This is a genomic window from Altererythrobacter ishigakiensis, assembly GCF_001663155.1.
Taxonomy (GTDB): domain Bacteria; phylum Pseudomonadota; class Alphaproteobacteria; order Sphingomonadales; family Sphingomonadaceae; genus Erythrobacter; species Erythrobacter ishigakiensis.
Window position 1 is genome coordinate 1,651,644 of the sequence record NZ_CP015963.1, and the last position, 56,205, is coordinate 1,707,848.

Here is a 56,205-nt window from a genome sequence, read left to right on the forward strand (position 1 = left end):
GGACCACATCGGAGCGGTGCCTTATTTCGCTGCTGAATTGGGTGTGCCACTTTACGCGACACCTTTCACTGCAGAGTTGGTCAGCCGCAAGCTGGAAGAGGCAGGCCTGACCAAGGAACTCGATCTTTTCATCGTCGAGGAAGATCACGGAGAATTTTCGCTCGGTCCGTTCAAAGTCACTTACATTCCGCTTGCGCATTCGATCGCGGAAGGCAACGCGCTGAAAATTGATACGCCTCACGGCCGTATCTTTCATACCGGTGACTGGAAGCTTGATGAAGAGCCGATCATCGGAGAACCGACCACCGAAGAGGAATTGCGCGAGATCGGTGACGAAGGCGTGCTCGCGCTGGTTTGCGACAGCACCAATGTCTTCAACCCCAACCCAAGCGGGTCAGAAGGCGCAGTGCACACATCAATGATGAAAGAAGTCGCCAAGCACGCCGGAAAACGCGTGATGGTTACAACCTTCGCGTCAAATGTAGCGCGGCTCCAGACCTTAGGAGAGGTTGCGCGTGAAACCGGCAGGCAACTATGCGTTGCTGGGCGTTCGCTCGACCGGATCATCAGTGTTGCGCAAGAGAACGGATATCTTCAGGATTTTCCCGAGCCGATCGATTTCGATACGGCGATGAGTCTGCCACGCGGCGAGGTGCTGATCATTGCAACCGGGGGGCAAGGTGAGCCGCGCGCGGCGCTGGCAAGAGTAGCCGAAGGCAACCATCCGCTTGAGTTGGCGCCCGATGACGTGATCCTGTTTTCTAGCCGCCAGATCCCGGGTAACGAATTGGCAATTGGGCGTGTAATGAACCAGTTGGCTGATCGGGGCATCGTAATGGTGACTGACCGACAAAGCGCGATCCATGTCTCGGGCCATCCGGGCCGGCCAGAGCTTGAAGCGCTGTACGATTGGCTGAAACCCGAAATCCTGGTGCCGGTTCACGGTGAAGTGCGTCACATGCATGAACAGGCACGGCTTGGTCATACCAAGGGCATATCCGCCAATATTGTGCAGAAAAATGGCGACATCGTGCGATTGGCCCCGGGGTATCCCGGCAAGATCGCAGAGGTGCGGGCAGGGCGCCTTGTCCTTGACGGGGACATCATTGCACCGGCCGATGGCGATGCAATTACCATGCGTCGCCGAATTGCGCGCGATGGCGTGTTGATTGTGGTGCTCGATGAAGCCCGTAACCCGGCCATTGAAGCGATCGGTCTTCCGTTGGAAGAGGACATGTCTGACTTTGTTGAGGAAGCTTGTGAGGATGTGCGAGGCGCATTGAAACGGCTTCGTGGACACGCCGCGCGTGATCCTGATACAGTTTATGAAGCGGCGCGCCTTGCTGCACGACGTGCTGCGCAACGGTGGTCAGGCAAGAAGCCGCAAGTGCGTGTGATCATGTTAGGCGACGACTGATGATGGAATGGACATCAATTCTCGCGATTTACGCGTTGTTTTGGGTGATGACCGCCTTCGTCATGCTGCCATTCGGCGTGAAAACCGATGACGAAGTGGGCAATGAAAAGGTGCCGGGTCAGGCAGACAGCGCTCCGGTAAGTTTTCAGCCCGGCAAGCATGCAATGCGCGCAACTTTTGTTTCAGCAATTCTGACCGGTCTTTATATCCTCAATTACCAATATGGTTGGATCACTGCTGAAGACCTGAATTTCTTTCCTGAACCGCCAAGTCAGAGAGACGGATAGACAGCTAGGGTGTCAGACTGCGTCAGTCCCTCAAGCGCTCAATCGATTGTGCCAACGCAACATAGAGCTTTCCGATATCGGAACTGAGCAAGGTGACCCCCAACGCATTGCCATCTCTGGTTGAGAGAACATTGCGCAGCATTCCCTCAAAATCATGGATGTAGCGGCTGACATGTTCGCGAAAAGCGCGATCGGATTCGTAAAGATCCATGATTTCGCGAGCTTCAACATTGTTCACCAGACGCACACTCTTGCGCGCGAAGATGCCGCGGTCTCCCTTGAGATAGGCGGCCCAAGCCGTATCGCTGACGTCTTTTGACAGACCCTGAGCGATATCGATGGCATTGGAATTGAGGCTTTCCGTGATCAGCGCCATTCGGCGGGAGAAGTCATTGTCGACTTGCTCTTGAGCTTGTTCGCGCGCACGCGAAATGCGCTCCTCCAGATTTCCGGTTAGCTCGTTCACCTTTACGAGCTGATCACGCAAGGCTCTGGTGGATTCTTGAGCGCTCTGGTTGGCTCGAACAGATGCTTCCTCCAGACGCTCCACTGCAGCGTCGCCTTCAACCCGCAGGCTGCGCTCTATCGCAGCGCTGGCTCTGGCTGAAATTTGCTGTGCCATTTCATCTAGGCGCTCTCCAGAACCGCTTTCAATCGCTGCGAAAGCTGATTTGGCTGCCTTTTCAAGTTCTGCGATGGCTCTCTCCAGCTCTTCGGCCGACTTCTTGCTGACGCGTTCGCTTTCGTCAGACAGTGCAGTGATGGCGCTGCGCAAATTCGATATTCTGGTCAGGGTTTCTCCAGAACTGTCCGACAGCTTCGAGTTAAAAGCATCGACTTGGTGCTCTGCCTGTTGAAGGTTATCTCTTGCCGAAATGACATAATCCGACAGATCACCGCTTCGTTGATGTACGGCGTCTACAGTGTTTTTTAGAGATGCAGCACGTTCTTCAATCTCTGCGAGTTCGGTAGCGGCCTGATCTATCGCTTCAGGCAACGTTTCGCGGCCTTCACGTGCGCCAGACTGGATGATTTCGAGCAAACGAATGCCAGATTCGGTAAGTGTCGAAATCGCACTGCCGGCTTGATCCATCTCGCTACGCGCGGCGGCGATCTTCTCGTTGAAGTCGCCAATGCCTTGCCCGATAGATGAACGTGCGCTCTGCGATTGTCCTTCGATCGCCTCAAGCAGGGACTGCAACTCTTCCATCTTGCCAGCAAGCCTGGTGCCATAGGAAACCAAACTCTCCAGCCGTTCGGTCTGAGCGTTGATGCGCTCTGCAAACATCTCGTCGAGCTGGCTAAGTCGCTGCGCAAGGATTTCGCTGGCTTGAGTTTCGCGCGTGTCAAATTCGTCTTGGCGCTTGGCGAAGTCCGATTGGAAGCGCGCGTTGCGGGCCGCGATCTTCTCGTCAAATTCGGTCGCTTCTGCATGAAGCGCAACAACGCGCTGGCGCGATGCTTCAATTGCTTTCTTGTCCAGCGCATCAAGGCGGGCAACAACTTCGCCTATCTCGGTCTGGAAAACCGCTTTCTTCTCGCGCAATTGCTGCAGCGACTTCTCTTGCGTCGTGGCAAAACTTGCGCTGACTTCTTCGCTGCCCTCGCGCAGCGTGTCGAGTCTGGTCTGCAGGTGTGCCATCTGCGCTGTTTCCTGATCTGCCAACTCTTCAGCCATGGCGATGACAGACTGTCGCAAATCGTCAGAACGCTTGCGCATCGAGGCCAGGGCATCGACCTCGCGGCCTTCCCACTCTACGCGGAATTGCTCTCCCTTGGCGCTCAATGCGGCAAAACGCTCTTTGGCGGCCTGATCGATCGAATCCAGCTGGGAAGAAAACCCAGTCAAGGCCGAGCTGATTTTTTCCGACAATGCAGTAACTTGATTCTCGCTCGCCTTTCCAAACTTGTTGAGCCGTTCGAACCCGGTAACCAGCTTCTCCAGCTGCTCATGAGCGGTTCGACCGGCCTGCCCAACCTGGTTGGAAACATCACGCGCGGAATTGGCAATTACTGGTAAGTCATCGCGCAGTTTCGACATATTATTCAGTGCCGTATCACTCACACTTGCGATGGCATCGACCTGCACGCCATTGGTCTGGATCAGGCTTTGAAGCTCGGCAGCGTGCGTTGAGATTCGTTCGCTCGCGACCCGACCGAGTGAATCGAGTTCACGTGATTGGCTGCCGAGAAACTCGCGTGCCATCGCTAACTCGCGGTTCACGATGCCAAGCCGTTCTTCCAGCGCTTGAGATTCCTGTCGCAGCAGCTGCGCTGTATCGCCAAATCGCTGGGCTTCGCGCCGGCTATTTCGCAGCGATAACAGCCAGAATACCGAGATGAGCAGCATCGGTACCGCCCAACTGATCGTCCAGTCTATCCATTGCCGGGCAGTCCCCCCGGAAAGCATGTCATCTCGGAATGTCCAGGCAAAGAAGCCGGTCCACGCCAACATGGCAATGATGGCTGTGCTCGGAACCAACCACTCTATCCAGCGTCGGCGGGGAACGGGTTCATAGTCCTCGTCCTCACTAACCCATTCTTCTTCCAGCATAATTGGTTCATCGCCAGAGCTGGTTTCCGTTTCGTTGGACGCATCCTGCGTCGCTTCCTGGCCTACGGCCTGAATGTGCCATCGATTGGTCATTTGCAGAAACTACCCGATTTTTCTTCAGGATAAACCCTGCTTTAACCAACTTCCCGATAAAGGGATGAAATGGCGTATGAAAGCGGATCACTCGATGCGACATTGGCGGCAGCCGCGGGGCAGGACCTCGGGCTTTTGTCGGAGCTTCGCGATGCCTTGGTCGAAAGCGCTGAGAAACAGCTCGATTTGCTAAAACGTTCGCGATGCGACGGTAACTGGCAGGTTGCAGCCATGCGTTTGAAGGGGCTCGCGGCCAGTTTTCATGCTGAGACGCTGTTTGATGCAGCCGAGGAAGCGCTGAACTGCGCTCCGGGCGAGCCCACCGTGATACGCCGGATTGAAGCTGCGATCGCGGCTTTACGCGGACAAGGCGCTGCCCCCTACGATTTCATCAAGTAAGCCATTTCTCAGCCTTGGCAGGCGGATAGAAGCGTGCCTATGGTTGCCTCCGTAAACGGGGGCGAAATTTGCGCACGGCACTTATATCCTGTCTCGAAACATTGCCCGACGGCAAGAAGTGCGGCTTCGCGCGTCTCGGTGGTCGGACATTGCTGTCATGGCAAGTGGACCTGGCGCGTGATCTTGGTTGTGAGCGATTTGTTTGCCTGACCGAAGCCAAGCATGAAGCTTTCGATGAGTTAAGAACGCAGATCGAAGGTTTTGGTGGCGAATTCCACACGATCAGCGGTCCGATGCCATTGGTCAGCCTGCTTTCCGCGGATCAGGAGCTGGTGGTAATTGCGGACGGACTTATCGCTGACCGAGAGCTGGTGAGCAATTTTCTCCAGCAGCAACGCGGTGTATTATGTTTGCCCGACGAGGCAGGTATCGCCGCGGGATTTGAGAGGATCGATGCCCAGCATGCGTGGGCCGGGATATTCGTTGCACGCGCACATATTGCTGAAAGATTGGCAGAGATGCCACCTGATAGCGACACTGTTTCGCTATTGCTCAGGCTTGCTTTACAATCTGGAGGCAAGCTCATTCCGATGGATACAGATGTGCTCCAGACCGGTGAGTGGCTGTTGATGCGTAGCGGCTCTGATCTGGAAGTTCGCGAGCGAAACCTCCTCGACGCTACGATTGAGCGTGTTTCATGGTGGGAGCCTACGAGAGCATTTAGCCGACGATTGGCCAGATCGCTTGCACCGGACGGACTTGACAACGGCCCGTTGATTGCAGGGGTGGCGGGTGGCCTGTCTCTCGCAGGTGCGCTTACGGCAAGCTACTTTGCAAATCAGGCGGCCGGTTTCGCATTGCTTGGCCTGACTGTGTTTCTATGGTCGTGCCGGGATGGATTGGCGCAGCTGAAAACGCGGCTTCGCGGAAGCGAACCGAATAGTGCCACGGGCCTGAGAGATATCCTTATAGATATTGCTATCATTGCGGTGTTCGCGTGGCCATTTGATGCCTCAAACCTGCTTCAAAGCTTGTTTCTTCCGCTAGCCTTGATCGGCAAGCTGCGCTTGGGCGCGAAGATTTGGCCAGGCCCCTATGCAAGGGTACTGAATGACAGGGTTTTGCTGTCATTGAGCTTGCTTGGTGCGACGATTTTCGGTCAGCTTCACGCCATGGCGGGCGGCCTGACGCTGCTGATTATTGCTTTGTCATTGTATTTTAAGCGAGATTCGCAGCTAACGCGCGCTTAACCAAGACGCGCTATACGCACGCGATGGATAATGTTGTGACCAGTGTGACTGAAACCGAGCAGGCCGTTGGCGCCTTGCGCCGTGATTTGGCGCAGTGCGACAGTGCGCTTGCCGGAGTTGCACCGGTATTGAGCCATTTGCTGGCGACCAATGGTCAAGCTCTGGTGAGCGAGGATTTGGTCGCTCGTATGCGCGGAATGTTGGGCAATCTTGCAGGCAGTATGTTGTCCGCCGAAGCGGAAGCAACTGCAGGATCGAAACAGATCGATAGCTCCAGACTGATTGGTCTGTCCAACCGTCTGGCGGGCAGCAGTATCCTGGTCAGTCACTGCTACGCGCTTGCGATGGAAGGCCAGTTGACTGCCGATCTGGAGGAGCGCTGCGGCATCGACCAGGTCTTGACGCCGCTACTTCAGGAACTGATCGCCTCGACGGATGACAGCATTGCAGAACTGGCGATGGCTACCATGAGCGCGCAGGCTCGGTATGTGCAGGCTCAGCGGCGCATGAGTTTACCCATTGTCGAGTTGCCGGCTGAGCTATTCCATGAAGCCGTATCGCAATGGCGCAGTTCGGTGAGCGAAGGCGATCAGTCAGAGCTGGATCGCGCCATTACAAACCTGCGCGGCAAGTTCGATGAAGGCAATTCACGGCTTGGCCTTTTGACCCGCCTGATAGGCGCGATGGGCAATGGTGTGCGAGCAGCGCTGGATCTTGAACACGCCGGTTTCGCGCTCTTCGCAACCGCGTTAGCGCGAACATCGAAGCAACCGCGAGAATTGGCTGTTCTGTCTTGCCATGAGCGTCAGGCGACACGTCTGGCGATCGCATTGCGTGCAGCTGGCTTGAAGCCTGAAGAAGTCCGAAAACAGTTTCTGATGATTCAGAACGATCTTACACTACCGGACGGTGCCGACCTGGTTGCACCAGAAACTGCGGCGGCGATGCTTGCTGGAACCTATAGCGAGCCGGTGCGGTAAGCATGGAAACTCCGGAAACTTTGCTTGCCGCGCGAGGCATGACCGATCACGAAGATCGGCTGTTATCTGCTGACCAGCCGCTGGCTGAGTTGCAGCAGCGCTGTGGCGGAGAAGTGCCTGGGAAATTGGCCGTTCCAGAACTGCTGGAGCTGGTGCAGCAGGCGCGCGCAATGGGTCTTAGGCTGGCACGTGAATTCTCGGCCTCAGACGGTGATGGTCGCGTCACAGGATATGTCCGCATCAGACCCGACGAAAATTCGGGCAATGGCGGCTGCGAAATTTTGATCGAAAACTGGCGTCGGGAAAGGGCGGGGAGTGAGGATGATCGCGAGCAAGCTATCCGCCAAGATGCCATCGACCGTGCGACGGCGGAATTCACCGCCCGGCTTGATGGCAAGCAGCGTTTGCTGGCGGGCGAAGGTCATGCGGCAGACCTTGCAGAGCTGATCAGCCAAACCCGCAAAGATTCCGGCAAAATCTGGACTGACTATGTCGAGCTTGTAGGCGTTTCACATCGTCAGCCGCTGCATTGGCGCTTGTTGGATGGAGCCAAGTGCAAGATCACAGGCTCGCAGCGTGACTGGTTCGCGCGCTTAATCCCGGTTGGGAACGATCCGATTACACCAAGAGCGTTCGAGCTGCTGCTCGTGGCAGAGCAGCCTTTGTTGGAAAGCGATGAACCGAACAAGAGCGATGCAGGACCGAAGCTTGTCACTGATGCACTTGCGCCAGCATTGAGAAAGCCTGTCGCTCGGATTGTCGCAAATGCCGACAAGATTCGTGGGCGGCTGGCTGGTCCCCTGCGGCAGGAATATGCAGAGTATGCGGGTGACATCGCATCGGCGGCGCGTCACCTGGCAAGCTTGCTCGACGATTTGCACGAGCTTGAGACAATTGAATCGCCGGAATTTTCAGTCTCTTCGCAGCAAGTCGATCTGGCGGAAATCGCACGTCAAACCTCCAAGATGCTGAATGCCAAGGCTCAGGCGAAGTCCATCACGCTTGCAGCTGAAGTGGGCGAAAGCGGCCCATTTGTGCGCGGTGATCCGGTTCGCGTGCTTCAAATTCTGCTCAACCTCGCTGGCAATGCGATAAATTACTCGCCCGAAGGTAGTTTGGTCTCCCTCGGCACCGGCGATGATGGTTCGATTTCTGTAGGTGATGAAGGTCCCGGACTGTCGGCAGACCAGCAATCGCGGATATTCGCCAAGTTTGAACGACTGGGACGTTCAGGCGACGGTGGATCGGGACTAGGCCTTTATATCTCACGCAAGCTTGCAGAAGCCATGGGCGGCGCGCTTTCCATATCGAGCGCACCGGGCGAGGGCGCGACTTTCACATTACACTTGCCTGAAATCGAAGGTGCAAAATCAGCCCAGAGATGAGCCGATTCCGACCGATCTAGCGTCCGATTCGGCTAGAGCCCCAAAGTAATACGAAGCCAACCAGCACGGTAATTCCACCGTATAGCGCCCAGCTACGATCAGCCAGCATAAAGCTTTCGGCCGGCCACATGACGATGCCGAGGCCCTGGAGCGCCCACAATCCGCCTGACAGTACCAGCGCTACGCCAAATACCATCAGGACGAATTTGAGTATGCGCGCGCCCATTGTTTAACGCTGACCAACCGGTACGTAATCACGCTGTGTCGGCCCGGTGTAAAGCTGACGTGGACGGCCGATAACCTGCGCCGGATCGGAAATCATTTCATTCCACTGCGCAACCCAGCCCACGGTGCGGGCAAGTGCAAAGAGTGCGGTGAACATAGTGGTCGGGAAACCAATCGAGCTAAGGATGATACCCGAATAGAAGTCCACGTTCGGGAACAGCTTCTTTTCCTTGAAATAGTCATCGTTCAGAGCGAGCTCTTCAAGTCGCAGCGCTGTTTCGAACACAGGGTCATTGACGTTCAGTGCTTCGAATACTTCGCGCAGCGTCTGCTGCATGACTGTCGCGCGCGGGTCGTAGTTTTTGTATACGCGGTGGCCGAAGCCCATCAGACGGAACGGATCGTTCTTATCCTTCGCACGCTCAATATAGTGCGGGATGCGATCAGGCGAGCCGATCTCTTGCAGCATGTTGAGCGCGGCTTCGTTCGCACCGCCGTGCGCCGGTCCCCAAAGGCAAGCTATGCCTGCAGCGATACATGCGAAGGGGTTGGCGCCGGAGGATCCAGCCAGACGCACGGTGGAGGTCGATGCGTTCTGCTCGTGATCGGCGTGGAGAATGAAGATACGGTCCATGGCGCGTTCGATCGCCGGATGGATCTCATATTCCTCTGCGGGAACACCGAAAGTCATGCGCAGGAAGTTGCCGGTGTAACTCAGCGAATTGTCCGGCTGCAGGAAAGGCTGACCAATTGCGTATTTGTAAGCCATTGCCGCAATAGTCGGCATCTTTGCGATCAGGCGGTGGCTGCTGATCTTGCGGTGTTCGGGATCCGAAATGTCCGTGCTGTCATGATAGAAAGCAGACAGAGCGCCGACCACGCCGCACATAATGGCCATCGGGTGCGCGTCGCGGCGGAAGCCCTGATAGAACTGGCGCAGCTGATCATGCAGCATGGTGTGCCGGGTGATGGTGTAAGTGAAATCGTCCAGTTCTTCCTGGCTCGGCAATTCACCATTCAGAAGCAGGTAGGACACTTCCATGAAGCTTGAGTGCTCTGCCAGCTGCCCGATCGGATAGCCACGGTGCAGCAGCACACCTTCATTGCCGTCGATATAGGTCAGCGCGCTTTCGCAGCTGGCCGTAGATTTATACCCGGGATCGAAAGTGAAGGCGCCGGTCTGGCCATATAGCTTACGGATATCGACCACATCCGGGCCAACACTGCCACTTACAACTGGGAACTCGTGAGACTGTCCGCCCAGTTCGAGTTTCGCGTGTGTGTCCGACAAAATACGTCTCCTTCAATCCTGCGTAACGTCAGCCCGCTGCAGCAGCCTGCGCATCGATACGGGCCAATGCCTCTTCCCGTCCCAAAAGGACCAGAACATCGAAAATACCGGGCGAGGTTGTCGTTCCGGTAAGCGCTGCGCGCAGGGGCTGCGCGAGCTTGCCGAGGCCCAGTTCGAGCTCTTCGGCGAGTGACTTCGTAGTGGCTTCGAGTGCGTCGATTGTCCAGTCATTTTCCGCCGCGAGACGTGCAGAAAGCAGACCAAGACGCTCACGCGCTTCCTCATCTAGCAAATTGGCCGCTTTTTCGCTCATTTCCAGCGGGCGTTGCTTGAACAGGAATGCCGCACCTTCGGCTAGATCATGGGTGCTCTTTGCGCGAACTTTCAACACTGGCATGGCCCGGGTTAGCAGTTCCAGATCAACCGTCCCCTCAATCAGAGGCGCTACGATCTGAGCGAGTCGAGCATCGTCTGCCTCGCGAATATAATAGCCGTTGAGGTTTTCGAGCTTCTTCATGTCGAACCGCGACGGGCTCTTGCCAACGCCCTTGAGGTCAAACAGTTCGATTGCTTCTTCACGGCTGATCTCCTCACGATCACCGTGACCCCAACCGAGCCTGAGCAAATAGTTGAATAGCGCTTCGGGCAGAATGCCGTGATCGTCCCGGTAGGCTTCAGCGCCGAGCGAGCCATGGCGCTTGGACATTTTCGCGCCATCAGATCCATGGATCAGTGGAACGTGCGCGTAAACGGGCGGCTCCCAACCACCTTCGATTGCCTGCATGGCATGATAAATCGGAAGCTGGCGAAATGCGTTGTTCAAATGATCATCGCCGCGAATCACATGAGTGACGCCCATATCGTGGTCATCGACCACCACTGCCAGCATATAAGTCGGCGATCCGTCAGCACGCAGGATAATATAATCGTCAATCTCTTCATTGCGGACGGTGACGTGACCTTGGACCGCGTCTTCGATGGAGGTTTCACCTTCAGTCTTGGTCTTGATGCGGATAGTATAAGGAGCGCCTTCGGGGGCCTCCGATGCATCGCGATCACGCCAGCGCCCGTCATAGCGCATCGGCTGCTTATTGGCGCGTTGCTCGGCCCGCATGGCCTCAAGTTCTTCGGGTGTTGCAAAACACTTATAGGCATAGCCTGCCTCGAGCATCTTCAACGCTATTTCGGCGTGGCGCTCGGCGCGTTGAGATTGAAACACCGGTTCTTCATCATAGTCGAGGCCAAGCCAGTGGAGCCCGTCTAGAATGGCATCAATGGCTTCTTGTGTAGAGCGTTTCTTGTCTGTGTCCTCGATCCGCAACAGCGCCTTGCCGCCGTGATGGCGCGCATAGAGCCAGTTAAACAGCGCAGTTCGCGCTCCGCCAATGTGGAGAAAACCTGTTGGTGATGGGGCAAAGCGGGTGACAACTCTGCCTGCGCGCGCGCCGCTTTCGCTTGCCATAAGCCTTTGTTTCCTTTCCAATGCCTGGATGGCGACGCAACACACGCCAGTGGTTCCCACAGGGGCCGACGCCCAAGCCGGCGATGCTGCAGTGCAGCGCCAATGGCGCATGACGCTGTCTGTGTCCAGTGTCACCAATGCTGCGGAACAATTTCTTTCAGAATCCGGATTCGATCGCGGGCCTTGGCTGGTGGTCGCATTCGCTGCCGAGATCGCCAGTTGGTTCGCATTGCAGGATCCATGGCAATGGATCGCCGCGATCGGGGCCGGACTACTCATGGTTATGGCCGGCGCTGCAATTCTGACAGATCGCTGGCTGCCGATGTCTTGCCGTCCGAAATGGTTAAAGGCCGATGGAAAATTTCTGGCGAGGTCAGGCGGTCTGGCAATTGTCTTGGCCGATCAGCGAATCCAGACGGTCTCAGATCATCAGGGACAGCACGGTTGGTGGCGCGCCGAGCTTGACTAGGTTGGGGCTCTAGTCTGATTGGGGACAGCTCAGCGCGCAGGACAACCGCATAAGAACAAAGTTTAGTGGTAGCGGCGCAGCAGACCTGCGAGCTTGCCTTGGACAACAACTTCGTGCGGTGCGTAGACCTGTGGGTCATAGGCACCATTGGCTGGATCCAGACGGATCATCCCATTGTCACGGTGCAAGTATTTGAGGGTGGCTTCTTCGTTGCGCACGAGGGCAACAACGATTTCTCCATCCCGTGCACTGTCGGCACGTTTCACCAAGGCATAATCGCCGTCAAAGATACCTGCCTCGATCATGGAGTCGCCCGACACTTCAAGAGCGTAGTGCTCACCGGGGCCAAGCAGGGCCGCTGGCACCGGCATACTCGATTGACCTTCGAGCGCCTCAATCGGAGCGCCCGCCGCGATGCGACCGTGCAGTGGGACTTCGATAATGTCATTAGCCGGTTCGGGTGCCGTTGGGGCAGGGCTCGTAACCCGCGCTACCGGATCATTGGCCGGTGCTACACGACCCGCAGGCGTGGCATCTTCCGGCATCTTGATAACTTCAAGCGCGCGCGCACGATTGGCCAAACGCCGGATAAAACCGCGTTCCTCCAAAGCCGAGATCAAGCGGTGCACGCCTGACTTGCTCTTGAGGTCGAGCGCTTCCTTCATCTCTTCGAATGATGGGGAAATGCCGGTTTCTTCCAAACGCTGCTGAATGAAACGGATCAATTCGTGCTGCTTTGCCGTCAGCATGGCGAAAACCTCCTCTGGTCGCCTATCCCGCTTTCACGCGATATGGTGAACGAATGAAGAACAATTAGGCAACGAGTTCTGGCAAGTCAAGCAATTCAGCCATTTTTCAACAGCAGGCATGGAACATGTGTTCCCGCTTCGATCTCATCCGAGCGAGCCGGGCGATCAATTAAGCAATTGGCTTGTGCGAGCGCAGCTAGCGCTGACGAGTCCTGCGAATCGGCCAGCTGGACGCTGTCTCCGTCCCAATTGGCGCGCAGGAATTCGCGGCGTGAACCAATCGAGGGTAGGTCGCACCCTGCGGCGAGGGTTGCTCTGGCGGGAAGGGGTTGCTTTGCGCCCATAGCTGCACGCACCAACGGAAGCACAAACAAGAAGCACGTGACAAAGCTCGACACCGGATTTCCGGGCAGGCCGAAAATCACCTGCTTGCCGCGCGTAGCCACCATGATCGGCTTGCCGGGCTTCATTGCGACTTTCCAGAAGTCGAGCTTTGCACCCCATGCCTCAAGCGCTGGACGCATCAGGTCGTGGTCGCCCACCGAGGCGCCGCCCGTAGTTACCAAAATGTCTGCGCCGTCAGCTTTCGCGAGGGCGGAGGCGAGCGCTTCGCGGTCATCGGGCACCGGACCAAGCCTGACCACTTCACAGCCCAATTCTGCCAGCATTGCAGCGATCATCGCGCCATTACTGGCCGGGATCTGATGTTCGGCGCAGTGTGCTGGATCGGCTACCAATTCATCGCCGCAGTCGAGAACTGCAACCTTTGGTGCACGGCGAACATTCAGCGAGGCATGACCGGCACCAATCGCCAGCGCCAGCTGCGCAGGGCCAATGGGTGTTCCAGCATTAAGGACAGTATCTCCGGCAGAGAAGTCGAACCCGCGTTGCCGTATGTGACGCATGGCGTTTGGGAAGTCCTGAAAGCACGTCACAAATGCGTCATCGACCTGCGCATTCTCCTGAATCAGAATACGGTCTGCGCCGGACGGAACATGCGCTCCCGTTGAAATGCGCACTGTCTCGCCATGCTCAAGCTTACGGTCAAAAGGTGCGCCGGCGCGGCTTTCACCCACCAGTTTCCATGGGCCTTGATACTCACCGCCGATTGCATAGCCATCCATAGCCGAAAGATCCGCTGGTGGCTGGGTGCGCTGTGACTGCAAGTCCTCTGCGAGATACCGTCCCGTGGCAGTTCCAATCGGAACGCTTCCGATCGGCATTTTCGGCGCCAATGCCAGCACTCGCTCCTGTGCTTCTTCCAAAGTGAGCATTGCGCCCATGGGTCAGTCAGCCACCCAATGCCCGGATTTGCCGCCCAGCTTTTCCAGCAGGCGAACCTCCCCGATAACCATGCCCTTATCCAGCGCCTTGGCCATGTCGTAGATCGTCAATAGCGCCGTTGAGGCCGCTACCATCGCTTCCATCTCGACCCCGGTCTTGCCGGTTAGCGAAGCGGTGGCTGTAACGCGCACACCATCGTCTTCGAAGGTGAACTCGACGTCTACAGCATCCAAGCTGAGAGGGTGGCACAACGGGATCAGATCGCCAGTCTTCTTTGCCGCCATGATCGCAGCAATTCGCGCAGCGCCCAAAACATCGCCCTTGGGTGCATCGCCAGCCTTGATCGCGGTTAATGCATCGGCGCTCATGCGGATGATGCCGCCAGCGCGCGCCATGCGCTCAGTCGCCAGCTTAGCCCCGACATTGACCATGCGGGCGGTGCCGCTTTCATCGAGATGGGTCAGGCGTTTGCTCATGGTTCGCCTTTCTGGCCGATGTTCAGCCTTGCAGCAATGCCCGCGTGGCTGCCGCGACGTCATTCTGACGCATCAGGCTTTCGCCCACCAGGAATGTACGCACGCCAGATTTCGCTAGGCGCGTGAAATCTTCATGGCTGTTGATACCGCTTTCCCCGACCAGCAGCTTGTCTTCAGGCGCAAGCGGTACAAGACGTTCAGTGGTTGCGAGATCGGTTGTGAACGTCTTTAGGTTACGGTTGTTCACGCCAATCAACCGGGACTTGAGCTTGGCTGCGCGTTCCATCTCCGCTTCGTCATGCACTTCAACCAAGACATCCATGCCGCGCTCGAGTGCCGCGGCTTCGATTTCTGACATCACGTTGTCTTCCAGCGCCGCCACGATAATCAGGATCGCGTCAGCTGCAATCGCGCGAGCTTCAGCAACCTGCCACGGATCGATTATAAAGTCCTTGCGCAAAACAGGTAGATCGCAAGCCGCGCGGGCCGCCTTCAGGTAATCTTCGTGGCCTTGGAAATAAGGTGCGTCAGTTAGGACCGAGAGGCACGCCGCGCCGCCAGCTTCATAGGCCTTGGCGTGGTCAGCCGGATCGAAGTCCGCGCGGATCAGCCCTTTGGAAGGCGATGCCTTCTTGATTTCAGCGATCAGCGCAAAACCGGTTTCGGCCTTGGCGCGCAAGGCCGCTTCAAACCCGCGTGGGGCTGATTGACCTGCTGCGCGATGATCGAGCGCAGTCACAGACCGCTCGGCGCGGCGTTGCGCCACCTCGATCCGCTTGTTTGCGCAAATTTCCTCAAGCTTGTTCATCTATTGCGCCAGCTCGATCCATTTGCCGAGCAGCTCCGCCGCTTTGCCGCTATCAAGCGCCACGGCCGCCATTTCTGCGCCTTGGCCCCAGTCATCGGTCTTGCCAGCAACAACCAGCGTTCCAGCTGCATTGAGCAGAACCGCGTCGCGATACGGCCCTGGCGTTCCTTCCAGAAGTGCTTTCAAAGCTTTCGCATTGTGAGCAGCATCGCCGCCGCGAATAGCCTCTACCGGGGCGTGCGGCAAACCAGCCATCTCCGCATCCATGCGACGCATTTCAAACTCGCTGCCGGTAACGTCGGCAAGTTCGTTTCCGCCTGCAAGGCTCAGTTCATCGAGGCCTTCATCACCTGAAACAATGAAAGTGCGTTCCGTGCCAAGCCGCGCCTTAGCTTCGGCATAGATCGGGACATAGGCAGGGCGTGCGATCCCGATCAACTGGCGTTTGACGCCAGCGGGGTTAGACAGCGGACCCATCAGATTGAAGATTGTGCGTTTACCCAATTTCTGTCTGATGGGCTGAATTCTACCCATCGCGGGGTGGTGGTTCTTTGCGAAAAGGAAACAAATGCCGATTTCGGCGAGTGTTTTCTCCGCCGTTCGTCCTGCCGCATCCATATCGAGGCCCAGTGCTTCCAGAGTGTCCGCTGCGCCGGATTTGCTGGATGCCGCGCGATTTCCATGTTTCGCCACTGGCACACCGCAAGCCGCGACTACCAGCGATACCGCGGTCGAAACATTGAGGGTATGATGGCCGTCGCCGCCGGTTCCGCAGCAATCGACCGCGCCTTCAGGTGCTTCGATCGGTATGAGCCGCGCGCGCAAGGCTCGCGCCGCACCGGCAATTTCTTCAGCCGTTTCACTGCGCTCGGTCATTGCCAAAAGGAAACGCGCGATCTCGTCATCACTCGCGTCACCATCGAGGATCCAGCCGAAGACTTCTTCAGCCTCGTCTTCGCTCATGTGCGGTACTGCGAGGGGTAGCGTCTTCATGCGGTTTCCTTTGTTTCCATTCCGCAAAGTGCAAGGAAGTTGGCGAGAAGGGCATGTCCATGTTCAGTCGCGATGCTTTCCGGGTGGAATTGCACCCCGTGGATGGGCAAGTCCTTGTGGCGGAAGCCCATTGTGTAGCCATCGTCCGACGTCGCGTTGACCACCAGTTCCTCCGGCTGATCTTGCACCACCAGGCTGTGATAGCGCGTGGCGGTGAATGGGGAGGGCAGGCCCGCGAATAGGCCCGATCCATCATGCGTGACTGGCGAAGTCTTGCCGTGCATCAAGCCGCCTCGCTCAACTCGTCCGCCAAAGTGCTGGCCGATCGACTGGTGACCAAGGCATACCCCCAAGAGTGGCTTGCCAGCATCTGCACACGCGGCGACCAGATCCAGGCTGATACCGGCTTCATTGGGAGTGCAGGGGCCGGGCGAGATCAGGAACCCGGCTGCGTTCGTTTTGATCGCGTCAGCTGCGCTCAGCGCGTCATTGCGCTCGACACGGACCTCTGCACCCAGTTCCATCAGATAATGGACTAAGTTGAAGGTGAAGCTGTCGTAATTGTCGATAACAAGGATCATTGCGATGCCGCCTTCGCGGTTTGCGCGACCGCGATCAAGAAAGTTTTGCTATGTGGAGGTTTTCCCCGCCAGCTCGTCTGTCGCACGTACAAGCCCATCAACGATGCCCGGTTCGTATGCGCTGTGCCCCCCATCGTGAACAATACGAAGGTCGACTTCAGGCCAGGCCTTCTTCAGTTCCCACGCCGATGTCGGCGGGCAGCAGATGTCATGGCGCCCCTGAACGATGATGCCGGGAATACCCTTGAGCTTGTGCGCATTCTTCAGCAGTTGTGCGTCTTCGAAGAAGAAATCTTCCAGAAAGAACTTTGCGCAAATCCGCGCAAAGGGGACCGCTTTGTCTGGATCTGCAAAAGCAGCTAGCAAGTCTGGGTCGGGCAACAGCGTTGCAACACTGCCTTCCCACAGTGACCATTCGCGTGCAGCGGCAAGCCGGGTTGCTTCGTCATCGCTGGTCAGCCGATTGTAATAGGCTTTAACCAGATCTCCGCGCTCATCTTCAGGGATGAGGCCAGTGAACTGATCCCATTGCTCGGCCATGATCTCGCTCGCGCCGTAGCTGTAGAGCCAGTTCTTTTCCTTCTGCCGCGCCAGGAATACACCCCGAAGCACGAGCTCGTCGCAACGTTCAGGGTGCGTCTGCGCGTAAGCAAGCGAAAGCGTCGCGCCCCAGCTGCCGCCAAACACCTGCCAGCTATCGTGCCCGCACATTTCACGCAGTTTCTCGATGTCGGAAACAATGCGCCACGTGTCGTTGTTCTCAATCTCTGCAAAGGGCAGTGATTTGCCGCATCCGCGCTGATCAAAGAGCAAAACATCGTAAAGTTCAGGGTCCCACTGACGCCGGTTCTTTTCGCTGATTCCGCCGCCCGGGCCACCATGCAGAAAAACAGCGGGTTTAGTGCCCGGAGTACCGACGCGCTCGTAATAGAGTGAGTGCCCTTCGCCGACATCGAACATGCCGGTCTCGTAAGGTTCGATCTCTGGGTAGAGCGTACGCTCGTAGTTCATTCGCTTACCTTCTTTGTCACCACGATTAGGGGGCCGATATTGTTGATGTCATCCATGCGCTCGGTCACCGGGTCCCATAGGCCTGAAACTCCACCGTCGAGATAAAGCGCATTGGGGGTTTGCAACTCGTCACGGAAATAACGCGCCAATTGTCCGAAGCTAAGCGCTGACTCAGAGATAACGAAATGCGCCTTGCCGTCGTCGTCAATCCCAACTCCGTTGCGGACGATCTTGGACGGTCCATCATCCTGAATCTCGGGATGCAATTGTCCGTCAATAACCAGCATCGGCCCGGACTGAATACCGAACTGCGGGCGATCACTCACGTTGAAGAGAAAATCAGTGCTGGTCCGGATTTCCCAAAAACCGTCGGTGCCGAAGAACACACCGTTGGGCTTCAAATAGAAGTTGCCGGTGCCATCCCCGCGGTCAAGTTCCTCAAGCCGCTGCCCCTCCTCGACGTAATAGCCAATCGGCGATCCATCGCCTTCGTACATTCCGCCGTTCATGGCAAAGGCAACCACCGCTGCGTCATCGCCCAAGGCTTCGCCGTAGGTTTTCAGCGAGCGGTAAGCAGTGCCTGCCGGATCGGCGAGCACGGTCGAGATCTTGTGCTTGGCAGGATCGGCTATGCAGTGGGTCAGTGGAACGTCTTCGAAAATCGCTACTTCGCATGCCGAAGCCTCTCGACGCAGCGCAACTCGGGTCTCAGAACCTGAGCCAATTTCTGTGCGTGTGACAGGCTCACCACCTTGTAGTTCGCATCCACTAAGCGCGATGGCTGAGACGACGAGGAAGATCATGGACCTCATTGTCCAAACTCCGGTTCACTCGCGACACGTGCCGCTTCGCGTGCCGCGGCAATAAGTGCACCTGCCTTCGCCTTGCATTCGGCCAATTCATAATCGGGATCGCTGTCCGCCACGATGCCAGCGCCCGCCTGAACGTGCATCGTACCGTCCTTCACAACGGCGGTGCGAAGTACAATGCAGCTGTCCACGGATCCATCGGGTGCGAAATAGCCAACTCCGCCAGCATAGGCGCCTCTGGCCTCTGGCTCTAGCTCTGCAATAATTTCACATGCACGGATCTTTGGCGCGCCGCTGACTGTGCCGGCGGGAAAACCTGCGAACATTGCATCGATCGCATCGTGGGCGAGGTCGAGCTTCCCGACAACGTTGGAAACAATATGCATGACATGACTGTAGCGTTCGATGGTAAAGCTGTCGGTGACCTGGACCGATCCTTTAGAGGCCACGCGCCCAACATCGTTGCGGCCCAAATCAAGGAGCATGAGATGTTCTGCCCGTTCCTTGGGATCATCAAGTAGGCTTGCCTCGTTGGCATTGTCTTCAGCCGTGTTCGCACCGCGCGGCCGTGTTCCGGCAATCGGGCGAATTGTAACTTCCCCGTCTCGCACCCTGACCAGAATTTCCGGGCTTGAACCGACAACGGAAAAACCCGGCAGATCCAGAAAATAGAGGAAAGGAGATGGGTTCACGCGACGCAGCGCGCGATAAAGCTCCATCGGCGGGAGCGGGAAGGGGCATGTAAAACGCTGGGCCAGAACAACCTGAAAAATATCGCCGGCAGTAATGTAATCCTTCGCGCGCAAGACGATTTCTTTGTATTCGTCAGCGGCGAGCACGGGGGTGAGATTCATGTCTGGAGTTGCGGACGCGCTAAGATGCGGCGCCTTAGAACGGGACAATTTCCTCAGTACATCGTCGATCCGCTCTCCTGCGCGTTCGATAGCCGCATTCGCGTTTTCTGCCTGCCAAATTGGCGTAATTGCAAACAGCGTGTCAGTTAGCCCGTCAAACACCAGTATGATTGTAGGCCGGACGAACAGCATGTCCGGCAGTTCAAGCTCGCTGTCGGGCGCACGCGGCAGATCTTCGACCAATCCAACAGTCTCGAACCCGAAATACCCGACCAAGCAAGCAAGCGCGGGCGGGAGATCTTTAGGAACATCGATCCGGCATGATTGTGCGAGTGCCCGCAACGCATCAATGCTGCCTTGCTCGCAGGTCTCGAATGCTCCACGATCTTGCTGCCATTTCGCGTTTATTTCAGCCTCTTCTCCACGTGCCTTGAACACCAGATCAGGGTCAAGACCCAAGAGGCTGTAGCGTCCGCGAACTTCGCCACCTTCGACCGATTCAAGCAGAAAATCGCCTCGTTCGGGCTCTATCAGCTTGGCTGCAGCGCCAACCGGTGTTTCGGTATCGGCAATGACCTTGCGCCACACAAGCGCCGGCTTCCCTTGAGTCAAAGCCTCCGCTGCTGCTGTGGAGTTAGCCGGCAGATGTGCTTCCGAATGGCAGGACAACCGGCCAGCTCCTTACTGGGTCTCGCCAGTCATCTGGCGGCGCACAGCATCAAGTGCAGCAGGGTTCGTTTCAACCCCCAGTTCATCACGAATTGCACGGGTCATCTGATTGGCGAGTTCGTCGCTCATTGCGCCGCGAAGCTGTTCGCGGGCCCCTTCGATGATGGGGTCATTCCCGGAAACTTCCGGAGTATCGATGTCCTGCAGGTCGACAACGAACCAACCGAGGCTATTTGGTGCTTCCAGCCGCTTCGTAGTGCCTTCAGCCATGCTGAACATCAACGCCAGCGCCGGCGGGATTTGCTGGCCCTGTGCCAGCAAGTCTTCGCGATTGAGGCTAAGGTTGTCGACCGGGGGCAGGGCGGTCTCTTCGTCTCGGAAAGCAGCAGCGAGCGCAGCATCGCCTTTGACTCGCGTAATCACCCGATCCGCCGCCTCGCGTGCAAGCGCAGCACCTTCGGACAGACGCCAGTTCAGCACAACCTGATCGCGGATCTCGTCAAGCGGGGCCGCGGCAGAAGCGGTGATTTCGGACACTTCGAAGATCATGAAGGTCGTGCCGCGAACGATTTCCGCCAATTGCGGCTCACCCTCTTGCATCTGGAAAGCAGTGCTGACTGCACCAACCAATTGAGGCGGCAATTGTGCGCCAGGGACGCCGTAGATCTGGCCTTCTGCAGTGATCGGCGCAGTCGAAGCAATTTCGACTTCGAGATCCTGCGCCACCTGTGAAAGCGCAACGCCGCTATCAACCTGTTCTTCAACGCGCGCACTAAGATCGGCAAGAGCAATTGCTCGTTTCTCTTGCAATAATTGTTGACTGATTTCAGCGGAAACACTGGCAAGTGGCCGCTCTGCTATGGTGTTGATGTTGTCGACACGTACAACATGCCAACCAAGTGAACTGCGTGCTGGCTCGGCAATTCGCCCGCGCAGGGCATCGAAGACTGCAGCGGCGACAGCACCGGACGTCTGGTTGCCATACGCCTCTTGCCTTATCGGGCCAATCTGTGTGGTGCTGAAGCCGGCTTCACGCGCGACCGCCGCGAGAGACGCTCCGTTGCCGACGCGTTCGCGAATGCTATTGGCAGCGTCCTGCGTGGGCACGATCAACTGCGTGAATGTGCGTTCTTCGCTTGCCGCATATTGCGCACGATCACGCTCATAGCGGGCGGCAATCTCTTCTTGCGTAGGCGTGACATCAGTGTCCAGATTGTCGACCCCAAAGGTTGCGTAGCGCAGCACTCGACGCTCTGGCCGGATGTAATCGCTGCGATTTTCCTCGTAGTAGGCTGACAACTGTTCTTCCGTTGGGTCGCCCTCAGGTGCAAAGGATGCGCTGGGGACAAATCCAACCGCGCCGGTGCGACGCTCCCGAAGCAAAGAGGCATAGCGGATGGCAAATTTCTGCGGCATCCTCACGCCGCTTAACCCCGGCACGACCAGCTGCCGTGCAAGCAGGCTGTCACCCAAATCGCGCCGCAGCGTCGCTTCATTAAGACCACGCTGGCGCAAGGCCGCTTGGAATGCGTCCTGGCTAAAATTGCCGTCTGGGCCATTGAAAGCCGGAAACTGCAGAATTTCACTGTTGATTAGGTTTTCTCCAGCGCGAAGTCCGTATTCACGAGCATAAGCACCGACTGCGGTGCGATCGATCATCTGCTCGAGAACTTCTTCAAAACCCCCTTGAGCTGCGAAGATTGGCAAGGTGATGGTCGGGTCTTCCTGGCGAACCTGATCGATTGCGTTGCTGACTGCGCGACTGAAATCGGCGTTTCCGATCTTCTCGTCTCCAACAATTGCCACACGGTCTCCGCCTGACACGCCGCCAAACGTGGCTTGATTTGCCACATCGCTGCTGGCGAAAGCGAAGGCGATTAGGACTAAGAAACCCAACGTTATGCCGAGGCCGAGCTTAGAGCCGAAAAATTTACGAAACAGCGTAATCATATATGCGTGCAATCCACGTTGGCTCGCCGGATGGGGCGAGGGATTTATTTAATCGCTGCGCTTTATCGGCCCTGCGGTGTTGCCGCAACAGGTTGCGAACGCTTTTGACTGATTGTGAAAGGTCGTCTAGCGGGATCGCCCCCCAACGCCCATATGGGGGACAAGATTCGTAAGAACAGGAATTCCTCTTATGGCCGAGCGGCCTTATATTGTTGGCAATTGGAAAATGAACGGCACGCGCGCAATGCTATCTGAAGCGCGAACAATCGATCGTGCAGCTCAGCGACATATGAAGGTTGAGGTGGCGATAGCGCCCCCATACACTTTGATTCATGCTGTTCATCGCGAAGTCGAACAGATTGGTGTCGGTGCACAGGACTGTCATCCCGGCTTGGGCGGCGCATTCACCGGCGATATTTCGGCCCCCATGGTGGCCGATGCAGGGGCAAAATTCGTCATCGTTGGGCATAGTGAGCGCCGACAGGGCCATGGCGAGAGTAATGCACTTGTGCGGGAAAAGGCACAGGCTGCACTTGATGCAGGCATGCGTGTAATCATGTGCTGCGGCGAAGATTCCAAGACGCGTGAAGGTGGCAAGGCAGTCTCTTTCGTGACAAAGCAGCTGAAAGCGTCGCTGCCAGAGATGGAAGATGCCGGAGAGCGATTGACCGTTGCGTATGAACCGATTTGGGCGATTGGTACGGGCAATACGGCCACGACCGATGATATCGCGGCGATGCATGCTGAGATTCGCAAACTGTTGGTCAAGCTCTATGGCGAAGAGCAGGGATCGGGAGTGCGCATTCTTTACGGCGGCTCGGTCAATCCCGACAACGCGCGAGAGATCCTCTCGACCCCTGAAGTCGGTGGCGCGCTCGTCGGCGGTGCTAGCCTGACCGCAGACAGCTTTATGGGTATTGCGCTGGCTGCAGGCGATCCGCCTGAAGGTTAAGTTCGCCAGATTAACGCCTCAACACTTGTTCATTGACGTTCGTGCCCCTAAATGGCCGCGAATAGCTTTACCGGAATTATCATGTCGTTATTTCTCTTCCTGACTGTCGTCCAAGCCATCGTTGCGGCTGCGCTTGTTGGTGTCATCCTGATGCAACGTTCTGAAGGCGGTGGTTTGGGAATCGGTGGCGGGAGCCCGGGAGGCCTAATGGGCGCGCGTGGTGCGGCCGATTTCCTTACCCGCTCAACTCGTTGGCTGGCTATCGCTTTTGTTGCCCTATCGATCACGCTCGCTGCTGTTGCAGTTGAAACTGCCGGGGGCGATGAAATCAGCACGACGCTCGACCGGTCGGTCGCTCCTGCGGATCCGCTTTCACCGGCGGCCGATCCGCTGGCTCCGGCGCAGGACGCGCCGGCATCAGACGATCCGCTTTCGGGCGCGACCGAGTAAAAACATCCAGACTTGTGGATTGCGCGCCAATGAGCGCCGCAATTTGCTTGCCACGAATCCAATTCAACGCTTAAGGCTTGCCTCCCATGGCGCGGTATATTTTCATCACCGGCGGCGTGGTCTCCTCGCTCGGAAAAGGTCTCATGGCAGCAAGCCTCGGTGCTTTGCTGCAAGCTCGCGGCTATAAGGTCCGCATTCGCAAGTTCGACCCCTACCTGAATGTCGATCCAGGGACGATGAGCCCTTATCAGCATGGCGAAGTGTACGTCACAGACGACGGGGCCGAGACTGACCTCGATCTTGGCCACTATGAACGCTTCACCGGAGTTTCCGCGCGCCAGGCGGATAACATCACTTCTGGGCGTGTCTATCGTGACATCATCGCCAAGGAACGTCGGGGCGATTATCTGGGTGCGACGGTTCAGGTGATCCCGCACGTTACCGATGCGATCAAGGAATTCGCGCTTTCTGGCCAGGATGATCATGATTTCATCCTGTGCGAGATTGGCGGAACGGTGGGCGATATCGAATCGCTGCCCTTTATGGAGGCTATCCGCCAGCTGCGAAATGAACTGGAACCACAACAAACTGTTTCAGTTCATGTTACCTTAGTTCCTTACATCGCGGCAGCCGGTGAACTAAAGACGAAGCCGACACAGCACTCGGTGCGCGAACTGGCCAGCCTGGGCATCAAGCCGGATGTCTTGCTGTGTCGTGCGGAGCACGAAATACCAGAAGGGGAACGCAAGAAGATCGCGCAATTCTGTAACGTGCGGGCGGAATCGGTGATTCCGGCGCTTGATGCGCCATCGATTTATTCGGTGCCGTTACAGTATCATCAGGAAGGTCTCGACGCCGAGGTCTTGCGCGCCTTCGGGATCACTGATTCGGCAGAACCAGACTTGTCAGCATGGAACGACGTCACTGATCGTTACTTCAACCCGGAAGGTGAAGTGACAATCGGCGTGGTGGGCAAGTACGTAGGTTTGCCTGACGCGTATAAATCCTTGAATGAAGCCTTGGTGCATGGTGGACTGGCCAATCGCGTAAAGGTCAACATCAAGTGGATTGATGCGGAGATTTTCGAAGGCGATGACGCCGAACTCGCGGCGAAACTTGAGCCGCTGCACGGCATTCTGGTTCCTGGCGGTTTTGGTGAACGGGGAAGCGAGGGCAAAATCGCCAGCGTCAGGTTTGCGCGCGAACGCAAGGTGCCGTTCTTCGGAATCTGTCTCGGCATGCAAATGGCCTGTATCGAAGGCGCTCGCTCAGCAGGAATAGCCGCGGCATCGTCAACAGAGTTCGGTGAGACGAGTGAGCCTGTGGTGGGCATCATTGAAGAGTGGATGAGCGAAGAGGGTTTGCAAACGCGTGAAGCAGGCGGAGATTTGGGCGGCACCATGCGGCTCGGCGCCTATGATGCAAAGCTCTCTGCCAATAGTCATGTTTCCCGTGTCTATGGCGGTGCACATGAGATATCTGAACGTCACCGGCACCGCTACGAAGTGAACAGCGCATATATCGATCCGTTGGAAAAATCGGGCTTGGTATTCTCGGGCATGTCGCCTGATGGCTTGCTGCCTGAGATCGTTGAACGACCAGATCATCCCTGGTTTATCGGGGTACAGTTTCACCCCGAATTAAAGTCGAAACCGTTTGATCCGCATCCATTATTTGCTGGATTCGTTGCTGCGGCCTTGGATCAATCGCGCTTGGTGTGACCCTCAAATAGGGGACATGCGGAATTCAAGTGCACCCCAACCCTATTAATTGGTTTGAGTGCAACATACAGAATTCTAAGGAAAAAAAGCCAAGATTTCCTGTTTTCTCGACCCGTGTCGCGTTCTTACAAGTCAGTTAAAAAATTCTTGCGCAAAATGCCTCCATCGCAACAGTTTTGCGAATAATTCCGGGGGGTTTCCGGCAATAGGCAGTCTGATGCTGCCATTAAATAGTTCGCTGGCGGTCTATGTACTGTCTGGCACTGGACTCGAGTTGGTTTGTACCGTCTTTTGCGACCCGGACGTTACAGGCCGAACGAGGCGACGCAAGTCGCAGGGGGCGGATGAACGGTCCGCCCCCTTTGATTCCAAGTTTCAATAATTTTTGCTGTCAGGCTGCGTCAGCTTCGTTGTCGTCTGGCGAAGGCACTGCTTTCAGTGTGGTTTGGCCGTTCACAGCGATTTTCTTCGGTTTCATAGCCTCTGGAACTTCACGAACGAGATCTATGATAAGCAGACCATCCGCCATGTCGGCACCTTCGACACGTACGTAGTCAGCCAGCTCGAAACGGCGCTCGAACCCGCGATTGGCGATGCCGACGTGTAGCATTTGGCCTTCAGGGGCATCGTCGCGCTTCCGGCCTTGTACAGTCAGAAGGTTCTGTTGCGCGGTGATGTCGATGTCGTCAGGGCGAAATCCCGCGACCGCCAGCGTAATGCGATATTCATCGTCTCCGCGGCGTTCGATATTGAAAGGGGGATAATTGTCGCCGGTATTCTGGCGTACCTTGTTTTCGAGCAAGTCGAACAGGTGATCAAAGCCAACCGTTGAACGGCGATACGGTGTAAAATCTGGTCGTGACATATCAAATCCTCTTTTGAGCAATTCAAAGTTGTGCGAAGCCTGCAAACACAGCGCTTCGATGGGTTTGCCTCGGCCCCCATTGCGGCGAGCCTCGACATGCTTCAAATAGGGCGCGTAATCCGGTTTTCAAGACTTGTAAGGAACACGAAAGGCGATGCCGAAGATCGATATCTACACCAAGTTTGCTTGCGGATTTTGCGTTCGTGCAAAGCGCTTGCTGACGGAGAAAGGTGCGGAATTCAACGAATACGACATCACCTTGGGTGGCCCCAAGCGTGAAGAGATGCTCCAACGTGCTCCGGGGGCAATGACCGTACCGCAAATCTTTATCGGTGATGTTCACGTCGGCGGTTCGGATGATCTCGCTGCGCTTGAACGCGAAGGCAAGCTAGACGCGCTCTTGGCCGGATAGTCTACCAAAGTGCCGCGCATAGCCGTTTTGCAAATGACTTCCGGGATCGATCCCGAAGAAAATTTTGCTGTGATCGAGCAAGCGGCGAAGGATGCTCACACGCACGGGGCGTCGATGCTGTTCACGCCTGAGATGAGCCTGCTTCTTGATCGGGATCGCAAGCGAGCTGCACCACACATAGGCTCGCAATCAGCTTCGCCATATCTCAAGCGCTTTGCTTCAGTTGCGGTTGAGCAAACACTTTGGATGACTGTTGGGCTTCCAGTGCTTCTGCCCACCGGTCGATATGCAAATCGGCAGATGTTGTTCACGCCAACGGCGGGATCCCCGGTCGGTTATGACAAGATCCATATGTTTGATGTTGAGCTATCAACCGGTGAAACCTGGCGCGAAAGTTCCGCTTATCAGCCTGGCGAAGAGGTGGTTACCGCAGAAAATACACCGATCGGTCGGCTAGGCCTGACGACGTGCTATGATATGCGCTTCCCTGCGCTTTTCGAAGAACTGGGCCGGCGCAAATGTGATGCGATTACCATACCGGCGGCCTTTACCAAGCCAACCGGAGCAGCACATTGGCATGTCTTGCTTCGCGCCCGCGCCATCGAAGCTTCGGCATATGTGATCGCCGCCGCGCAAGTTGGAAAACACGAAGACGGGCGCGAAACCTATGGTCATTCGCTTGTGGTCGATCCGTGGGGCGAAGTGCTGCTCGATATGGGCGGCGAGGAACCGGGCCTGGGTTTCGTGGATTTAAGCATGGAACGCATCACTGAAGTCCGTTCTCAATTACCGAGCCTTGCCAATCGCCGCCCAATCTCCAAATAGAGCCGCGGAATGATTGTTTATGACCTCATCTGTGACCAGAGCCATCGATTCGAAGGCTGGTTTGGCTCGTCGGACGATTATGTCGAACAGCTCGAACGGGGCCTGCTGTCATGCCCGCATTGCGGGAGCGAAGCCGTGACCAAAGCTCCGATGGCGCCGGCGGTCCCGGCCAAAGGCAACACAAGATCTGACACGGTGACATCTCGCGACACCAGCCAACTTTCGAACCAGCCAATGCCGCCAGAAGTTCAGCAGGCGCTGAACAAGCTGGCAGAGGCGCAGGCCAAAGCATTGAAGAAGAGCACGTGGGTGGGTGATAAGTTCGCTGAGACTTCGCGAAGAATGCATTACGGTGAGACGGACGAGAAACCGATCCACGGGCAGGCCAGCCTGGAAGAAGCTCAGAGCCTGGTTGACGAGGGTATTGCCGTTGCACCGCTTCCATTTCCGGTTGCACCACCAGACAAACTTAATTGATTAGGCGTGTGGCGCTGCTATTGCGGCCATAGAGCAATCGGAGTGGCCCCGTAGCTCAGCCGGATAGAGCACCAGATTCCTAATCTGGGGGCCGCGTGTTCGAATCACGCCGGGGTCACCAATTCAACTATGCCCAGCGTTTGAATGCGAAGAACGCCAGCGACGTATTCAGCAGCGATGCACCGACTATCATCGCGCAAGTCGCTGCCCATCCACCCCAGTCATAGGATGCGGTGCCCAGAATGCTCCCAAGCCCGCCGCCGACAAACATGACAACGATGTAAATCGTCGTCAGGCGAGTGCGAATTTCCGGTGCAAGCGAGAGGAAAGTCATTCGGCCAGTCACATCAACACCCGGACCGACGAGATTTACGATTATCAGAGGGACGAGGATGGCCACTGCACTCACACCAAATGGATAGAGCAAACTGGTTCCAACTAGCTGCAACGCTGCCAAAACAACTCGAGCCTTGCGTGCGCCGACCCTGTCAGCCCAGCGGCCGATGCGAGGGGTGGAAAGGATACTGACTGCGGCAATTCCGGCAAGATAACCTACAACGTCGACACCGTATCCAAGCTCAGGGCTCGTAAGGTGTAGAGCCAGCGCGAGCCATGTAGCCGTAAACATGGCAAAATTGAGTGCTTGAATAGCAGCGGACAACAAGACTTCGCGGTGTTGTTGTGCCAGTTTGACTACCGAAAGCAACAACTCCGCATAGCTGCCTTTTGGACGCTTCTCGACGTGCGTCTCGCTGCGCATGGAGACCGGCAAGAGCAGCGTGACGGCAACCATCAGCCCGGCCGCGATCCAGAACACGGCACGCCAACTATAATACTCGGCCACTATTCCTGCGCCGACGCGCGCAACAAGTATGCCGAAAATAACGCCGGCGGTAAGCAGCGCAGTAACCTGACCCAACCTCTCAGGCGCGACACGCTTGGATGCAAACGCGGGAAGCAAGTAGGGAGCGATTGTCACAAAGCCGAGTAAGGTCGATGCAAGCGTGAACAGGAGCAGTTCTGCGGCAATAGCCATGCCCAACATCGCGATCGTCTGTAGGCTGACAAAGGTGATGCAAAGACTGCGGTTTGAGTATCGGTCACCCAATGGCAGCAGCAGGAAGATACCAACCGCGAGCGCGATCTGATTCAGGGCTGGAACTAACCCAATCGACCCCGCATCGACGCCAAAGTCACGCGCGACTTCGCCGATTATCGGATGGATATAGTAAGCGTTCGCGGTCACCACTGCTGTGGTGGCGGCAAGCCCATACTCCTGTGTTCGGCTGAGGTAGCCCGCTTGGTTCAATCCAGAGACCCAGCCTTCTTTGCCATTTCGATTATGCCTTGTGAGAGGTCAACTGGCCTGTCTTCCTGACAGAAGTGACCACATCCGGACAGAATATCGTGAGGCTGCCCTTCCGCACCTTTAATCCGGCTTGCCAACATGTCTCCAAGCCCTCCAGTCACTGGATCGTCTGCTCCGAATAGAGTCAGAAAAGGTTTGTCGAACGTGGCGAGATTTTCCCAAGCAACTTTGTTTTCTTCGATCCCGGCCATGCCATCTTCAACTGGAACCAGTTGAGGAAATGCGCGAGCGCCAGCTTTGCTTGGCTCGTCAGGGAAAGGGGCGTCATAGGCCATGACTTCTGCGGCAGATCGCTCTGTGAAGGTCGCGCGTTGCAGCAATTCTCCAATCTTGAATTCGGGCGAACTCTTGGCGAATTCGCGCCATGCCAGAAATGCAGGGGAGGGCGTGCCGCCCGTAGGAAGGAACGTGTTGCTAGCCACCACGAATGCGAAGCGTTCCGGTGCGTTTCCAACCATTCGTAGGCCAAGCAGCCCGCCCCAATCCTGACAGAAAAGTCCAGCTTCTTGCGGGACGACCGCCTCGCGCCATTGTTCGAGCCAATCGACATGGCGCGCATAGGTGTAGAAGCCTTGCTCGTCGGGCTTGTCACTTTTTCCAAAGCCGATCAGGTCTGGCGCCAGACAGCGAAAACCAGCTTCCACCAAGATCGGGATCATCTTGCGATATAGAAAGCTCCAGCTTGGTTCGCCGTGAAACAGCAGCACAGGAGGCGCATCCTTCGCGCCCTCATCAAGATAGTGCATCCGGCCACGATGACCGTCACCCAAATCAATCTCGAGCCAATTTTCAGCGAATGGATAGTCCGGTATGTCGGTGAAGCGGGCGGCGTCGTAACTGATTATTTCCATTGCACTCATCCTCCTCGAGAGAATTGAGTAGCATGAAAAAACCCAATTGCCAGTTGCTTAAGTAGCGAAGATTATTTGTCGAGAGGAACGGGCTCTTTGAACGTGTGCGTGACATATGGGAATGGTACCTCGATACCCGCATTATCCAGACCTGACTTAATCGCGCGAATGATTTTGTCGCGGCTCTCGTGCCCGGCACGCGGAGCTGCACCGGCCCACCATCGAACCAGGAAATCGACCGAACTGGAGTTGAACTCGCAAGCGAACACATCGATGCCCTTTCCGACATCGACAGCGTCAACGGTTTCCACGGCAGTTCGGATAACCTCTGCCGCCTGATCCAGATCGGTGTCATAGGACACCCCGACCACAACTGTATGGCAACGTTGTTCGACATCGGTCAGTATCTCAACCGGGCTCTTGAACAGGATTGAGTTGGGAACGACGGTAAGCTCACCCGAAGCCGCGCGGATATGTGTCTCGCGCAAGGTGATATGTTCGACCTTTCCATTGATGCCTTCGCATTCGATCACATCACCGATCCGCATCTTTTCGCGCAGCATGATAAGAACGCCAGCAAGGAAATTTTCGAAGATATCCTGAAACGCGAAACCGATTGCCACTGCGCCAATGCCAAGCCCGGCAAACAGGCTGCCGGGTGTCAAATCGGGGAACACGATGATCGCTGCCAACATCACGCCAAACAGCCAGATCGCCAGTTTGACCAATGTCTCGATCAGGTTGCGCAGCGATGGTCGTAGCTCTGTCTTACCAGTAATCTTGTCCGCGATTTTAGCTGCTGAACCGGCGACAAGACCTGTAACAAGCAAAACTATTATGGCGATGACCAGGACCGGTAGCGTAGACACAAAGCTGTTCCACATGGACGTTACCTGGTAATCGATCTGAGAGAGCATGTGCGGGTCTTTCTGTTGCTTGCAATTGCAATGAATAAAGCATCACCGCGGTTCCGAAAAGGTCCCTAGAGTTTCACATCTATCAACTTGGGGAGGTGGACTTGGCGCCTACACTTGGGCAAGCAGCGCGCGCAAGATAGAGAGGATCTCCGGCTCATATGCAGGAAAGTGAAGAACTGGCTGAAATCCGTCGTGCGGTACGTGCTTTGTGCGATGAATTCCCTGGCGAATATTGGCGAGAGAAAGATCGCACGCGCGATTATCCGGCCGAATTTGTCGATGCCTTGACAAGGTCCGGTTTTTTGGCGGCTCTAATACCAGAAGAGTTCGGCGGAAGCGGACTTAAGCTTGATGCGGCGGCGGTCATCATGGAGGAAATCCAGGCCAGCGGATGCAATGGTGGTGCGGCGCACGCACAAATGTACATCATGAATACATTGCTGCGTTACGGAAGTGAGAAGCAGAAGGCCAATTATCTTCCGAAGATTGCGAGCGGAGAGCTGCGCCTTCAGGCATTTGGCGTGTCGGAACCGACAAGCGGCACTGATACGCTATCGCTAAAAACCCGCGCCGTCCGTGACGGAGATGAATATGTCGTCAATGGTCAGAAGATATGGACAAGCCGGGCTGAACATTCTGACCTGATGCTGCTTTTGGCGCGGACTACACCGCGGGATCAGGTCGCGAAGCGCACCGAGGGACTTTCGATTTTCCTTGTTGATATGCGCGAAGTCATCGGGAAGGGGATGACGATCAAGCCAATTCGTACGATGATGAATCATTCATCCTGCGAAGTATTCTTTGACGACATGCGTATCCCGGCGAGTGCATTGATCGGCGAGGAAGGGAAGGGCTTCCGCTACATTCTCTCAGGCATGAACGCCGAGCGTATATTGATCGCTGCGGAATGTATTGGTGATGCCAAATGGTTCATTGAGAAAGCCAAAGGCTACGCTAGCGAACGCGAAGTTTTCAGCCGGCCAATTGGTAAGAACCAGGGTGTGCAGTTTCCGATCGCGCGTTGCTACGCCCAAATGCGCGCAGCCGAGTTGATGGTGCACCATGCTGCCGATGTTTATGATCAGGGCGGAAATCCGGGCGAGGAAGCGAATATGGCGAAACTGTTGGCCTCTGAGGCGAGCTGGGCGGCCGCGGATATGTGTGTTCAGACTTTTGGCGGTTTCGGTTTTGCGGAAGAATACGATGTCGAGCGCAAGTTCCGCGAGGCGCGGCTTTACACAGTTGCGCCAATTTCGACCAACCTGATTCTGTCGTATCTGTCTGAGCACGTGCTCGGACTGCCGCGTTCATACTGATTTGTTAAACAAAGCGCTTGCGTGCGGCGATTAACTATGATTCTGTGCGTGTCGGAGATCGGGGCGGACATGCGCAAACCACTACACGAACAGATACGGCAAGGGGTAGCATTGGCAGCTTTGCTTATGTTTGCTGGTTTTGCCATCGTTGGGCCAACCGGTTTGCTTACTTGGAATGAAAGTGAAGAGCTCCTCAAGCAGAGGCATGCACAGATTGCCGCGCTCGAAACACGCAGGGACATGCTCAAGAACAAGGTTGATCGACTAAGCCCAGATGGTGCTGATCCGGATCTGGTCGGCGAGCTTCTCCGCGAAAACCTCAATGTGGTTCATCCGGACGAAATTGTGATCACACTCGAAGAGCACTGAACTGCGCTTAGACGAGTCAAAACCATCAGAAGATTTCGTATGCAGGACGCGCTCTTGACGTTGCGTAACGGCGCTGCTTGCGCCTATAGGATGCGCGCAAGACATCCCTCAGGGTAGAACAACAAGCAAGGATTTGAGCTTTGGCCAAAGCCGCGAAAACGACGAAGAAGTCGTCCACAAAATCATCTGCATCTGACAATCTCGATTTCGTGCTCCATTCTCTTCAGGAAGCGCATGAGAAGAGCCCGAAATACGACGCCAGCGAAGAAGAACTGCTCACTTTTTACGAGCAGATGCTGCTTATCCGCCGTTTTGAGGAGAAAGCCGGTCAGCTTTACGGGCTAGGGCTGATTGGCGGTTTCTGTCACCTGTATATCGGTCAGGAAGCAGTGGCGATCGGTCTTCAAAGCGCGCTCGATAATGACAAGGATAGCGTGATCACCGGCTATCGCGATCACGGCCACATGCTTGCATATGGCATCGATCCGAATGTCATCATGGCTGAGCTTACCGGACGCCAGGCAGGTATATCGAAGGGTAAGGGCGGCTCGATGCACATGTTCAGCACCGAGCATAAGTTCTACGGCGGTCATGGTATCGTTGGTGCGCAGGTTGCCTTGGGTGGTGGCTTGGCACTGGCTCATAAGTACAATGAAGATGGCGGGTTGTGTCTCGCCTATTTCGGTGACGGGGCTGCGAACCAGGGACAGGTATATGAGACCTTCAACATGGCGGCTCTATGGAACTTGCCGATCGTATTCGTTGTTGAAAACAACCAGTATGCGATGGGTACGAGTACCGTCCGCTCCAGTGCAGAGACCGAATTCCACCGCCGCGGCACAGCATTCCGTATCCCAGGTATGGATGTGAACGGCATGGACGTTCTCGAAGTTCGTAACGCCGCAGAGATCGCGTTCAAGCATGTGCGCGAAGGCGGTGGACCGGTTCTGATCGAATGCAACACCTACCGTTATCGCGGACACTCGATGTCCGACCCTGCCAAGTATCGCACGCGTGAGGAAGTTCAGGGAATGCGGGACACACGGGACCCGATTGAGGCGTTGAAGAAGGTGCTGATGGAGAAAGGCAAGACCGAAGAGGAATTGAAGGCCATCGACAAGGCGATCCGTGCGCGCGTCGCAGAAAGCGCTGACTTCGCCGAGACCTCGCCTGAGCCCGAACCGGCTGAACTCTACACAGATGTTCTGGTGGAGGAGTATTGAGCCATGGCTATTGAACTCAAGATGCCTGCACTTTCGCCCACCATGGAAGAAGGTACGCTTGCGAAGTGGCTGAAGCAGGAAGGCGACACGATTGAGCCCGGCGATATCATCGCCGAGATTGAAACCGACAAGGCGACGATGGAATTCGAAGCCATTGATGAAGGTGTAATCTCCAAGATACTTGTCGCTGAAGGCACAGAGAATGTTGCAGTGGGCACTGTGATTGCTGAGCTGGAAGGCGAGGGTGGCGAAGCAAGCACATCGGAAGCTGCGCCCGCAGCCGCACCTGACCCGGCACCCGAACCAGCGCCTACGCCTGCCCCTGCAGCAAAATCAGTTGCTCAGCCGAAATCAGACCCTTCAATTCCGGAGGGCACGAGCTTCACCAGCGTTTCGGTTCGTGAAGCTCTGCGCGATGGCATGGCCGAAGAAATGCGCCGTGACGAACGCGTTTTCGTGATGGGCGAGGAGGTCGCCGAATATCAGGGGGCTTACAAGGTCACCCAGGGGTTGCTCGACGAGTTTGGCCCGAAGCGCGTTATCGATACTCCGATCACCGAATACGGTTTCGCTGGTATCGGAACTGGTGCGGCGATGGGTGGCTTGCGTCCGATCGTCGAGTTCATGACTTTCAACTTTGCGATGCAGGCAATCGACCACATCATCAACTCCGCTGCCAAAACCAATTACATGTCTGGCGGTCAGATGCGCTGCCCGGTTGTTTTCCGTGGCCCTAATGGCGCGGCGAGCCGCGTGGGAGCGCAGCACAGCCAGAACTATGGCCCTTGGTACGCAAGTGTGCCCGGTCTGATTGTGATCGCGCCTTACGACAGCGCGGATGCGAAAGGTTTGATGAAAGCGGCTATCCGCAGCGAAGACCCGGTCGTCTTCCTTGAAAACGAGCTGGTCTATGGCCGAAGCTTCGATGTTCCGGACTTGGACGATTATGTCCTGCCGATCGGCAAAGCCCGTGTCATGCGCGAAGGTAGCGATGTCACAATTGTAAGCTATTCGATTGGCGTGGGATTGGCCCTCGAGGCAGCCGAAACACTTGCTGGCGAAGGAATTGATACGGAAGTTATCGATTTGCGCACCTTGCGACCGCTCGACCGTGAAGCGGTCCTGACCTCGCTTGCCAAGACCAACCGCTTGGTTATCGCGGAGGAGGGATGGCCAACATGTTCGATCGCTTCAGAAGTGCAGGCGATCTGTATGGAGGAAGGCTTCGACCATCTCGACGCGCCTGTATTGCGCGTCTGCAACGAAGATGTGCCATTGCCGTACGCTGCGAACCTTGAAAAGCTCGCGTTGATCGATGCTCCCCGCATCGTCGAAGCTGCTAAGAAGGTCTGCTACAAATAACCCATATACAAAAAATGGCGGGCTATGCGGCCCGCCATTTCCTATTTCAGCCTCACCACACGACTATTCGTCGAGCAAGAAGATCGGCCGAGTATAAGTAAGGTTGGGTGAAACCCAGTTTACCAATGGCACAACTGCCGGCGGTGTGTAGGTCAGCGTCAGTGTTTTTTCGAAAGTTCCGTCGACACGCGGCGTACCAACAGCCGTTACGGTAGCGTCAAACGAGCTGTTTAGCAGATATGGTGCGCTCATCGCTTGGGCTTCGGCCCAATTCTCGATTGCTGCGTCTGAGATCTCGTTTTGCTTCTGATACTCGACAACAGCATACCGCGCTGTCTCTTGTGCAATTGAACGCATGGAGTTTTTGGCCTGCATGCCAAGCCCTACCTGAAACACTCCGAACAGGAGGCCGATAATCGCTGGGGCCAGAATCGCGAACTCAACAATGGTAGAGCCGCGTTCATCGCGTAGGATACTGCCATTCTTGATCATGATATTTGCACCCGGCGTTCGACTTTAAAATTGACAGGCTTTCCAACGCCGAATTCGGTCCATGCAGGAGTATATGTGTCCTCCATGGTGATGATTACGAATTCTGACACCACGGCGCTTGTCCCGCACGTGGTAGGATCATCGATGAGCGTGGCGGTGGTATCGCACCGGTATTTGAGGTCAATCTTCACCTTGTCCGTCGCTAAACCCGTGGAGGCTTCGATGATTTGCTCCAATGTCGCCCGTTCACTGGCTTCGTCGGGCGAACGCGCAAGCGTTACCTGAGCAGCTTCGGCTGCTGCAGTCTGAAGCTCTGCCTGGCGCGAGACGATATTGCTGACTTCAAGCCCGCCAAGCACCATCGTAGCCAGTATCGGCAAGATGAATGCGGTCTCAATTGCAACACTGCCGCGTTCGTTCTTTGCGAGTTTCTTGATCATTGCTTTCCCCGCTTATGCGACCAGCCGAACACGCGTACCGCCGCTGCCGAAGACCTTCAGATTGTCTTCGTCAAAGCCGGATTCGCAAAAGCTAGATAGGTCGGCAGTACCGCTGATGTTGATGCGCTTTGCCGCAACCATCAAGCATTCAGAGTTTGCTCCAGCTGTGCCTGCCATCTCGATGTCGCTATTTGGAGTGTAGATCACCCCGTTCAGGAACGTCGACGCATTGCCGTTGATCATATTGCTATTAGAGCCACGGGAATTCGGATCTTCGAAAATGAGCATGCCCGCAAGATCTTCCGCGTCGTCTGCTGCAACGCCTGCGGCGATTAACTCGTTAACCGTCATCGCGGTGAGTTCGATATCCGCGCCACCGTTTATCTTCAGGCCCGCGCCATTCTTTAGAACAAACATGACGCCTGAACCTTTGAGTGAATACTGCGCGTTAACGTCCAGATCACCTCCGTCGATCACATAGATGCCGCTTGCAAGAGTTGTGTCGCAGCTCAAGTCAAAGTCAGAGTAAGTTCCCGGGAGCAAATTTGCCTCACCGCTGGTGCTGACATTGCCGGTCACATTGTACGTGATGGTGGTTGTCGTTGTGGCCTGCTCATAGACCTTGTCTGGGCCACTCCCCGCCACCTGATACAAGTCACTGACGATAGTCGAAGACTCATCGACCGGCAGAGTAGTATAGGTCTGTCCATTCAACTGAGAGGTATTGGTTTCATCCGCCTTTGCATCGATGAACTCGCCATATGCGACTGCTTGCCGAGCGTTACGGCCAATAAAGTAATCATAGCTGACCGAAACCACAGTCTGCTCATTTGCCGTATATGTAACGCTTGATGTTGCGCAAGTAAGTGTGCGCGGCGTTGGATTGTCAGGGGGCGTAAGCGACTCAAACGGATCGTAAAGGTCCTCTACGTTTTCAGCTTTGGTCGCGTTGGCAAAGCCGCCATGTTCATCGACGATCTTGCCGGCAGTTGCCACGCTTCCCACATCATAGGTGCCCGAAGAGCCACTGATCTCGATGGCTCTGTTATTATTGGATAGCGCTCCGATACCGCATGCCGCATTAACGGTCGGCCCGCCATTGAACCAAAGACCTTTGCTTTGTGTTTTGTCGAGAGCCAACAAGCAGGCGCGCCATTCAGCGATAGTTTCCCATGTCGCCTGTGCATTCACTCGAATTGTGGCACTGCGGCCCATTACGAACCCTGCAAAGGGCAGGTTGGCTGTTACCTCTGCTGTGACAACAACGCTGTTCTGGGTTCCGCCATCATAGTCAGCGAGTGCTGCAGTGTGGCTTGCGCCCTTTGAACCAGTAATCGACAGGTTGTCGCTGAATTCCTGATCGGCCCGTGTTATATAGGCGTTGGTGGTGTCACCGTTACCGCGTGACCACGCCGCCGCTAGCGCGGCTTGGTCTGCTGCAAATTGAAGCTCTCGCTGCCACAGGTACCACTGCGCTGTATCGACCGCGAGGCCAGCACCGCCCATCAGGGCAGGCATACCCAACCCGACCAAGATCGCTGCGTTACCGCTCTTGCTGCGGCAAAGTTTTCGGCTGAACTTGCGAAGTACACCCATGTTTTAATCCCTTTTCGGCAGCCTTCATTGGCTACTTTGGGACGCGCATAGCGCAGGCAAGGTATTCGGAACGTTCAATAGTGTGGTTAACAAAACCCGACCAAAACCATGCGCGGTTATCAGGAATCTTGCTGATTTACTGGATTTCTAAGGTTGACAGGAGGTGGCTTTACGGGACTAGCGAGTGCCATGAATTGGCTTGAGAAGCTTGAACTGGGCGATGCGGAACAGATCGCGGTGCAGTACACCCCCAAGCGATTGCGGGCCAAACTCGCGACGTTGTTCGCTCTCGATCGTCGGCTTGGCCAGTTGATCGCGCAAACGTCTGAACCCGCGTTGGGGCAGATGCGGCTTGCATGGTGGCGAGACGTCTTGAGGCAGGATCCCGCAAACCGTCCGACAGGTGACATCGTACTCGACGCGATCGGAGCACATTGGGTGGGGGCGGAATCTCAACTTAGTGAGTTGATAGATGGATGGGAGTATATGTTGAGCGATCCTCCATTGTCCGAACTTGCTGCGCGGAACTTCATTAACGGCCGGGTGCGGTCGATCCGGGCCGGTACAGATGGGGACACGGCGGTTGAAGCCGCAGCCAGAAGATGGGCCTGCGCAGATGCTACTGCGCATACCTCGCAAGAGGATGAGCGAGCACTTTTCGTGAGGATCGGTTTAGAGGAATCCGATTTACGCCCGCACTTTTCTCAACCGCATCGCGGAATGGCAGTGCTAAACGCGTTGAGCCTCCGCGCGCTAAAACGCGGTGGCCGACCACTCATGGAAGGTCGGGGTGCTGCGCTGACAGCTATTCGCGCGGGCATTATTCGAAAATAACAATATGAATCTTCATGCCCGTTGTGTAGGAATACTTGATGAACCGAATAATTTTCGGAATGTTTTTTGGTTTTTTACTGGCCACTGGGGGGCTGTACTGGTGGCAGGGTCGGGCTGAAGTAGAGTTATACGCACCTCCCTTGCCTGAACCAGAAGAAGACGCGCCCGCTCCGGAGCAACTACCGCTGACCGATCCAGCCGAGATGCTGGGCCCGGTTCCACCTGAAGCGAGCGAGCTTACTAGGGAGCAGCGCCGCTTTTTCCGCTATGACCGCAATCGTGATTGGCGCATCACTCGTAACGAAATGCTCTCGACCCGAAGTGACGGCTTTCGACGGCTGGATGTTGATGGAAACAACTTGCTCACATTTGAGGAATGGGCGGTCACTACCGCAAACAAGTTTGATGACGCGGATTTTGATGGAGACGGCAAGCTGACGCCGAAAGAGTTCGCCACGACTGCTCCAAAACGCAGCACCGGCCGTTCAGCGTGTCGTTGTTAGCCTATGCCGGCACGGCCTCGCTTGCTTTGATCCATTCAGCCATGTCGGCTTTGGCGCGTGAGGTATAGGCTTCTTTGCGCTGTTTTTTCTTTACATCGTGAAGCGGTGGGAAAAGGCCAAAATTCACGTTCATCGGTTGAAAAGTCTCTGCCTCAGCGTCCCCTGTAATATGGCTGAGCAGGGCACCCATGGCTGTCGTTGCAGGTAGAGGAGCCCATTCCCGCCCAGCCAGTTCGCAGGCCGCCATCATGCCTGCCATAAGACCAACTGCCGAGCTTTCTACATAACCCTCGCAACCGGTCACTTGCCCAGCGAAACGAATGTGCGGAGCGTCACGCAACCTGAGCTGGCGATCGAGCACGAGTGGCGAATTCAGGAATGTATTGCGATGCAAACCGCCCAATCGGGCAAACTCTGCATTCTCAAGCCCGGGGATGGTGCGGAAAAGCTCAATCTGCGCTCCATACTTCAGCTTGGTCTGAAAGCCGACCATGTTCCACAAGGTGCCCAGCTTGTTGTCCTGGCGCAGCTGAACCACAGCATAGGGCCAACGACCTTGCGGGTGTTCATCGGTCGTGTCGTAGGGATTGTCGAGCCCGACGCCTTTCATAGGACCGTACCGAAGTGTTTCCACACCACGCTCAGCCATCACTTCGATGGGCATGCAGCCTTCGAAATAGGGTGTATTCTTCTCCCAGTCGCGGAAATCAGTCTTCTCTCCATCAAGCAATCCTTGGTGGAAGGCCAAATACTGATCCTTTGTCATGGGGCAATTGATGTAATCTCCATCTTCATTCGAAGCTTCGGTCCGCTTGTTCCAGCGGCTCTGGATCCAGCATTTGGTCATGTCGATACTATCGCGGTGTACAATCGGCGCGATGGCATCGAAGAACGAAAGGCGTTCCTGCCCGGTTGCTTTAACAATATTCTCGGCCAGTTTCTGCGCGGTCAGGGGACCTGTAGACACGATCGTCAAGCCGGCGGTAGGTAATTCGTCCACGCGCTCGCGGACTATGGTGATATTGGGATGTTCTGACAGAACCTTTGTCACTTCATCAGAGAACACATCGCGATCCACCGCCATCGCGCTGCCCGCCGGGACCTGAGCCGTGCCTCCTGCACGCATGATCAACGAATCGAGCGCGCGCATCTCGTGATGGAGCAGGCCGACTGCATTCTTGGTGTCGTCATCGGAACGGAAACTGTTCGAGCAGACCAGTTCAGCCAGTCCGTCGGTTTGGTGCGCTGGTGTCATCTCTCCTGACCCGCGCATTTCGGATAAGCGCACCTTGTATCCGCGCTTCGCGAGCTGCCATGCAGCTTCACTGCCAGCGAGACCACCACCTATGATATGCACATCGTAAGTCATTGCATCGCGCAGTTAAGCTTGCAGGAGAGGGGCATCAAGCCCTAGCTATGCCGCAAGGGGAGAATACCATGCCAAAGCGTGCACTGATCGATCATCGGCCGTGGTTGCTTGCGAGTGTTATTGCGGCGGTGGCGTACTACTTTTTGCGCGACAATCCGATTGGAGAAATCTGGCTAATCGCACTTAAGGGGACGGGTGTGGCGTGCCTTGCCTTCTATGCAATGCGACGCGGTGCAGTTTCCGAAGGCCAGATTTTGGCGGCGGTAATGTTGTTCAGCGCGCTGGGTGACATGGGTATTGAGATTGATTTCACTCTCGGTGGTGGATTGTTCTTCGTCTCGCACGTGTTTGCGATCTGGCTTTATTTACGCAATCCGAGAGCGAAGCCGGTTGGTTCCCAGAAGGCGTTGGGCGTCGCCTTGTTGCTGGGTACCCCGTTCATTAGTTGGGTATTGAGCCAGGATCTGGCGGTGGCGCTCTATGGACTCGCGCTCGGTGGCATGGCGGCGTGCGCCTGGATGAGCCGTTTTCCGCGCTATCGCGTTGGTATCGGGGCGGTGCTGTTTGTAATCTCTGACTTTCTCATTTTCAGTCAGATGGGAACCTTCGATCTGGGCGATTTGCCGAGATTCCTGATTTGGCCGTTATACTTTGTAGGGCAATTTCTGATCGCGACCGGTGTGGTGCAGACACTGCGCGGTGAACACCCGGGGCATGAGAAGGCGCCTCAACCGGAGTAACCGGCGATGGTAGTACGGTGCAGTTCGCGCCTATGGCCTTCGTAACCGCCGGTTGCCTTGTGAAGGACACTGCGATTGTCCCACATGACCAGCATTCCAGGCTCCCAACGTTGACGGTAAACAAACTCATCGCTGGATTGCCATTGAGCGAGCTCTGACAGGAGAGCAATTGCGTCTGCCTGCTCCAATTCCTCTATGCCGATAATGTACCCGAGTGTTGAGAAGATCGCTTCTTCACCGGTTTCCGGGTGCTTCTGGATCAATGGATGTGTGCATGTTTCGCGCGCGCGCTCATCGGGTCGGATGTCCATGCTTCGCCCCACGTCTTTATCGCCATAAGAACCATCAGGCGCGTAGGCGAGCTGCGCAGAATGAACCGCGGTTAATCCACGCAGGAATTCTTTCCTTTCCTCGGTAAGCGCTTCAAACGCGGCGACTTGGTTTGCGAACAAGGTGTCGCCACCAGCAGGCGGAATATCGATAGCGAGCAGGCATGTTCCAGCTGGTGGACGGGTAAGAAAACTCCAGTCGCTGTGCCAATTCTCGGCGAAGAGTGGCGTTTTCTCATCTGCTTCGCGAAGAATTGCAGCGATATGTTCGCGGCCTTCGATCGGAGCAAAAAAAGGGTCCTGACCAAAACCGCCCATGGCCAAGGTGAAACGCTCTAATGCGTCATCGTCCATGTCTTGATCGGCAAAAGCCAGAACCTTGTGCTCCAGCCATGCTTCGCGGATTTCTGATATAAGGCCCGATGACAGCTCGCCCTCCAGATCAACCCCGGTAACCGTAGCACCGCAAGATTGACCGGATGGCGAGATCATCAGTCTCATTCGTTAGCGCCGCTCTCGATATCTTTGTCAGATTGTGGCGTTGTTTCGGGCGCTGTCTCATCTCCGCCGCCGCGCCGTTCGACCATCTCTTCGACGATTGTCTCTTCAGCTTCGTTCTCTGGTTCTTCCTCATCATCGATAAGGGCAGCGCCAACGATTTGCTCGTCCTTGGAGACGTTGAAGATGCGCACGCCAGAAGAGCCGCGGCCGGAAATGGAATAGCCCGCATGGGTTTCGAACCCGCCATCGATCATATGGCGGAAATCCACCGGAAGCCGGATCAGTTTGGCCTGGTCCGTCACCAGCATCAATTGCGAGCCGTGCTTCACAGGGAAGCTGGCAACTACAGACCCATTGCGGTTCTTGTCCGAAGGTTCGCCTATGTTGGTCAGGCCCATGCCACCACGCCCAATCGTGCGATACTCATACGCCGATGAAATTTTACCGTATCCGCGAGATGTAAGCGTGAGAATGAATTCCTCATTCTCGGCCATTTCAGCAACCTTGTTCGCATCCAGAGTCGGTTCGGCATCATTGTTCTTCCAGGCGGCCGCTCGCAAGTACGCATCGCGCACTTCCGTGTCGCGTTCACCCGCGTCCAGAACAGCCATCGAAACGACTTTCTGGCCTTCTTTCAGCTTCATTCCGCGCACACCGATACCGGTGCGGCTCTTCGTCTCGCGCGCATCGGTCGCAGAGAAACGGATCGCCTTGCCTGAATCTGAAGCCAGGAAGATCTCCTGATCTTCAGTCAGCAGTTCGACGCCAATCAACCGGTCGCCACTGCCCTCCACGAAGCCCATTGCATATTTGCCGTTAGAAGGAACATTGGTGAAAGCGTCCATCGAATTGCGGCGCACCATTCCTTGTTCGGTAGCGAAGACAATATTGAGCTTGTCCCACTCGCTCTCGTCTTCGGGTAGCGGAAGAACATTTGTCACGCGCTCATCGTCACCCAGCGGTAATAGATTTACCATCGGTCGGCCCTTGGTCTGAGGCCCACCTTCAGGGAGCTTCCAGACCTTCAGGCGGTAAACGCGGCCGGTATTGGTAAAAAACAACACCGGATTATGCGTAGATGTGACGAACAGTTCGACGACGGCATCCTCGTCCTTTGTTGCCATGCCGCTGCGCCCCTTGCCGCCCCGAGCCTGAGCCCGGAACGTATCAAGAGGCGTGCGTTTGATATATCCGCCATGCGTCACGGTCACGACCATCTCGTCGCGTTCAATCAGGTCTTCATCCTCGAGACCATCCCATGCCGGTGCAATCTCGGAAACACGCGGGGTGGCATAAGTATTGCGGATCTCTTCGAGCTCTTCGCGCAGCACACCGTAGAGTTTCACCCGGTCCGCCAGAATTGAGAGATACTCTTCGATCGCCACCGAGAGTTCTTTCAGTTCGTCTCCGATTTCATCGCGCCCCAACGCAGTCAGCCTATGCAGACGCAGATCAAGAATGGCCTTAACTTGCCGCTCGGAAAGGCGATATGTCCCGCCTTCTTCGTCCGCGGTCGGATCGATCGCTTCGACAAGGCGAATATATTGCGCAATATCTCCAATGGGCCATTCTTTGGCTAGCAAACGCTCGCGCGCAGCAGCGGGATTGGGCGCCCCGCGAATAATTGCGACCACTTCATCGAGATTGGACACCGCAACGACCAGGCCGAGCAAGGTGTGCGCGCGGTCACGTGCTTTATTGAGCTCAAATTTGGTGCGGCGTGTTATGACTTCTTCGCGAAAGGCGATGAAGGCTTGAATAATATCGCGAAGCGAGAGCGTCTCCGGGCGCCCCCCGCGAATTGCCAGCATATTGGCAGGGAAACTGGCCTGAGCCGGCGTGTGTCGCCAGATCTGGTTGAGAACAACTTCGGGCGTCGCATCGCGTTTCAAGTCGACCACCACGCGAACGCCCTCGCGCGAGCTTTCATCGCGAATATCAGATATGCCTTCGATGCGCTTTTCCTTGGCGGCATCGGCGATCTTCTCGACCAGGCCAGCTTTACCAACCTGGTAAGGGATCGAAGTCAGAACGATTGACTGCTTATCCTTGGGGCCGGTCTCAATCTCGTGCCTTGCACGCATTAGTATCGAACCACGCCCGGTCGTATAGGCGGCCTTTGCCCCCGATTGACCTAAGATTAGTGGTGCAGTCGGGAAATCGGGGCCCGGAATATACTGAAGCAGCTCCTCGGAAGTGATCGCGGGATTATCGAGGAATGCAAAGCAGCCATCGATAACTTCGCCCAGATTATGTGGCGGCACATTGGTCGCCATGCCCACTGCAATACCGCCTGCACCGTTGACGAGCAGGTTTGGGAAGCGGGCAGGGAGGACAGTTGGCTCTTGCAGCGAGCCGTCATAGTTATCCGCGAAGTCGACAGTGTCCTTGTCGAGATCATCGAGGAGTGTGTTCGCCACTCTTGCAAGTCGTGCCTCGGTGTAGCGCATGCTAGCAGGTGGATCCGGGTCCATCGACCCGAAATTGCCCTGGCCATCGACCAGCGGAACACGCAGAGACCAATCCTGTGTCATCCGCGCTAGCGCATCGTAGATCGCCGCATCACCATGTGGGTGATAATTACCCATCACGTCACCCACGATCTTCGCACTCTTGCGGTATGGGCGCCCGGCAACGAAACCACCTTCCTTACTGGCAAAGAGAATGCGCCGGTGAACTGGCTTCAATCCGTCACGCACATCGGGCAGTGCACGGCTAACGATTACGCTCATGGCGTAATCGAGGTAGCTCGTCTTCATCTCGTCGACGATATCGACGCGTTCAAATTCGCCCAGTGGTTGAGGCGAGGGCAGAGTTTCGGTTTCGTCGCTCAAAGCGGGTCCGTTCTGTTAAGCTGAAGTCCAGCGGAATATCGATTTCCAATGTAGGCTTTCGGCGAGATTTTCGCCAGTTTTCGTGCAGATAAATGCACCTTCAAACGACCTTTTTCCACACAAAGCACCATCACCGTGCGCGCGGAATCTAACCAACGCTGGATAAGTCATTCAAAGACTGTTCAGCACGGCTCACATAGGAGGAATTGCAAAATACGCCAGAGCAGGCCATTGGGTGCCTTGTGAGCTATTTTATGCGCGGAAGAACCGCGAATTTTCGAAGTTTTCAGGAGTGATTTTAATGCGTCTTTTCGTTTCACAATCGCGCACCTTAAAGAAGCCGGGTTCGTCAATCGTTATGGCTATTGCTCTGCTGAGCGGTACTGCAATGCTTAGCGGTGTGATTGCAGAGCCTGCGCATGCGCAACGCGACCGCAAAAAGAAGAAAGAGACCACTGAATATTCGAAGGAGTTTATCGAAGCCTTCACTCCATTGCAGGCCGCAGTGAATGCCAATGATGGCAGTGCGGCTGGTGTCGTTGGCCAGTTTCCGGCGATTGTTGCCCTTGCTCAGTCGGCCGACGAAAAGAACGCGCTTGGTGGCTTGATCTACAACGCCGGAGCGCAGACCGGTGACCAGGGTCTTCAACTTCAAGGTATGGGCTTGATGCTTGAGAGCGGCAAGGTAGCGCCCGAGAATGTCGGTCGCTTCAACTTTATCGCTTACCAATTGGCGAATGCTCGCGGTGACTATGCCGGATCGCGCGCTTATCTGCAGGCTGCAATCGATGCGAACTTCACAGCGGACAATGTGAGTGTTCCTGACATGCAGATTGCAATGGCAGAAAGCTTCATCACTGAAAACCGCATTCAGGAAGGTCTGGACTACCTTGCGACGGCAATCGAAACCAGGAAAGCAGCTGGTCAGCCTGTCGATGAGGCTTGGTACCGTCGCGGTCTTAGCGTGGCTTACAATAATGAAGTTGTCCCTCAGGTTTATGACTTTGCGTCGATTTGGATCGCCGCCTATCCGTCGGAGACAAACTGGAGGGACGCGGTGAATATCGTGCGTAACCTCAATAGCTACGAGCGCGGAGCAATGCTTGATCTGATGCGGCTTTCTTACCGTGTTGGCGCGATGCAGGAAAAATACGAGTATATCGATTATGTCGAAGCAGCCGATGCTCGCCGTTTGCCAAATGAAGTCAAGCGTGTGATCGAGGATGGCTACGCGTCAGGCGTGGTTAGCCGCGACGACATCTATATTTCCGATTCACTTGAGATTGCCGACGGGCGTATTGCGGCTGACGAGGCTGACCTGCCAGCATTGGAAAGTGACGCGCGGTCTGCCGATGCTGGCTTGCGCACAGTCGTGGCCGCGGGCGATGCTTTCCTGAGCTACAGCGAGTATGCCAAAGCGGAAGATTTCTACTCCAAGGCGGTTGATATGTCCGGCGCGGATCGTGACGAAGTTCTGACTCGGTTGGGCATTGCTCAAGTTGAGCAGGGCAAATTCGACGCAGCTAGCCAAACATTCGCTCAAGTCGGTGGGGCTCGTTCTCCAATCGCGAAACTTTGGACAGCCTATGTCAGCGAAAAGGCTGCGGCCGCAACGCCTGCGGCAGAGCCGTCAGCTCCTGCGGTTGCAGAGGCCGAAGCAGCCACAAGTTAAGATAAGCTTCGAATTTGATTTTGGCGGCGCGGTTTCTTTGTGGGAACCGCGCCGTCCTTGTTTAATCGCTGACAGACTATCGCAGGCGTTTCACGAAAACCTGGTTGTCCCGACGTTCGAGTTTGAAATTGTCGAGAGTAGCGAACATCTCGTTGAGGCTCTTATAGCCGTAATTGCGTACATCGAAGCTTGAACGATTTCCCGCGATCTGGCCAAGCTGAGAAAGATTAGCAAAGCCCTTCTCATCACGCTTGGCTTCTGAATATGCAGCGGTGATCAAATCCATCAGTTCATCATCGACTTGCGTAGCAGGATCTGACCCGTCTGGCGCATCTTGAGCAGGAAACTCCGATTTATAGTTGGCGATCAGTTTCTTGATCTCAATAAAACGGGTGCAGACGCTTTTGAAGGCTTGCGGGGTCTTGGCTTCGCCGAAGCCGTAGACGACGATCCCGTCCTGGCGGAGGCGGGTGACGAGCGGTGTGAAATCGCTGTCCGAGGTCATAATCCCGAAGCCGTCTACTTTGCCCTGATATAAGAGGTCGATCGCATCAATAGTCATCGCCATATCGGTGGCATTCTTTCCTTTTGACACGTCGAATTGTTGCTGCGGACGGATCCCGAATTTGTTGGTAATCTTGTCCCACCGCGCGAGATTGTCTTTCGCGAAGTTTCCGTATGCGCGGCGTATGTTGACCTGGCCCAGTTCGGCCATAACAGTTAGGACTGGATCGATCCCGTCTGGCGTTGTGTTGTCTGCATCTATCAGCAGAGCGATATTCTTAAGTTCTGACATGCGCACTTACGTGGGGGCGATGGCGCGCCCGGGCAAGCGATTAATCCTCGGGAAGAAATTCGCCAGTATCTTCGTCGAGCGAATAGAGTACGCCTTCCTTGATTGAGAAATGCGCTCCGCGCAGCTTCAATGCGCCCGCCTTCTCTTTTTCTGCCAACCACGGGAATGTCCGCAGATTGGTGAGGCTTTGGCGAATGGCGGCAAACTCCATAGCCAATTCAGCCTTGCGGCCAGTCGTGCCATGCTTCTCCGCGACAATTTGACTAGCTTCATCAAGCAGATTGACCCAATCCGCAACAAACCCGCCTTTACCGGGCTCCTTTGCCTTCATGCTTCCGGTAAGCGCCGCCTGACAGCCACCGCAGCGACCGTGCCCCATCACCACGATCTGCTTAACTTCCAGCATCTGGACTGCAAACTCGATTGCGGCGGAGACGCCGTGGTAGCCGGGTGATGTTTCAAAAGGAGGAACCAGCGCTGCAACGTTTCGTACAACGAAAATTTCGCCCGGATCGACGTCGAAAATCTGGGCAGGATCTACGCGGCTATCCGAACAGCCAATTATCATCAGTTTGGGTTGCTGGCCTTCGGCAATGGTTTGTTCAAACCTTTCGCGCTGGCGCGGGTAGGTTTCCTCTCGAAAACGTCGATAGCCTTTCAGCAGTTCGGCAAATTCTGGCATCGCTTGCTATCCCCCCGTAGAAACAGACCTCAGAATCGCTCGCCTCGAATAACCTGCACGTCCCACATGGTGAGTATGAAACCGTGAGAGGTGAGCATAGGGGCGATATCCTCTGCAAGCTGCATCGCTTTGTCTTCCGGCGCGATCGTCAAAACGAAAACCTTGTCTGTTCCCATAACGCGTTCTTCGCGCCAATGCCCGTCGCGCCCTTTGCCTGAGTCAACGGGAGTGACAGTCCAGCCAGTGATTTCAGCCCTTTCAATGGCCGCTGTTACGCGCTTCAGCAGCGCCTTGTCGGTCAGGATTTCAATCCGCTTGCGGGTGACAGTTTCGATCATGGCATGATCCCTCCGCCACCAGTCAGATAGGCGGCAAATGCGCTAATAAGGCCAATGTTGACAAGCACGTTGAACGGGAAGGTTATGCTCAGCGACATGGTCAAGTATATTCCCGGATCCGCCTCCGGCAGCGCTAACCGCATGGCTGCGGGCACAGCAATGTAGCTGGCGCTTGCGCAAAGAACGCCCAGCGCCGCAGCTGAACCCGCATCAAGCCCGATTGCGACCCCAAGGCCAGTCCCGACAGCGCCATTGATCAGTGGTAGTAAGATAGCGATCAAGCCAAGGCGCCATGTGATTGCGCGCGAATCCATCATGCGACGTGCGGCGATCAAACCCATATCAAGCAGGAAGATGCAGAGCACACCTTTGAAACCTGCCTCAAAGAATGGGCTTACATCGGCGAAGCCATCTACCCCGCCGATCAACCCGATGACGAACGCGCCGAGTAGCAACATGATCGACGAGTTGGTGAATACCTCATGTAACATCTCACCGGTCGATTGCCCGCTGTTACCCGAGCTTCCGAGACCGCGCGCCAGCATGAGGCCTGAGAGAATCGCCGGAGCTTCCATCGCGGCCATCACAGCAACCATAAATCCGCCGGGTTCGCGAGCTTGGCCAGTCAGAATTTCTACTGCAGTGACGAATGTTACGACACTGATAGAGCCATAGTGCGCGGCAACAGCGCCCGAATTGATCCGGTCGAGCCTGCCGAATGTCTTAAGAACCGCATAGGCGAAGAATGGCAGGATGAAACCGGCTGCGATGCCGGCCACCAGAGCCGCAATCACCGTTCCGTCTATACCTGACTTGGCAACCGCCACACCGCCCTTGAGGCCGATCGCCGCCATCAAATAGAGCGACATGCCTTTCGCAATGGCTTCCGGAATGGCGAGATCTGATCTTACAAATGCCGCAAAAACGCCAAGCACGAAGAACAGAACTACAGGTGACGTGAAAGTCTGCAGTGTCGTAGCGTCCATGAAATTGCGTTAGCCACGCATACCAATGTCGGCAAGAGCCCATTGCACGCTATCCCGCGTTACCCTACATGGCGCGCATGAACGACCTTTCCTCTGTTCCGCCGAAAGATGAGGCACCGCGCCCGGCACGCCAGCGCAAACCGGATTGGATCCGCGTAAAGGCGCCTGTCAGCAAGGGATATAACGAGACGCGCAAGCTGATGCGCGACCTGAACCTTAATACCGTGTGCGAAGAGGCGGCATGTCCGAACATCGGTGAATGCTGGACCAAGAAGCATGCCACTGTGATGATCCTTGGCGACGTTTGCACGCGCGCCTGCGCGTTCTGCAACGTCAAGACCGGCATGCCACGCATGGTCGATCCCATGGAACCTGACAACGTCGCGATCGCAGCAGGAAAGATGGAGCTTGAACACATTGTCATAACCAGCGTCGACCGCGATGATTTACCAGATGGCGGGGCAGGGCAGTTCGTGAAGGTAATCAAGGCGCTTCGCCGTGAGACCCCGAGTACAACAATCGAAATCCTGACACCTGATTTCAGAGGCAAGATGCGTCCCGCGGTTGAGGCAATTTGTGAAGCCGGACCAGACGTCTACAACCACAACCTTGAGACTGTGCCGCGGCTTTATCCCACGATACGTCCGGGCGCTCGGTACTATGCCTCTCTGCGTTTGCTCGAAGAGGTAAAGCGCCACGACCCGATGATTTTTACCAAATCAGGCATCATGCTGGGTCTGGGCGAGCAACGCTTGGAAGTCCATCAGGTGATGGATGACATGCGCAGCGCCGAAATCGATTTCATGACGATGGGTCAGTATCTGCAGCCAACGCCAAGACATGCAAAGGTAGAAGACTTTGTCACGCCCGATGCATTCAAGGCCTATGGTTCGATTGCGCGTGCCAAGGGATTTTTGCAGGTCGCATCAAGCCCGCTCACCCGTTCCAGCTATCACGCCGGTGACGATTTTGCGGAAATGAAGGCTGCTCGCGCGGAGAAACTCGCTAAGGCAGAAGCGCGCGCTAAGGCCTGATGCCGGGAATTCGTGAAACCCGTCGGCTACCTTATACGGCCGAACAAATGTTCGATCTGGTGGCCGATGTAGGCCGTTATAGCGAGTTCTTGCCATGGGTTGTCGCAACACGGGTGCGATCGGATAGCGACACCGAGATGGTGGCTGATATGGTCGTTGGCTTTAAATCGATCCGTGAGAAATTCACCAGCCGGGTCTCGAAAGATCGTCCCCGGGAGATCGACGTCCATTATGTAGATGGTCCACTCCGCGATCTGGATAATACATGGATTTTCAGGGCTCATCCGGACGGAGGGTGCGAGATAGACTTTACCGTCGAGTTTACCTTCAAGAACCGCATGTTCGAGAGGATTGCGGGTCAATATTTCGACCGCGCCTTTCACAAGATGGTTGCTGCGTTCGAAGCCCGCGCGGATGAAGTTTATGGCAAGAGCAGTTCAAGCGCGCATAGCGTTGCCTGATGGCGAACTTCTGCTCGGTTCATGTCAGCAAAATGCTTTAGCTCGCCTTCGGGCTCAGCATCGCTCCCATTGCAAGCTTTGGCAAAAACAACTGTTCCAACTGGTTTCAGAGTCGTACCACCGTCTGGGCCTGCGACACCGCTAATTGCCACCGCTACGTCAGCGCTGCTCCGCTGTAAGGCGCCATTGGCCATCGCCCAGACGCACGCGATCGAGACCGCTCCAAAGGTTTCGATGATATCTTGAGCGACACCCAAAGATTCCATCTTGGCCTCGTTCGAGTAAGTGACGAACCCACGATCGAGTACTGCTGAAGAACCGGGGATTTCGGTCAATGCAGCGGCCACAAGTCCGCCGGTGCAACTTTCCGCAAGCGCAATCTTGCGGCCCGCTGCAGCATTCTCTTCGACCACGCGGCGAGCAAGTGCATCGATATCGGCCGGAAGCAAGCTGCCGTGTTCGGGTTGTATATCTTCGCTCATCAATCTCTCTGTAGGCTTGCGATGGCCTGTGCAGCAATCCCTTCGCCGCGGCCGGTAAATCCGAGTCTTTCTGTTGTGGTGGCCTTTACACTCACCTGGGTAACATCAACGCGCAACAGTTCGGCGAGCCTTGCCCGCATGCCTTCCCGATGCGTACCGATCTTGGGTTCTTCGCAAATTATTGTCAGGTCGACATTGCCGATGTGAAATCCTGCATTTTCGACCAGCTTAACGGCGTGCTCTACAAACTGAGGGGAGGGTGCCCCTTTCCATTTTGGATCGCTAGGTGGAAAATGCGTTCCGATGTCACCGTCACCTATCGCTCCCAGCAAAGCGTCGACAACACAATGCAGGGCGACGTCTGCATCAGAGTGTCCGGCAAGCCCTTTGTCGTGCGGTATTTGCACGCCGCACAACCAAAGTTCTTCACCTTTGACCAGACGGTGCACATCAAAGCCTTGTCCGACGCGCATGGCAGGAGTTTTGCTCACCAGATCCTCCGCGAATGTGATCTTTTTGAGTCTTTCGTCACCATCCACCAAGCCCACGGTTCCGCCGTTGGCCATAAGAACCTGTGCGTCATCGCCAGCATCCTTTGCACCTTTCCATGCCCGATGGGCAGTGAGGATCTCATCAAAACGAAACGCCTGTGGAGTTTGCACCCGGCGCAGCATGTCGCGGTCTGCCTTTGCCGTCATAATGCCATTCTCAGCGACTGCTATGCTGTCCACTACCGGAAGAACAGGAATTGCGCCCTGGTAGATGTCTATCATATCGAGCAAACCACTGATCACGTCATCGGGAATGTCCGGACGCGCGGCATCGTGGATCAAAACGCGTTCGCAGCTATTGTCAGCAAGAGCTTGAAGGGCATTGCAGACGGATTCTTGGCGTGTCTTTCCGCCGGTTACCAAGCGGTACCCTGACAAACCACTTAATGAAGATTGCGCAATGTCCTCACTAGCAGGAGGTATGGCTACAAGAACTTCAGCTGCGCCAATAGACAAAAACGTCTCGACCGAATGGCGAACCAGCGGAATGCCGCGCCACGTGGCAAATTGCTTTGGAATATCGCCACCCGCGCGCAGGCCTTTTCCGGCGGCGACAACGATCGCTGCAAAACGCGGGAGGGGAGTTGTCTTGGTCACTTTAATCTCAAACTCGGTGCCCGCGCTTAGGGGCTGGACGAGCCGAGTGCAATCCACTATGCGCTGCCCAAATTTTAGGCAGCTGCTTCACAAATGACTTCGCTTCCCACACCACCGGCCTTGAAGCCGATCCGGATTGGATCTGTCACCATCGAGACGCCAGTCGTGCTTGCGCCGATGACCGGCGTTACGGACTTGCCGTTTCGCAAGCTGGTGCGTCGGTATGGGTCTGGCCTCAATGTAACCGAGATGATCGCTAGCCAAGCTGCGATCCGGGAAACACGCCAGTCGATCCAGAAGGCTGAATGGGACAAAACCGAAGACCCTGTTTCTATGCAGTTGGTTGGCTGTGATCCCGAAAGCATGGCTGAGGCGGCAAAATTGCAGGAAGGCAACGGCGCTGCGATCATCGACATCAACTTCGGATGCCCCGTGCGCAAGGTCGTTAATGGTTTTGCCGGAAGTGCGTTAATGCGCGAAGTGCCATTGGCGACCAAGCTGATGGAAGCTACGGTCAAGGCCGTAAATGTACCCGTCACCGTGAAGATGCGCATGGGCTGGGATCATGCCAGCCTGAACGCGCCTGAGCTGTCCCGAATTGCCGAAGACCTCGGAGTGAAAATGATCACCGTCCACGGTCGCACCCGCAACCAGATGTACAAGGGCAGTGCTGACTGGTCGTTTATTCGGAGGGTAAAAGAGACGGTAGATATACCTGTCATCGTGAATGGCGATATTTGCACCATCGCGGATGCGGCGAAGGCGCTCGAGCAGTCGGGCGCTGATGGATTGATGATCGGGCGCGGTGCTTACGGTAAACCGTGGCTACTCGGCCAGGTCATGCATTGGTGGCGTACCGGCGAAATGCTCGAAAGCCCGAGCTTTGACGAACAGTACGAGACGTTGGTCGAGCACTATAACGACATGCTGGAACACTATGGCCGCGATGTCGGGACCAAGATCGCGCGCAAGCACCTAGGGTGGTACACTAAAGGGATGCATGGCTCTGCCGAATTCCGCAATCACGTGAATTTCATTGACGATGCGGATCAGGTTTTGGGTGAGATTGAGCGCTTCTATGCTCCCTTCCTCAAGCGCCGTGCGGCCTGATGGGCTAAGATGAGCAAGGTTGAAACAGTCATTCGAGCGAAGCCTGACAAGGCCGCGCAAATCGAGGGTCTGGTTTTTGCTGCTATCTTGATCGACCCTGATGGGCGTATAGCAGAGTTGAATTACGCTGCAGAAATGCTTCTGAGCAAGAGCGAGAAGAAGCTTGTAGGCAAGCATGTCGCCGCGAGCGTCGAGTTGCTGGATAAGCGTGTATTGGAACACTTGGATGACCCGGAATCGCCTTTGGTGGCTCGCAATGTGGGGCTTCGGGTGAACGGCCAGGAAAGCCGAGTCAATCTTACCATTTCGCCGCTCTCATCACACACAGGTTGGCGTGTGATGACTCTTTCGGACATTGGGCGCGACGATGGTCTGCATGAGCAGGAGAGCGAAGTAGCAACTCTTGGGGCGCCCTCGATCCTTGCTCACGAAATTCGCAATCCGCTGGCAGCAATTCGCGGCGCTGCGCAGCTTGCCTCGAGGAAGCTGGAGCCAAAGGAACGTGGTCTTGCAAAGGTGATCACGGATGAAGTCGATCGGATTGCGAGATTGATCGACAGGATGCAGCAGCTTGGCGGATCAACGCGTGAGGAGCTTGCCCCGACCAATTTACATGAATCGATCCGTTCCGCACTCGCTACTGTGCGCGCAGGGGGAACAGACGGTGTGGAGCTGGTTGAAGAGTTTGATCCATCTTTGCCTCCTGTTCTGGCCAATCGTGACGCTCTGGAACAGGTAGTGATGAACCTTGTCATAAATGCTTGCGATGCATTGCGTAGCCGCGAGCAGCCTGACCCGAGGGTTACGGTGCGGACACGATTTGTGAGTGGATTTGCTTTCAGCGCAATGCGTGAAGGCAGGGCCGTGAAGCTGCCAATAGAGATTACTGTGACAGACAATGGTCCGGGAATCGACGAGGCATTGCGAGATCATGTTTTTGAACCCTTCGTTACATCGAAGAAATCTGGTCAAGGCCTGGGTTTGGCGCTCGTGCGAAAGCTTGTTCGGGATATGTATGGCCGTATCGCGCATGAACGCGACACTCGGGAGAATTTGACGCACTTCCGACTGCACTTGTCTCTGGCCGAAGAAGGAGGCGATGCATGAGTAGCAAGGTTCTGTTAGTCGAAGATGACCGTTCTATCGCGACTGTGGTTACTGCAGCGCTGGAGGATGAAGGCTTCATTCTTCACCATTGCGAAAACATCGCCTCTCGTGATCGTTTGTTGAGCGAACACCGGTTCGACGTGATGTTGACCGATGTAATGCTGGGCGATGGCGATGGAATCGAAAGCCTGCATGATGTTCGCAAAGCTGATGCGGAAATGCCGGTCATTATACTTTCGGCACAAAATACCTTGGATACGGCTGTGCGCGCGAGTGAGACGAACGCCTTTGAGTATTTCCCTAAGCCGTTTGATCTTGATGAGCTGGTCCGCGCCGTAAAACAGGCGGCCGGGCAGCGTTCAGGAGCTGAAGCCACGCCTGCGGCCGAAGGCGACGGTATGCCGCTGGTCGGGCGTAGCCAGGCAATGCAAGGTGTTTATCGAATGATAACCCGCGTTCTGCGCAACGACCTGACGGTTCTGGTAACGGGTGAATCAGGAACCGGGAAAGAGCTGGTTGCAGAGGCAATTCATCAACTTGGCGCCCGTAAGTCCGGTCCGTTTGTGGCAGTCAATACTGCTGCAATCCCTTCAGAGCTGATTGAGAGCGAATTGTTCGGGCACGAAAAGGGTGCATTCACTGGAGCTGTTGCACAGACCATAGGGAAATTCGAACAGGCGAACGGCGGAACTTTGTTCCTGGACGAAATTGGCGACATGCCTGCGGAAGCGCAGACGCGTCTATTGCGCGCACTTCAATCGGGGCGGATCCGGCGTGTAGGCGGCCGGCAGGAAATCACCGTCGATGTTCGGATCATCGCAGCCACCAATCGCGACCTTGCCCCGATGATAGCGGAAGGGACATTTCGCGAGGACTTGTTCTACCGATTGAATGTAGTGCCGATCGAGCTCCCACCGCTCCGCGAACGTGTTGAAGACATTGAAGTGTTGACGCAGCATTTCCTAGGATTGGCTGCAGAAGACGGGTTGCCTCGCCGACAGATCGCACGCGAGGCGGTCGAGTTGTTGGAGCAACGGCGATGGCGCGGCAATGTGCGAGAGTTGCGCAATGTGGTTTATCGTCTGGCTTTGCTAGCAAGAGACGAAGTGATTGACGCCTCAGTCTTGAGCGAAGTCATCGGACCTGAAGGGCAGGGGGCGCCAGAAGCACAAAAACTCGACTTTGAAGGTGCGCTACAATTGTGGTTGGCGGCAAACCATCCAGCGCCTGGAGCGCTCTACCAAAGCGCACTCGCAGCGTTTGAAAAGCCGCTTATGGAGTATGCGTTGGCTCAAACGGGGGGAAACCAGCTCCGTGCGTCGAAACTATTAGGGATCAATCGCAACACGTTGCGCAAACGCTTGTCAGAACTGTCTATAAACGCTGATCGCTTTGCCAGACCGCTTTAACGCAGTGGCCGCAAAAAATACTTGCATAATTGCAACAATCTAGTTGTATCTGTGCAACTATGGATGGCCTGTCTGCAACACAAACGAAGAGATCGCCCCGCTGGCGGCGGCAGTTCTCGATAGCGACACGCCGATCAAATCTTTTCACCTGGCTCGAGATTGGCTGCGGAGTCCTGTTGCTGATTGCTATATGGAGCACTTGGTTCGCCTTTACACGCGATCCGGTCGAGGGGGAGC

At 55.8% G+C, this 56,205-nt stretch carries 57 protein-coding genes and 1 tRNA gene (2 of these 58 running past the window's edge); 28 read left to right on the plus strand and 30 right to left on the minus strand.

From position 1 onward, the window contains the following. Both A6F69_RS07810 and A6F69_RS07815 read left to right on the plus strand, forming a co-directional pair. On the plus strand, window positions 1-1,417 hold the 3' portion of the coding sequence (locus A6F69_RS07810; protein WP_245638210.1) for a ribonuclease J. Its footprint begins 236 nt before the window's first position; only the last 1,417 of its 1,653 coding nucleotides appear in the window; the start codon falls outside the window, past its left edge; the stop codon is at window positions 1,415-1,417. After that, window positions 1,417-1,704 (plus strand): DUF1467 family protein, encoded by a 288-nt coding sequence (locus A6F69_RS07815; RefSeq protein ID WP_425388049.1) that lies wholly within the window; start codon window positions 1,417-1,419, stop codon window positions 1,702-1,704. Before A6F69_RS07810 ends, A6F69_RS07815 begins: the two co-directional genes overlap by 1 nt. A gap of 22 nt (window positions 1,705-1,726) precedes the next feature. Here the strand turns inward: A6F69_RS07815 and A6F69_RS07820 are convergent, their stop codons facing one another. Next, window positions 1,727-4,351 carry a hypothetical protein gene (locus A6F69_RS07820; protein WP_067599524.1) on the minus strand — a complete coding sequence of 875 codons (2,625 nt, stop codon included), beginning with the start codon at window positions 4,349-4,351 and terminating at the stop codon, window positions 1,727-1,729. 69 nt (window positions 4,352-4,420) lie between these two features. Between A6F69_RS07820 and A6F69_RS07825 the strand changes: the two genes are divergently transcribed. The 4 genes from A6F69_RS07825 (at window position 4,421) to A6F69_RS07840 (ending at window position 8,365) form a co-directional block, all read left to right on the plus strand. Beyond that, window positions 4,421-4,750 (plus strand): hypothetical protein, encoded by a 330-nt coding sequence (locus tag A6F69_RS07825; RefSeq protein ID WP_067599527.1) that lies wholly within the window; start codon window positions 4,421-4,423, stop codon window positions 4,748-4,750. A gap of 68 nt (window positions 4,751-4,818) precedes the next feature. Then, a complete protein-coding gene (locus A6F69_RS07830) occupies window positions 4,819-6,000 on the plus strand; it encodes a hypothetical protein (protein ID WP_144573638.1) in 1,182 nt (393 codons plus the stop codon). Window positions 6,001-6,023: 23 nt separating this feature from the next. After that, window positions 6,024-6,980 (plus strand): hypothetical protein, encoded by a 957-nt coding sequence (locus A6F69_RS07835; RefSeq protein ID WP_067599532.1) that lies wholly within the window; start codon window positions 6,024-6,026, stop codon window positions 6,978-6,980. Between the two features lie 2 nt (window positions 6,981-6,982). Continuing rightward, window positions 6,983-8,365: a sensor histidine kinase gene (locus tag A6F69_RS07840; RefSeq protein WP_067599537.1), complete on the plus strand. Its 1,383-nt coding sequence runs from the start codon at window positions 6,983-6,985 to the stop codon at window positions 8,363-8,365. A gap of 16 nt (window positions 8,366-8,381) precedes the next feature. Here the strand turns inward: A6F69_RS07840 and A6F69_RS07845 are convergent, their stop codons facing one another. Genes A6F69_RS07845 through gltX form a run of 3 tightly spaced genes read right to left on the minus strand, consistent with a single transcriptional unit; the run spans window position 8,382 to window position 11,343 of the window. Then, window positions 8,382-8,591, minus strand: a complete 210-nt coding sequence (locus A6F69_RS07845) for a hypothetical protein (protein ID WP_067599538.1) — start codon at window positions 8,589-8,591, stop codon at window positions 8,382-8,384. 3 nt (window positions 8,592-8,594) lie between these two features. Then, window positions 8,595-9,881, minus strand: a complete 1,287-nt coding sequence (locus tag A6F69_RS07850; protein ID WP_067599540.1) for a citrate synthase — start codon at window positions 9,879-9,881, stop codon at window positions 8,595-8,597. A gap of 28 nt (window positions 9,882-9,909) precedes the next feature. After that, window positions 9,910-11,343, minus strand: a complete 1,434-nt coding sequence (gene gltX, locus A6F69_RS07855; protein ID WP_067599542.1) for a glutamate--tRNA ligase — start codon at window positions 11,341-11,343, stop codon at window positions 9,910-9,912. Between the two features lie 28 nt (window positions 11,344-11,371). Here gltX and A6F69_RS07860 point away from each other — a divergent pair, with 28 nt between their 5' ends. Continuing rightward, on the plus strand, window positions 11,372-11,812 hold the full coding sequence (locus tag A6F69_RS07860) for a hypothetical protein (RefSeq protein ID WP_067599544.1): 441 nt from the start codon (window positions 11,372-11,374) through the stop codon (window positions 11,810-11,812). Between the two features lie 62 nt (window positions 11,813-11,874). On the opposite strand, the gene lexA is transcribed toward A6F69_RS07860, so the two are convergent. The 10 genes from lexA to A6F69_RS07910 all read right to left on the minus strand — a co-directional run bounded on the left by lexA (window position 11,875) and on the right by A6F69_RS07910 (window position 21,996). Further along, the gene (gene lexA / locus A6F69_RS07865) at window positions 11,875-12,561 is read right to left on the minus strand and encodes a transcriptional repressor LexA (protein WP_067599547.1); all 687 of its coding nucleotides are present in this window, start codon (window positions 12,559-12,561) and stop codon (window positions 11,875-11,877) included. Between the two features lie 95 nt (window positions 12,562-12,656). After that, a complete protein-coding gene (locus tag A6F69_RS07870; RefSeq protein WP_067599550.1) occupies window positions 12,657-13,844 on the minus strand; it encodes a molybdopterin molybdotransferase MoeA in 1,188 nt (395 codons plus the stop codon). Between the two features lie 3 nt (window positions 13,845-13,847). Beyond that, window positions 13,848-14,321, minus strand: a complete 474-nt coding sequence (gene moaC / locus A6F69_RS07875; RefSeq protein WP_067599553.1) for a cyclic pyranopterin monophosphate synthase MoaC — start codon at window positions 14,319-14,321, stop codon at window positions 13,848-13,850. 22 nt (window positions 14,322-14,343) lie between these two features. Beyond that, a complete protein-coding gene (gene trpC / locus A6F69_RS07880; protein WP_067599554.1) occupies window positions 14,344-15,129 on the minus strand; it encodes an indole-3-glycerol phosphate synthase TrpC in 786 nt (261 codons plus the stop codon). Then, window positions 15,130-16,122: an anthranilate phosphoribosyltransferase gene (trpD, locus tag A6F69_RS07885; RefSeq protein ID WP_067599556.1), complete on the minus strand. Its 993-nt coding sequence runs from the start codon at window positions 16,120-16,122 to the stop codon at window positions 15,130-15,132. Next, window positions 16,119-16,703, minus strand: a complete 585-nt coding sequence (locus tag A6F69_RS07890) for an anthranilate synthase component II (RefSeq protein WP_067599558.1) — start codon at window positions 16,701-16,703, stop codon at window positions 16,119-16,121. Before A6F69_RS07890 ends, trpD begins: the two co-directional genes overlap by 4 nt. Before the next feature lie 48 nt (window positions 16,704-16,751). Next, on the minus strand, window positions 16,752-17,714 hold the full coding sequence (gene pip / locus A6F69_RS07895; protein WP_067599560.1) for a prolyl aminopeptidase: 963 nt from the start codon (window positions 17,712-17,714) through the stop codon (window positions 16,752-16,754). Next, window positions 17,711-18,517, minus strand: coding sequence for a phosphodiester glycosidase family protein (locus tag A6F69_RS07900; RefSeq protein WP_245638211.1), 807 nt, complete (start codon window positions 18,515-18,517; stop codon window positions 17,711-17,713). The genes pip and A6F69_RS07900 overlap by 4 nt, the downstream gene beginning before the upstream one ends. Before the next feature lie 5 nt (window positions 18,518-18,522). Then, the gene (trpE, locus tag A6F69_RS07905) at window positions 18,523-19,965 is read right to left on the minus strand and encodes an anthranilate synthase component I (RefSeq protein ID WP_083984740.1); all 1,443 of its coding nucleotides are present in this window, start codon (window positions 19,963-19,965) and stop codon (window positions 18,523-18,525) included. A 93-nt stretch (window positions 19,966-20,058) separates the two neighbouring features. Further along, window positions 20,059-21,996, minus strand: coding sequence for a peptidylprolyl isomerase (locus A6F69_RS07910; RefSeq protein ID WP_067599564.1), 1,938 nt, complete (start codon window positions 21,994-21,996; stop codon window positions 20,059-20,061). 190 nt (window positions 21,997-22,186) lie between these two features. Between A6F69_RS07910 and tpiA the strand changes: the two genes are divergently transcribed. The 3 genes from tpiA to A6F69_RS07925 all read left to right on the plus strand — a co-directional run bounded on the left by tpiA (window position 22,187) and on the right by A6F69_RS07925 (window position 25,119). After that, a complete protein-coding gene (tpiA, locus tag A6F69_RS07915; protein WP_067599567.1) occupies window positions 22,187-22,948 on the plus strand; it encodes a triose-phosphate isomerase in 762 nt (253 codons plus the stop codon). Window positions 22,949-23,029: 81 nt separating this feature from the next. Next, complete coding sequence (secG, locus tag A6F69_RS07920) at window positions 23,030-23,398, plus strand: preprotein translocase subunit SecG (RefSeq protein ID WP_067602805.1); 369 nt, start codon at window positions 23,030-23,032, stop codon at window positions 23,396-23,398. An 86-nt stretch (window positions 23,399-23,484) separates the two neighbouring features. Then, complete coding sequence (locus tag A6F69_RS07925) at window positions 23,485-25,119, plus strand: CTP synthase (protein WP_067599570.1); 1,635 nt, start codon at window positions 23,485-23,487, stop codon at window positions 25,117-25,119. Window positions 25,120-25,510: 391 nt separating this feature from the next. Here the strand turns inward: A6F69_RS07925 and A6F69_RS07930 are convergent, their stop codons facing one another. After that, the gene (locus tag A6F69_RS07930; protein ID WP_067602809.1) at window positions 25,511-25,984 is read right to left on the minus strand and encodes an Hsp20 family protein; all 474 of its coding nucleotides are present in this window, start codon (window positions 25,982-25,984) and stop codon (window positions 25,511-25,513) included. Window positions 25,985-26,138: 154 nt separating this feature from the next. Between A6F69_RS07930 and grxC the strand changes: the two genes are divergently transcribed. From grxC to A6F69_RS07950, 4 genes are all read left to right on the plus strand, one after another. Further along, window positions 26,139-26,396 carry a glutaredoxin 3 gene (gene grxC, locus A6F69_RS07935; RefSeq protein WP_067599572.1) on the plus strand — a complete coding sequence of 86 codons (258 nt, stop codon included), beginning with the start codon at window positions 26,139-26,141 and terminating at the stop codon, window positions 26,394-26,396. 33 nt (window positions 26,397-26,429) lie between these two features. Beyond that, on the plus strand, window positions 26,430-27,221 hold the full coding sequence (locus tag A6F69_RS07940; protein WP_245638212.1) for a carbon-nitrogen hydrolase family protein: 792 nt from the start codon (window positions 26,430-26,432) through the stop codon (window positions 27,219-27,221). A 9-nt stretch (window positions 27,222-27,230) separates the two neighbouring features. Then, on the plus strand, window positions 27,231-27,698 hold the full coding sequence (locus A6F69_RS07945; protein WP_067599578.1) for a DUF1178 family protein: 468 nt from the start codon (window positions 27,231-27,233) through the stop codon (window positions 27,696-27,698). Window positions 27,699-27,742: 44 nt separating this feature from the next. Next, window positions 27,743-27,819 (plus strand) — tRNA-Arg (locus A6F69_RS07950). Between the two features lie 6 nt (window positions 27,820-27,825). On the opposite strand, the gene A6F69_RS07955 is transcribed toward A6F69_RS07950, so the two are convergent. From A6F69_RS07955 to A6F69_RS07965, 3 genes are all read right to left on the minus strand, one after another. Beyond that, the gene (locus A6F69_RS07955) at window positions 27,826-29,007 is read right to left on the minus strand and encodes an MFS transporter (RefSeq protein WP_067599581.1); all 1,182 of its coding nucleotides are present in this window, start codon (window positions 29,005-29,007) and stop codon (window positions 27,826-27,828) included. After that, complete coding sequence (locus A6F69_RS07960) at window positions 29,004-29,918, minus strand: haloalkane dehalogenase (RefSeq protein WP_067599585.1); 915 nt, start codon at window positions 29,916-29,918, stop codon at window positions 29,004-29,006. Before A6F69_RS07960 ends, A6F69_RS07955 begins: the two co-directional genes overlap by 4 nt. Before the next feature lie 71 nt (window positions 29,919-29,989). Beyond that, a complete protein-coding gene (locus A6F69_RS07965) occupies window positions 29,990-30,835 on the minus strand; it encodes a mechanosensitive ion channel family protein (RefSeq protein WP_067599588.1) in 846 nt (281 codons plus the stop codon). A gap of 158 nt (window positions 30,836-30,993) precedes the next feature. On the opposite strand from A6F69_RS07965, the gene A6F69_RS07970 reads away from it, so the two are divergent. From A6F69_RS07970 to A6F69_RS07985, 4 genes are all read left to right on the plus strand, one after another. Further along, window positions 30,994-32,151, plus strand: coding sequence for an acyl-CoA dehydrogenase family protein (locus tag A6F69_RS07970; protein WP_067599591.1), 1,158 nt, complete (start codon window positions 30,994-30,996; stop codon window positions 32,149-32,151). 69 nt (window positions 32,152-32,220) lie between these two features. Continuing rightward, on the plus strand, window positions 32,221-32,520 hold the full coding sequence (locus tag A6F69_RS07975) for an FtsB family cell division protein (protein WP_067602813.1): 300 nt from the start codon (window positions 32,221-32,223) through the stop codon (window positions 32,518-32,520). Between the two features lie 140 nt (window positions 32,521-32,660). Continuing rightward, window positions 32,661-33,743: a pyruvate dehydrogenase (acetyl-transferring) E1 component subunit alpha gene (gene pdhA, locus A6F69_RS07980; RefSeq protein ID WP_067599594.1), complete on the plus strand. Its 1,083-nt coding sequence runs from the start codon at window positions 32,661-32,663 to the stop codon at window positions 33,741-33,743. A 3-nt stretch (window positions 33,744-33,746) separates the two neighbouring features. Next, on the plus strand, window positions 33,747-35,105 hold the full coding sequence (locus A6F69_RS07985) for a pyruvate dehydrogenase complex E1 component subunit beta (protein WP_067599596.1): 1,359 nt from the start codon (window positions 33,747-33,749) through the stop codon (window positions 35,103-35,105). Window positions 35,106-35,168: 63 nt separating this feature from the next. Here the strand turns inward: A6F69_RS07985 and A6F69_RS07990 are convergent, their stop codons facing one another. The 3 genes from A6F69_RS07990 to A6F69_RS08000 are packed head-to-tail and all read right to left on the minus strand — an operon-like array spanning window position 35,169 to window position 37,633. Beyond that, window positions 35,169-35,597, minus strand: coding sequence for a TadE/TadG family type IV pilus assembly protein (locus tag A6F69_RS07990; RefSeq protein ID WP_067599599.1), 429 nt, complete (start codon window positions 35,595-35,597; stop codon window positions 35,169-35,171). Beyond that, entirely contained in the window at window positions 35,594-36,037 is a 444-nt protein-coding gene (locus A6F69_RS07995; RefSeq protein WP_067599602.1) for a TadE/TadG family type IV pilus assembly protein, read from the minus strand. The genes A6F69_RS07990 and A6F69_RS07995 overlap by 4 nt, the downstream gene beginning before the upstream one ends. 12 nt (window positions 36,038-36,049) lie before the next feature. Continuing rightward, a complete protein-coding gene (locus A6F69_RS08000; RefSeq protein ID WP_067599605.1) occupies window positions 36,050-37,633 on the minus strand; it encodes a pilus assembly protein TadG-related protein in 1,584 nt (527 codons plus the stop codon). Window positions 37,634-37,822: 189 nt separating this feature from the next. Between A6F69_RS08000 and A6F69_RS08005 the strand changes: the two genes are divergently transcribed. After that, window positions 37,823-38,467 carry a hypothetical protein gene (locus A6F69_RS08005; RefSeq protein WP_067599608.1) on the plus strand — a complete coding sequence of 215 codons (645 nt, stop codon included), beginning with the start codon at window positions 37,823-37,825 and terminating at the stop codon, window positions 38,465-38,467. A gap of 140 nt (window positions 38,468-38,607) precedes the next feature. Beyond that, window positions 38,608-38,970 carry an EF-hand domain-containing protein gene (locus A6F69_RS08010; protein ID WP_342669849.1) on the plus strand — a complete coding sequence of 121 codons (363 nt, stop codon included), beginning with the start codon at window positions 38,608-38,610 and terminating at the stop codon, window positions 38,968-38,970. Window position 38,971: 1 nt separating this feature from the next. Here A6F69_RS08010 and trmFO read toward each other — a convergent pair whose 3' ends face one another. Further along, window positions 38,972-40,339, minus strand: a complete 1,368-nt coding sequence (gene trmFO / locus A6F69_RS08015) for a methylenetetrahydrofolate--tRNA-(uracil(54)-C(5))-methyltransferase (FADH(2)-oxidizing) TrmFO (RefSeq protein ID WP_067599613.1) — start codon at window positions 40,337-40,339, stop codon at window positions 38,972-38,974. Window positions 40,340-40,407: 68 nt separating this feature from the next. Here trmFO and A6F69_RS08020 point away from each other — a divergent pair, with 68 nt between their 5' ends. After that, a complete protein-coding gene (locus A6F69_RS08020; RefSeq protein WP_067602816.1) occupies window positions 40,408-41,079 on the plus strand; it encodes a lysoplasmalogenase family protein in 672 nt (223 codons plus the stop codon). On the opposite strand, the gene A6F69_RS08025 is transcribed toward A6F69_RS08020, so the two are convergent. Together A6F69_RS08025 and gyrA are read right to left on the minus strand one after the other, a co-directional pair. Next, a complete protein-coding gene (locus A6F69_RS08025) occupies window positions 41,067-41,900 on the minus strand; it encodes a TauD/TfdA dioxygenase family protein (RefSeq protein ID WP_245638213.1) in 834 nt (277 codons plus the stop codon). The genes A6F69_RS08020 and A6F69_RS08025 overlap by 13 nt on opposite strands. A 5-nt stretch (window positions 41,901-41,905) precedes the next feature. Further along, window positions 41,906-44,743 carry a DNA gyrase subunit A gene (gyrA, locus tag A6F69_RS08030; RefSeq protein ID WP_067599618.1) on the minus strand — a complete coding sequence of 946 codons (2,838 nt, stop codon included), beginning with the start codon at window positions 44,741-44,743 and terminating at the stop codon, window positions 41,906-41,908. A gap of 301 nt (window positions 44,744-45,044) precedes the next feature. On the opposite strand from gyrA, the gene A6F69_RS08035 reads away from it, so the two are divergent. Then, on the plus strand, window positions 45,045-46,415 hold the full coding sequence (locus tag A6F69_RS08035) for a hypothetical protein (protein ID WP_067599621.1): 1,371 nt from the start codon (window positions 45,045-45,047) through the stop codon (window positions 46,413-46,415). A gap of 76 nt (window positions 46,416-46,491) precedes the next feature. Here A6F69_RS08035 and A6F69_RS08040 read toward each other — a convergent pair whose 3' ends face one another. Genes A6F69_RS08040 through A6F69_RS08055 form a run of 4 tightly spaced genes read right to left on the minus strand, consistent with a single transcriptional unit; the run spans window position 46,492 to window position 49,217 of the window. After that, the gene (locus A6F69_RS08040; RefSeq protein WP_067599624.1) at window positions 46,492-47,211 is read right to left on the minus strand and encodes an NYN domain-containing protein; all 720 of its coding nucleotides are present in this window, start codon (window positions 47,209-47,211) and stop codon (window positions 46,492-46,494) included. Window positions 47,212-47,251: 40 nt separating this feature from the next. Next, window positions 47,252-47,893, minus strand: a complete 642-nt coding sequence (locus A6F69_RS08045; RefSeq protein ID WP_067599627.1) for a carbonic anhydrase — start codon at window positions 47,891-47,893, stop codon at window positions 47,252-47,254. A gap of 29 nt (window positions 47,894-47,922) precedes the next feature. Next, on the minus strand, window positions 47,923-48,231 hold the full coding sequence (locus A6F69_RS08050) for a P-II family nitrogen regulator (protein ID WP_067599629.1): 309 nt from the start codon (window positions 48,229-48,231) through the stop codon (window positions 47,923-47,925). After that, window positions 48,228-49,217, minus strand: coding sequence for a sodium-dependent bicarbonate transport family permease (locus A6F69_RS08055; protein WP_067599632.1), 990 nt, complete (start codon window positions 49,215-49,217; stop codon window positions 48,228-48,230). Before A6F69_RS08055 ends, A6F69_RS08050 begins: the two co-directional genes overlap by 4 nt. A 77-nt stretch (window positions 49,218-49,294) precedes the next feature. Between A6F69_RS08055 and lipA the strand changes: the two genes are divergently transcribed. Continuing rightward, window positions 49,295-50,251 (plus strand): lipoyl synthase, encoded by a 957-nt coding sequence (lipA, locus tag A6F69_RS08060; protein WP_067602819.1) that lies wholly within the window; start codon window positions 49,295-49,297, stop codon window positions 50,249-50,251. Then, entirely contained in the window at window positions 50,251-50,712 is a 462-nt protein-coding gene (locus A6F69_RS08065; RefSeq protein WP_067599634.1) for a type II toxin-antitoxin system RatA family toxin, read from the plus strand. The genes lipA and A6F69_RS08065 overlap by 1 nt, the downstream gene beginning before the upstream one ends. On the opposite strand, the gene A6F69_RS08070 is transcribed toward A6F69_RS08065, so the two are convergent. Further along, entirely contained in the window at window positions 50,673-51,194 is a 522-nt protein-coding gene (locus A6F69_RS08070; RefSeq protein ID WP_067599637.1) for a CinA family protein, read from the minus strand. The two genes, A6F69_RS08065 and A6F69_RS08070, sit on opposite strands and share 40 nt — an antisense overlap. Next, complete coding sequence (locus A6F69_RS08075) at window positions 51,194-52,342, minus strand: bifunctional 2-C-methyl-D-erythritol 4-phosphate cytidylyltransferase/2-C-methyl-D-erythritol 2,4-cyclodiphosphate synthase (RefSeq protein WP_067602822.1); 1,149 nt, start codon at window positions 52,340-52,342, stop codon at window positions 51,194-51,196. The genes A6F69_RS08070 and A6F69_RS08075 overlap by 1 nt, the downstream gene beginning before the upstream one ends. 93 nt (window positions 52,343-52,435) lie before the next feature. On the opposite strand from A6F69_RS08075, the gene dusB reads away from it, so the two are divergent. The 4 genes in view from dusB to A6F69_RS08095 are tightly spaced (at most 59 nt apart) and all read left to right on the plus strand, a layout consistent with a single transcriptional unit that may run on beyond the window. Next, window positions 52,436-53,452, plus strand: coding sequence for a tRNA dihydrouridine synthase DusB (gene dusB, locus A6F69_RS08080; RefSeq protein WP_067599640.1), 1,017 nt, complete (start codon window positions 52,436-52,438; stop codon window positions 53,450-53,452). Window positions 53,453-53,461: 9 nt separating this feature from the next. Continuing rightward, window positions 53,462-54,559, plus strand: coding sequence for a two-component system sensor histidine kinase NtrB (locus tag A6F69_RS08085; protein WP_067599643.1), 1,098 nt, complete (start codon window positions 53,462-53,464; stop codon window positions 54,557-54,559). Continuing rightward, entirely contained in the window at window positions 54,556-55,968 is a 1,413-nt protein-coding gene (locus A6F69_RS08090; RefSeq protein ID WP_067599645.1) for a sigma-54-dependent transcriptional regulator, read from the plus strand. Before A6F69_RS08085 ends, A6F69_RS08090 begins: the two co-directional genes overlap by 4 nt. A gap of 59 nt (window positions 55,969-56,027) precedes the next feature. Then, window positions 56,028-56,205 carry the start of a sensor histidine kinase gene (locus tag A6F69_RS08095; RefSeq protein ID WP_067599647.1) on the plus strand. It continues 2,069 nt past the right edge of the window, so only the first 178 of its 2,247 coding nucleotides appear in the window; its start codon is at window positions 56,028-56,030; its stop codon lies off the right edge, out of view.

Bases quoted from the DNA above. Each gene is read 5' to 3' on its own strand.
- A6F69_RS07815 (WP_425388049.1), top strand. From the start codon at position 1,417: ATGATGGAATGGACATCAATTCTCGCGATTTACGCGTTGTTTTGGGTG.
- A6F69_RS07820 (WP_067599524.1), bottom strand. From the start codon at position 4,351: ATGACCAATCGATGGCACATTCAGGCCGTAGGCCAGGAAGCGACGCAG.
- A6F69_RS07825 (WP_067599527.1), top strand. From the start codon at position 4,421: ATGGCGTATGAAAGCGGATCACTCGATGCGACATTGGCGGCAGCCGCG.
- A6F69_RS07835 (WP_067599532.1), top strand. From the start codon at position 6,024: ATGGATAATGTTGTGACCAGTGTGACTGAAACCGAGCAGGCCGTTGGC.
- A6F69_RS07840 (WP_067599537.1), top strand. From the start codon at position 6,983: ATGGAAACTCCGGAAACTTTGCTTGCCGCGCGAGGCATGACCGATCAC.
- A6F69_RS07845 (WP_067599538.1), bottom strand. From the start codon at position 8,591: ATGGGCGCGCGCATACTCAAATTCGTCCTGATGGTATTTGGCGTAGCG.
- gltX (WP_067599542.1), bottom strand. From the start codon at position 11,343: ATGGCAAGCGAAAGCGGCGCGCGCGCAGGCAGAGTTGTCACCCGCTTT.
- A6F69_RS07860 (WP_067599544.1), top strand. From the start codon at position 11,372: ATGGCGACGCAACACACGCCAGTGGTTCCCACAGGGGCCGACGCCCAA.
- lexA (WP_067599547.1), bottom strand. From the start codon at position 12,561: ATGCTGACGGCAAAGCAGCACGAATTGATCCGTTTCATTCAGCAGCGT.
- A6F69_RS07870 (WP_067599550.1), bottom strand. From the start codon at position 13,844: ATGGGCGCAATGCTCACTTTGGAAGAAGCACAGGAGCGAGTGCTGGCA.
- moaC (WP_067599553.1), bottom strand. From the start codon at position 14,321: ATGAGCAAACGCCTGACCCATCTCGATGAAAGCGGCACCGCCCGCATG.
- trpC (WP_067599554.1), bottom strand. From the start codon at position 15,129: ATGAACAAGCTTGAGGAAATTTGCGCAAACAAGCGGATCGAGGTGGCG.
- trpD (WP_067599556.1), bottom strand. From the start codon at position 16,122: ATGAAGACGCTACCCCTCGCAGTACCGCACATGAGCGAAGACGAGGCT.
- A6F69_RS07890 (WP_067599558.1), bottom strand. From the start codon at position 16,703: ATGATCCTTGTTATCGACAATTACGACAGCTTCACCTTCAACTTAGTC.
- pip (WP_067599560.1), bottom strand. From the start codon at position 17,714: ATGAACTACGAGCGTACGCTCTACCCAGAGATCGAACCTTACGAGACC.
- A6F69_RS07900 (WP_245638211.1), bottom strand. From the start codon at position 18,517: ATGATCTTCCTCGTCGTCTCAGCCATCGCGCTTAGTGGATGCGAACTA.
- A6F69_RS07910 (WP_067599564.1), bottom strand. From the start codon at position 21,996: ATGATTACGCTGTTTCGTAAATTTTTCGGCTCTAAGCTCGGCCTCGGC.
- tpiA (WP_067599567.1), top strand. From the start codon at position 22,187: ATGGCCGAGCGGCCTTATATTGTTGGCAATTGGAAAATGAACGGCACG.
- secG (WP_067602805.1), top strand. From the start codon at position 23,030: ATGTCGTTATTTCTCTTCCTGACTGTCGTCCAAGCCATCGTTGCGGCT.
- A6F69_RS07925 (WP_067599570.1), top strand. From the start codon at position 23,485: ATGGCGCGGTATATTTTCATCACCGGCGGCGTGGTCTCCTCGCTCGGA.
- A6F69_RS07930 (WP_067602809.1), bottom strand. From the start codon at position 25,984: ATGTCACGACCAGATTTTACACCGTATCGCCGTTCAACGGTTGGCTTT.
- grxC (WP_067599572.1), top strand. From the start codon at position 26,139: ATGCCGAAGATCGATATCTACACCAAGTTTGCTTGCGGATTTTGCGTT.
- A6F69_RS07940 (WP_245638212.1), top strand. From the start codon at position 26,430: ATGACTTCCGGGATCGATCCCGAAGAAAATTTTGCTGTGATCGAGCAA.
- A6F69_RS07945 (WP_067599578.1), top strand. From the start codon at position 27,231: ATGATTGTTTATGACCTCATCTGTGACCAGAGCCATCGATTCGAAGGC.
- A6F69_RS07960 (WP_067599585.1), bottom strand. From the start codon at position 29,918: ATGGAAATAATCAGTTACGACGCCGCCCGCTTCACCGACATACCGGAC.
- A6F69_RS07965 (WP_067599588.1), bottom strand. From the start codon at position 30,835: ATGCTCTCTCAGATCGATTACCAGGTAACGTCCATGTGGAACAGCTTT.
- A6F69_RS07970 (WP_067599591.1), top strand. From the start codon at position 30,994: ATGCAGGAAAGTGAAGAACTGGCTGAAATCCGTCGTGCGGTACGTGCT.
- A6F69_RS07975 (WP_067602813.1), top strand. From the start codon at position 32,221: ATGCGCAAACCACTACACGAACAGATACGGCAAGGGGTAGCATTGGCA.
- A6F69_RS07985 (WP_067599596.1), top strand. From the start codon at position 33,747: ATGGCTATTGAACTCAAGATGCCTGCACTTTCGCCCACCATGGAAGAA.
- A6F69_RS07990 (WP_067599599.1), bottom strand. From the start codon at position 35,597: ATGATCAAGAATGGCAGTATCCTACGCGATGAACGCGGCTCTACCATT.
- A6F69_RS07995 (WP_067599602.1), bottom strand. From the start codon at position 36,037: ATGATCAAGAAACTCGCAAAGAACGAACGCGGCAGTGTTGCAATTGAG.
- A6F69_RS08000 (WP_067599605.1), bottom strand. From the start codon at position 37,633: ATGGGTGTACTTCGCAAGTTCAGCCGAAAACTTTGCCGCAGCAAGAGC.
- A6F69_RS08005 (WP_067599608.1), top strand. From the start codon at position 37,823: ATGAATTGGCTTGAGAAGCTTGAACTGGGCGATGCGGAACAGATCGCG.
- trmFO (WP_067599613.1), bottom strand. From the start codon at position 40,339: ATGACTTACGATGTGCATATCATAGGTGGTGGTCTCGCTGGCAGTGAA.
- A6F69_RS08020 (WP_067602816.1), top strand. From the start codon at position 40,408: ATGCCAAAGCGTGCACTGATCGATCATCGGCCGTGGTTGCTTGCGAGT.
- A6F69_RS08025 (WP_245638213.1), bottom strand. From the start codon at position 41,900: ATGATCTCGCCATCCGGTCAATCTTGCGGTGCTACGGTTACCGGGGTT.
- A6F69_RS08035 (WP_067599621.1), top strand. From the start codon at position 45,045: ATGCGTCTTTTCGTTTCACAATCGCGCACCTTAAAGAAGCCGGGTTCG.
- A6F69_RS08040 (WP_067599624.1), bottom strand. From the start codon at position 47,211: ATGTCAGAACTTAAGAATATCGCTCTGCTGATAGATGCAGACAACACA.
- A6F69_RS08045 (WP_067599627.1), bottom strand. From the start codon at position 47,893: ATGCCAGAATTTGCCGAACTGCTGAAAGGCTATCGACGTTTTCGAGAG.
- A6F69_RS08050 (WP_067599629.1), bottom strand. From the start codon at position 48,231: ATGATCGAAACTGTCACCCGCAAGCGGATTGAAATCCTGACCGACAAG.
- A6F69_RS08055 (WP_067599632.1), bottom strand. From the start codon at position 49,217: ATGGACGCTACGACACTGCAGACTTTCACGTCACCTGTAGTTCTGTTC.
- lipA (WP_067602819.1), top strand. From the start codon at position 49,295: ATGAACGACCTTTCCTCTGTTCCGCCGAAAGATGAGGCACCGCGCCCG.
- A6F69_RS08065 (WP_067599634.1), top strand. From the start codon at position 50,251: ATGCCGGGAATTCGTGAAACCCGTCGGCTACCTTATACGGCCGAACAA.
- A6F69_RS08070 (WP_067599637.1), bottom strand. From the start codon at position 51,194: ATGAGCGAAGATATACAACCCGAACACGGCAGCTTGCTTCCGGCCGAT.
- dusB (WP_067599640.1), top strand. From the start codon at position 52,436: ATGACTTCGCTTCCCACACCACCGGCCTTGAAGCCGATCCGGATTGGA.
- A6F69_RS08085 (WP_067599643.1), top strand. From the start codon at position 53,462: ATGAGCAAGGTTGAAACAGTCATTCGAGCGAAGCCTGACAAGGCCGCG.
- A6F69_RS08090 (WP_067599645.1), top strand. From the start codon at position 54,556: ATGAGTAGCAAGGTTCTGTTAGTCGAAGATGACCGTTCTATCGCGACT.